A 50,886-nucleotide genomic window follows, 5' to 3' on the forward strand; every position below is an offset into this window, starting at 1 on the left:
GTCGGCCTGAATCTGCTCCCGGTCATCTATCGAACTCATGTTCGAATGCTAGAACGGGCCACCGACAAAAAGCGCTCTCCTGAAACCACTGAAACAAAAGAGGCACAAGTGATTTGGGCACGCTGCCCCGCTGAGTCGGGCTACGCGACCGCCGCGGTCTCGGCCTCGGCCACCTCGACCGCGGCGCGCTCGCCGGAACGAATCGCGCCATCGATCCACCCGCACATCACCGCCGAGCTTTCGGTGCCGGCCCAATGAATCCGGCGGCAGGGCTCGCGCAAGGTGTAGCCGTATTCGGTCAGCACGCCGGTGGGGGCGTGCCCGATCATCCCGCCGCCGGAATAGCGGTCCACCGTCCAGTTCTGCTCGTGGAACTCCTGCGGCGCTTTGGCTTTCTCGCCGAACCGATCGACGAGTTCGCCGATGACTAGGGCCCTGCGCTCGGCCTCGTCGAGTTGCGTGAGGCGGCGCGCCGCGCGTCCCTCGGTGATGACGCACATGATTCCCGGATCCGCGGTGTCCGTGCAGGCGTCGATGGTCAGGGTGGCGGGAGACCCCGGCGCGGCGGTCTGGCCGGAGAGTCCGTCGGCACGCCAGAACGGTTCGTCGTAGATGAGCGAAGTCTTGATAACCGCGCCGCTCGGCAGTCGATGGTGCAGAAATGCCCGGTCCACCGGGAGCATCGGTTCGTAGTGAATCGAGGTGGCGATGGCCAGTGGGATCGCGACGATGACTCGGCGCGCCCGCACCGTCAGGTCGGCCGCGCTGACCGTCACACCGTCGGCGTCCTGGGCGATTTGGCGCACCGGCTGCGACAGGTGCAGCGCGTCGCCCAGCGCGGCCACCATCGGGCGGTGCAGCGCGCCCATCCCACCGACCGGGCGCGCGTCCTGGGAGCCACCCTTGCCCGAAATCGCGAACGTGAGCCCACCCGCCGACGCCGTCTGCAGTAGGCCCCACAGCAGCGACGTCTCAGACGCCGCCGAGGTGTAGAGGCCGGCGAAGGCCATGTCCAGCATCTCCGCGGCCTCGGAGGACATGGAGTTCTTCTCGATCCATTGCCCGATGCTGATGCGGTCCCACTCCTGGGCCTTCTTCGCCTCCCACGGCGCCTCGCGCGGAATCGCCTTGCACATCTTCTCGATGGTGGCCAGACCGATCCCGAGGTTGGCGACGGCCCAGGGGCTGACGGTCCACGGGATGGTGCCGCCGTAGCGGTGTTTCTTGCCGCCGACGATCATCATCGCGTCGCCGTCGTTGTGCTGCTTGTACTCCGGCACACCGAACTCGTTCATCAGCGCATAGATTCGGTCCTGGCCCGGGCCGATCCACGCGCCGCCGCGATCGATCCACGTGCCGTCGGCTCGCGTCTCGGTGAAGGTCCGGCCACCGACCCGATCACGCGCCTCCAGCAAGGCCACCGAATGCCCCGCCTGGATGAGTCGCAAAGCGGCCGTCAAACCCGCGAATCCCGCTCCGACCACGCAAAAATCGACCTCAGACACGTTTGTCTCCTCGACCTCGCCCACCCCAGCAGCAAACTACACTGACCGGGCGCCGGTGGTGGCCGGTTAACACAGATTTCCGTTTGCGTTCGCGCCGGCGGCGACCCGCCCGCGCCGGGGCCCAAGGTTGCAGCACGCGGGCCTAGAACACGTTCTAGTCTGTGGAACCATGGGATTTCTGAAGCCCGAGCTGCCGCAGCTCGACATGGCCGAATGGAACAAGGGCACCCGTAGCGAGAAGATCCGGCCGATGGCCAAGCACTGGGCCGAGGTGGGTTTCGGCACGCCGGTGGTGCTCCATCTGTTTTATGTCGTCAAGATCCTGCTCTACATCCTGGGCGCGTGGCTGTTCGCGTCGGCCACCAACGGTCTCGGCGGTATCACACACGTCGCGTCGTGGTGGTCGGAGCCCATCGTGTTCGAGAAGGTCGTGCTCTACACGATGCTGTTCGAGGTGATCGGGCTGGGATGCGGCTTCGGGCCGTTGAACAACCGGTTCTTCCCGCCGATGGGCTCGATTCTGTACTGGATGCGGTTCGGCACCATCCGGCTGCCACCGTGGCCGGATCGGGTCCCGCTCACCAGTGGTACCAAGCGCAAGCCGGTCGACGTCGCGCTCTACGCGCTGTTCCTGTTGTTCACGTTCGCGGCGCTGTTCGCCGACGGCACCGGGCCGATGCCCGAGCTGGGCACCACAATCGGACTGCTGCCCGCCTGGAAGATCGTGTTGATCCTGTTGCTGCTGGCGGTGGTTGGTCTGCGCGACAAGGTGATCTTCCTGGCCGCCCGCGGTGAGGTGTACGCAACCATGGCGGTGACTTTCCTGTTCGGCGCGCCCGACATGATCGTCGGCTCCAAGGTGGTTTTCCTGGTGATCTGGATCGGGGCCGCGACATCCAAACTCAACAAACACTTTCCGTTCGTGATCTCCACGATGATGTCGAACAACCCGCTGGTGCGGCCCCGCTGGCTGAAACGGCGCTTCTTCGAACACTTCCCGGACGATCTGCGGCCTGGCCGCCTGTCACGCTGGCTGGCACACCTGAGCACCGCCATCGAGATGCTGGTGCCGTTACCGCTCTTCTTCTGTCACGGCGGCTGGCCGGTCACCATCGCCGCCATCGTGATGGTGTGCTTCCACTTGGGAATCCTCGTGTCGATCCCGATGGGCGTGCCGCTGGAGTGGAACGTCTTCATGATCTTCGGCGTGCTGTCGTTGTTCGTCGCGCACACCCACATCGGGCTGCGCGAGCTGAAACACCCGGTGGTGGTCGCGGTGCTCTTCGTGGTCATCGCGGGAATCGTCTTGTTGGGCAACATGTTCCCGCGCAAGATCTCGTTCCTGCCCGGGATGCGTTACTACGCCGGCAACTGGGACACCACACTGTGGTGCATCAAACCCTCGGCCAGCGACAAGATCGGCCGGGGCATCGTGGCGATCGCCAGCATGCCGCAGGCCCAGTTGGAGCGGTTCTACGGCAGCCCCGAGGCGGCACAGATCCCGATCTATATGGGATATGCGTTCCGCGGGTTCAACACTCACGGCCGGGCGCTGTTCACCCTGGCGCACCGGGCCATGGCCGGCCAGAACGAAAATGACTACGTCATTACCGACGGCGAGCGGATCTGCAGCACCGCGATCGGCTGGAACTTCGGCGACGGCCACATGCACAACGAGCAACTGATCGCCGCCCTGCAGGAGCGCTGCCACTTCGAGCCCGGCGAGGTCCGCGTGGTTCTGCTTGATGCGCAACCGATTCACAAGCAGACGCAGGCGTACCGGTTGGTCGACGCCGCGACCGGTGAATTCGAGCGCGGCATCGTCCGGGTCGCCGACATGGTCGTCCGCCAACCGTGGGCCGACGACGTTCCGGTGCAGGTGGTTTCGGAGTAGCCGCCCGCGTAGGTCCGGCCGGCGTCCGCCCGCGAGCGTAAGCCCACTGCGAAATATCCCGTCGGAAATCGCAGTGGGCTTACGCTCGGGATGACCTATGCGCTCGCCCGCACCTCCTGCGCCGCGGCGACCATGTTGCGCAGCGACGCGGTCACCTCGTCGGGGTTGCGGGTCTTCAGCCCGCAGTCCGGGTTGACCCACAGCCGCTCGGCCGGCACGGCCCGCAGCGCCGCGCGCAGCGACTCGGCCATCTCGCCGGTGCTCGGCACCCGCGGTGAGTGGATGTCGTACACGCCAGGACCCACGCTGTTGGAGAAGCCGATCGAGTTCAAATCGTCGAGCACCTCCATGTGCGAGCGTGCCGCCTCGAGGGACGTCACGTCGGCGTCCAGGTCGGCGATGGCCCCGATCACCTCACCGAATTCCGAGTAGCACAGGTGGGTATGGATCTGGGTGGAGTCCGCGACGCCGGAGGTGGCCAAGCGGAAAGACCCTACCGCCCAACGCAAGTACTCGTCCTGGTCGGCGCGACGCAGCGGCAGCAGCTCCCGCAGCGCCGGCTCGTCGACCTGAATGATCGCGATACCCGCCGCCTGCAGGTCCACCGTCTCGTCGCGAATGGCCAGCGCTACCTGGTTGGCCGTGTCGGCCAGCGGCTGGTCGTCGCGGACGAACGACCACGCCAAAATCGTCACGGGCCCCGTCAGCATGCCCTTGACCGGCTTATCGGTCAGCGACTGAGCGTATTTCGCCCATTCCACCGTCATCGGATGCCGGCGAATGACGTCGCCGAAGAGCACCGGCGGGCGCACGCAGCGGCTGCCGTAGGACTGCACCCACCCGTTCTTGGTCGCGAAGAAGCCGTCCAGCTGCTCGGCGAAGTACTGCACCATGTCGTTGCGCTCCGGCTCGCCGTGCACCAGCACGTCGATCCCGAGGCTTTCCTGCAACTTGATGACGTCGGCGATCTCCTGCTTCATCCGCCTCCGGTACTCGGTCTCGTCGATCTCGCCGGCGACCAACGCGGCGCGCGCCTTGCGGATCGCGACGGTTTGCGGGAACGACCCGATCGTCGTGGTCGGCAGCGGCGGCAGGTGCAGGCGCTCCTCCTGGCTGGCCCGGCGCTGCGCCGCGTCACCCCGGTGCGTACCCGACGCGACGATCGAGTCGATGCGCGACCTTAGATCGTCGTTGTGCAGGCGCGGGTCACTCTTGCGGGACGCCACGGCCGCGTTGGAGGCCGCGATCTCGTCGGCCACGGAGGCCCGGCCTCCGAGGTCACCGTGCAGGGCGCGGGCCAGCGTCACCACCTCGGCGACCTTCTCCTGCCCGAACGCAAGCCAGCTACGCAGCGCTTCGTCCAGCCCGGTCTCCGGCTCCAGCGAGTACGGCACGTGCAACGTCGAACAGGACGTCGAAACCGCCACGTGCCCAGCGGAATTCACGAGCGTCGTCAGCTTGCCCAGCGCCGCTTCCAGGTCGGTCCGCCAGATGTTGCGTCCGTCCACCACACCGGCGACCAGCGTCTTGTTCGCGAGCTCGGGCACCGCCGCCACTGCAGTGTCGGCGCCGTAGACCAGGTCGACGCCGATCGCCTCGACGGGCGTGCGGGCCAGCGCCCCCAACGAATCACCCGGGTCGCCGAAGTAGGTGGCGACATAGATGGCGGGACGATTACTCGCGTTGCCCAGCGCGTTGTAGACGGCCTCGGCCAACGCAGGCGCGTCGGGGGAGATGTCGGTGACCAGCGCCGGCTCGTCGAGCTGCACCCACTGCGCACCGTTGTCGGCCAGCAGTGACAACAGTTCGGAGTAGATCGGCACCAGTTCCTGCAGGCGCTCGACGGGGGCGCCGCCGCCGTCGACCGCCTTGCTCAGCAGCAGGAACGTGATCGGGCCGACGACCACCGGGCGGGCCGGAATGTTCTGTCCCAGGGCCTCTTTCAGCTCCGAAAGCACCTTGTCGGGGTTCAGCGAGAACGTGGTCGAGGGCCCGATCTCGGGAACGATGTAGTGGTAGTTGGTGTCGAACCACTTGGTCATCTCCAGCGGTGCGACGTCTTGGTTGCCGCGTGCCGCGGCGAAGTAGCGATCCAAATCGTCGGCAACCTGTGCGGCCCGGGCCGGCAACGCGCCCAGCATCACCGCGGTGTCGAGCACCTGGTCGTAATAGGAGAAGGTGTTGACCGGCACCGAATCCAGCCCGGCGTCGGCCAGGTGTTGCCAGGTGTCGCGGCGCAGGGTGGCGGCGACCTTCTCCAGGTCGGCGCGGCTGGTGCGCCCGGCCCAATAGCCCTCGGTTGCGCGCTTGAGTTCGCGTTTCGGGCCAATGCGCGGCGAGCCGACAACCGTGGCGGTGAATGCTTGAGGGGTCACGATATTCGTCCTTCATTCGACGTGGTGGTCACCGCCGGCGGACGTGCAGCCGATCCGTTAGCGGTGCGTACCCGGGTACCAACCGCAACGGCTGCAGCGTGACGCCCATTCCTCGAGGCGATGAGCCGCCGGACGCGGCGCGCCCGGCACAACCGGCAGGTCTCCGGACTCGCAGGCGCGCACTCAGGTGGTGCTCCTAATGGCCGTCGCTTCCCAGTCTTTCGACCAGTGCTTGCCAAAAACTCTGACGGCGGTCGTTCCTGCATACCGTTGCGGGACAGTCCCGGATTCTCACCGGGTTCCCTCTCACGAAGCGTTACTAACGTTGCTTCGCTCGATGCCGGCGCCGCGGTTGCGGCACAGGCAGACCAGCTGCGGACTCGAGCTTAGTCAGCCCGCCAACGCCTGCGCGATCGGGAGCGCAGTTGCGTCGTCGCCGTTGTTGAATTCGATGGTCCGCCGGATGGTCGAATCGTCGGCCAGCGCGGCAGCGGCGACGAGCGCGACGTCGGCGCGCGACACCTCGCCCGTGCCGCGCCCGAGGACGATCTTGCCGGTGGCGGGTTCCAGCGTGAGTCGCCCCGGCCCCAGCACCGTCCAGTCCAGGTCGCTATCGCGCAGGTGGGCGTCGGCGGCGGCCTTGGCCTCGGCATAGGGGAAGAACGAATTGTCCTGGGACACACCGTGGTCGGGCCCGGCGCCGAAATAGGACACCATCACGAACCGCTTGACTCCCGCTTGTCCGGCGGCGTCGATCACTCGGATCGCCGCGTCACGATCGACGGCGTAGGTCCGCGCCGGATCGCCGCCGCCCGCCCCTGCGGAGAAGACGACCGCGTCGTGCCCGGCCAGCAGGTCGGCCAGCGCGTCGGTGTCGAGCCGTTCGATGTCGGCCACCACCGGCGTTGCACCGGTGGCAGCGACGTCGTCGGATTGGTCGGGATTGCGGAAGACCGAGCTCACCTGGTCGCCGCGCTGGGTCAGGTTACGAGCCAGCTGCAGCGCGACCTTGCCGTGCCCGCCGAAGACGATGATGCGTGCCATCCCTCCGACGGTAGCGCGCTCCTTAGAGCTTCACCTTGCCCATGATGATGTCGATGATCGGCTTGCCCGGCGGGTAGGCGTTGGTGACCGAGGCCATCGTGTGGCCGTAGTCCACCAGCAGCGTGATTCCGTTGATGCCGAACGCGGCGGCGCTGTTGAGGAACGCCATCACGTCGCCCATCTGCTCCGGGGTGTGCACCTTGGAGCCGGTCTCCTCGCGGTAGTCCTGGGCGAAGGTCAGCCACAGGTCTGCGTTGGACTGGGCCAGCGGGGTGTCGGTGGGGCCCGGGCAGATCGCGTTGATCCGAATGCCCTTCTTCAGCAGCGGATAGCCCTGGGTGGCGACGTAGGCGTTGACGACCTTCTTGGAGAAGCCGTAGTGAATGATGCCCTCGGCTTCGTGCGCCTTGACCCATTCCTGGGCCGACGCGAAGTCCGGGGTGGCCAGGAACTCGTTCAGCAGGTCCAGGTCGTTCTCCCAGCCCATGCCGGCGACCGAGGAGATGAAGCAGATCGCCGAGCCGGAGGGGAGCTGGTTGCGCTCGAGCAACCGCTCGATCAGGTGCCGGTGACCGAGGAAGTTGATCGCCATCAGGTCGGTGGTCCCGTCGGCGATGCCGGCGGCCGAGAACACGGCGTGGACGGGGCCGTCCAGCTGCTCGAGCGCGGCGTCGATCGACCCGGTGTCGCGCAGGTCGACCTGGATGGACTTGGCGACGTCGTAATTCACCGGCGCGTAGTCCATCACGATCACTTCAGCGCCCAGCTCGGCCGCTGACTTGGCCGCCGCGGCGCCCATGCCAGTCGCGCCACCGACGACGAGAGCGCGCTTGCCGTCGTAGCGCAACCGATCGACAATGGTCATGGAAATCCCCTTCTCGGATAATGCCAACGCGGTTCTAACTGCTCAACTGTATGGGTAACAGTTATTTGGTTCAATACCGGGGCGGGTTACTCGAGCGTTACTTGCCGCGGACCGCGACGCCGCGCAGCACGGTGTCGCGCGCGTGCACCAAGGCCGCGCGCGTGCCGATCTCGGCGAGGATGTTCTCCGGTATCCATTGCAGGCCGATGAGGCAGCGGGCCAGTATCGCGGTGGACGGGGCGTCGATTGCGATCTCTCCCGAGCGGATCCCCTCGGTAAGCAGCGTTTTCATCTGTCGCAGCCGCGTGGCGTAGAGCCAACCCGGATTCGGCGTGTCCGGCGGCGATTGGCGCATCCAGGCCAGCTGAATCCTGAACTCGTCGGAGAACCGATCGAGCGCGTTGACGTTGACCCAACTCAGCGCGTCCAGCTTTTCGATCGGTGTGGCATCCGAGCGCAGGACGCTGACCCAGCCCGCCTCGACCTTCCTGCCAAAGGATTCCATGATCGACGCGAGCAGTTCGTCCTTGGATCCGATCACCCGATACACCGTTCCGGTGCCCAGGCCCGCCGCCGAGGCGATGTCCCGGATGGTGGTGACCTCATATCCTCTGCGGCCGAATTCGGCGCGTGCCACGGCCCGCACCGCCGCCGCCTTGTCGCTCGGGTCGGCATCGCTGTCGTCGGACCAGGTGGCGATGACGTCATCGGCGGCGGTGAACGCTTTCGAGCGATCCAGTGCCGCGTCGGCCGGCGGCCGAGTTGCCAAGCCCTGCAGGATGATTCGGCACAGCAGTTGGGCCACCTGGTCGGCGGCGGACTTGTGGCGCATGACATCGAGGCCCACCTGCAGCATGGTCTGGCAGATGCGGTCGGCCAACGTGGGAAGGTCGATGTCGGGTTTGATGTAGCCGCTCCACCGGCCGGCGCGCAGCGTCTGCAGCATCGCCTCCTGGATCGCCGTGGGCCGTTGCTGGGTCAGCTTGATCAGCTCCGGATCCGTGCTCGGCCCTTCGTAGAACGACATCTGCAGGGCCGCGCGGTGCTCTACGGCGCAGTCGGCGATCGCCGACCCGAGTTCGATGATCTGTTCTTCGACCGGACGGGCGTCGGGTTCGTCCAATCTCGCCTGTGCGGCCCGCCCGATGCGGTCCAGATCGTCCTGATAGCGGCGGATCAACTCGACGAGGATGGCCTCTTTGGACTCGAAATGGTGATACAGGCTGCCGGGAAGGATGCCTGCCGCGTCGGCGATCTCCTGCAGCGACGTCCGCAGACCCGAGGATGCGATCAATGACGCCGCGGTGGCGAGGATTTCGGCGCGGCGGGTCGGGGATTCGGCTGTGCCGCCGGCGCGCAGTGACTCGGCCTTGCCCATGGTCAGCGGTGTGCGCATCTGGACGACTGCGGGTCGGCGAGCATTCGCATTCGTCCTCTCTTGCCGAACCAAATCTTTGTTAGAGGCTATCAGACTGCGCGCGGTGAATGCGCTGCACAAAGGCGTGAAAGCCCCATTCTAGAGCGGGGGGCCGTCCCAGCGGTCGCATGCGACCACTTCCTCGAGCGGCCGCCGCCGCGCAGGCGAGAAGGTGCGTCCCGCGCGCAGCCGGCCGACCGGTAGCAGACAGCCCTGAACGTAGGTCGGCGGAATCCCGAGTAGGTTGCGGATCTCCTCCTCGTGATGCAGATGCAGGGTGGTGATGCAGGTCCCGTACCCCCGAGTGTGCAAGGCCAATTGGAAATTCCACACCGGCGGAAAGATCGAGCCGTACAGCGTGGCGAGATGAAAGGATTCATCGCCCTCGATCCGAGGCAAATACGGTTCATAGCAAGGGATTACCAGCAACGGCACGCGGGCCATGTGCTCGACGAGCCACTCCGTAGAGGACATGACCCGGCTCTCGGGCGTGCCCGCGGGCATCAGCTCGGCGAGCATCTGCCCACCGACCCGCAGCAGGTAGGCCTGGCGATACAACCGCGCGATTTCGGTGCGCAGTTCCGGATCCGAGATCACCAGCCAGCGCCAGGACTGGGCATTCGACCCGTTCGCGGCCTGCAACGCGATTCGCAGGCAGTCGCGGATGTCGTCGGGGTTGACGGGCGCGTCGAGGTCGAGCGATTTGCGCGCCGACGGGGTCGCGGTGAGCAGGTAGTCGATGTCCATCAGGCCCGGCCTCGCTTGGCAAGGCGCGCACCAAGTTCGGTGAGGTACTCGTCGGGGCCCCCGCGAAATGCGCTCCAGCTCAGCAGGCGTTTGAGGTACAGGTGGGCATCGTGTTCCCAGGTGTAGCCGATGCCCCCGAACACCTGGATGGCGGTGTCGGCCACCGTGGCCAGTCGCCCGGCGAACGCCTTGGCCCGCACCGCGGCGAGATGCCGCTCCTCGCCGGATGCAGCGCCCGTTCCCGGGGCGGCGTCGCTGAGCCACAGGGCGTGGATCACGCCGCTGCGGGCCAGCTCGACGGTCTCGTACATGTCCACACACAGGTGTTGGACGGCCTGGAAGGAGCCGATCGGCTGGCCGAATTGCGTTCTGCTTTTCGCGTATTCGACCGCGAGGCCCATGACGGCGCGCGCGGCGCCCAGCGCGTCGGCCGCGGAGGCGATCAGCACGTCGTCGATCACCGCGGCCAGATCCGCGGTGGACGTCGCGGTCAGCCGTTGGGCGGGCGCGGCGTCGAACGTGACGCGAAATTGCTTGCGGGTCGGGTCGATGCCGGATTCGGGTGCCACCGACAAGCCGGTCGAGCCGGCGCGCACGGCGAAAAGCTCAGGGCCGTCGCCGTTCTCGGCGACCGCGAGTAGGACATCGGCGGCCGCGGCGTCGGGCACCGCGGCGATCTCGCCGTGCAACACGACCGCGTCGTCGCGTCGGCTCGCGGCAACGGTCGCCGAATCCGGAAAGCAGACCGTGGCGACCGTGGTGCCGTCGGCTATGCCGCGCAACAACTCCCGTGCGGTCTCGCCGGCGCCGAGCCGGGTCAGCGCCCGCGGCGCGGCCACTGCGGCAGACAGCCACGGCCCCGGGTGCAACGCCGCGCCCAGCTCTTCGGCGACGACGCCGGCCTCGACCATCGTCATGCCGGCGCCGCCGTACTCCTCGGGCACCAGCAGACCGGTGGTGCCCAGGTCGGCGAGACCGCGCCACACCGCCTCGTCGGTTCCGGTCGGATCGTCGAGCAGCGCCCGCACGTGTTGGGCGATCGGAGCCTTCTCGGCGAGGAAGCGCCGCGTGGTGTCGCGCAGTGCCACCTGCTCGTCGGTGAGTTCGAGGTTCATTTGCGCGGCAACCCCAGCACCCGCTGCGCGGTGATGTTCTTGTTGATCTGCGTGGTGCCGCCCGCGATGGTCAGCGACCGCGACGTCAGCCGGTAGTTCGCCCACGGCGCGCCGGCGCCGCTGGTACCCAGCACGTCGAAGGCCAATGCGGCCAGGTCCTGGCCGATCTCGCCCCACACCGTCTTGGCGAGGCTCGCCGACCCGAACGCGTCACCCCCATGCAACGACGCCGAGATCGACCGCTGGCACAGGACTTCGAGATACTTGATGCGAAGCGCGATTTCGCCGAGCCGCCGCAACGTCACCGGATCGTCCAGCGCGTCGCTGCCGGCCGCGCCGAGATCATTGACCAGCTCTTCGAGCCGCACCTGCATCTCCGCGTACAGCCTGGCGGCGCCGGCGCGCTCGTGGCTGAGCGTGGTGGTGGCAACCTGCCAGCCCGCGTTGAGCGGACCGAGCAACGCGTCCGCCGGCACCCGCACGTCGTGAAAGAAGACCTCGGCGAAGTCGGCGTCACCATTGAGCGTGACCAGCGGGCGGACCTCGATGCCCGGCAGCGTCATGTCGACGATCAGGCAGGAGATCCCCTTGTGTTTGGGCGCCTCGGGGTCGGTGCGCACGTAGAGCTGACACCAGTCGGCCCGATGTCCCAGCGAGGTCCAGATCTTCTGACCGTTGACGACGAAGTCGTCACCGTCTCGCGCGGCGCGGGTGCGCAGCGCCGCGAGGTCGGAGCCCGCCTCCGGCTCCGACATTCCCTGGCACCAGATGTCGTCGGCGCGCATCATGCGGGGGAGCAGCGTGCGTTTCTGGGCCTCGGTGCCGTACTGCATGATGGCCGGGGCGATGTTGTTGAGTCCAATCACGTTGAGCGGCATAGGAGCTCGCGCGCGCGTGGTCTCTTCGGTGTAGACCAGTTGCTCGAGCACCGTCGCGCCGCGCCCGCCGTATTCGGGTGGCCAGGACACGGCGGCCCATCCCGCGTCGGCCATCGTCGCATTCCAGCCGCGCAGCATCTCGAATGCGGCGTCGTCGCGGCCGGTGGGCCGGCGGGCCGCCACCAACTCGTCGGTCAGGTTCTGCGCCAGCCAGTCACGCAGCTCGCCGCGGAATCGCTCCACGTCCGGCGGGTAGGAAAAGTCCACGTTTCTCTTTGTCTCTAGCGTCGTCTTCGGCGTCGGAAAACCTTGTGGCCAAGCCGGACTCTACGGTCGAGCAGATAGTTGGTCAATCAACTCCCTCGGGGTTCGGGGAAGGCCACCTCGGCGTTACCCGGCATCGGGCTGACACCGCGTCGCTCACACACTTCCAGCACCTCGTCGACGATCGACGCGGGCACGATGAACTTCTCCGTCGAGGAGATCTGCTCGAGATGGGCCGCGATGTCCTCGGCGGTGGGACGGCTGTCGGCCTCGGCGAGCCAGCCCTCGGTGAGGCCGACGAACACCCGCGCGTAGCGGCCGGCGGCCGCGGAGTAGTTGCGGTGGGTGAAGGTGCAGGCGGTGCTGGCCAGAAACGTCACCAGCGGTACCACGAGCTCGGGCCGGATGGCTTGCATGAAGCCGGATTCGGCAAGGAACTTCTCGTCGCCGACGGTCTCGGTGACCATCCGCGAAAAGCCGGTAGGCATAACGGAATTGGCGAGTATGCCGTGCGCTTCGCCCTCGATGGCGATGACGTTGGTCAGCCCGACCAACCCGGCCTTGGCCGCCGCGTAGTGGGCCTCCATCGGTTGGCCGAAGATCCCGGCGGATGACGAGATGAACACGAAGCGTCCGCCCCCGCTGTTCTTCATCGCCCGATACGCCGGCTGGGCCAGATGAAAGCCGCCGTCGAGATGCACGCGCAACATCCGCGTCCAGTCGTCGTGCGAGAGGTCCTCGAACGCCACGCTGCCGAAAATGCCGGCGTTGCTGACCACGGCGTCCAGGCGCCCGAACCCATCGACGGCGGCGTCGACGATCGCCTGCCCGCCGGCCGGATTGTCCACGGAGTCGTACGAGGCGAGCGCGGTGCCACCGGCCCGGGTGATCTCGTCGACCACCTCGTCGGCGACGCGGGAGTCGGAACCGTCGCCGCGCATGGAGCCGCCGAGGTCGTTGACCACCACCGCCGCACCCCGGCGGGCCAGGTCCAGCGCGTACAGGCGACCGAGTCCCCGACCGGCCCCGGTCACCACCGCCACCTGGCCGGTGAACTCAATCATCGTGTGCTCCTGATTCATTGACTGCCGTGCAGCCGGACTTTACGGTGGAACAGATATTTGGTCAACAATCCGGAGGTGTGCGTGGGGGACGACGCCGGGGGCGACCGGGTGCAGGGGCTCGGCATGCTCGCCTCGGCGCTCGCGGGCCGGGCGGCGGCGGTCGCCGAACTGCCACCCGGCGAACCCGCGTGGACGGACGGCCGAACGATCTACGTCGATGCCGCCGCCGAGCCGCGCGCGCGGCTCGAGTCGGTCGCCGTGCACGCCTCGATGATCGCGGCCGGCAGCCTGGATCCCGATGTGGTCGCTAAGTTGGTGCGGCACCGCAAACTGGCGCAGCGCTATCTGGCGGTCGAAGGCCACCGCGCCCTGATCGCGAATGCCGCTTTGCTGCCAAGCGTTTTGGCGTCGCTGGGCGACCCCGACATCGCGCGCCGCAGCGATTCGCCGCGCGCGTCGCTGGACGTCGCCGCGGCACGGGTGGCGCTGCCGGAGCCGCCGCCGCAGTTCGGGGTGCTGCGCGCGGCGAAGGTGGTCGCCGCGTGCGCTCGGGCGGCCAAACAAGACGAAGAGGCCAGGCCCGGACACGTGCCGCGGAGCAACGGCGCAACGGAACTGGACGAGCTCGACGACGGCGAGGTGGACGACTCCGACGATGCCGACCTGTTCACCAGCCCCGTCGGCGGGGGCGGATTCATCGGCAAGTGGTTGAAGAAGATGCTGTCCTCCGCACGCAAGACGGGAAGTGGCGGCGGCCCGCCCGGCGCGGACAACCCGACCCATCGCACCAGCTCCGGCAAGCGTGGCGCATACGCCGTCACGTCGCTGGCCTCGACCTCCGGTGACGACGCGGACGCCGAGCGCGAGGGCCAAACCGCCGCGGACGGTGTGCGATATCCGGAATGGGACGTCGCGCGCAAGAGCTACCGGCCGGCCTGGTGCACCGTGCGCGAGATCGATCCAAAGATCAAGGTGTCGGCCACCCAGTCCATCGACGATGCCATCGGCGTGCGGCGGCCGCTGTCGCGGCTCGGCATGGGTCTGCACCGCCGCCACCGGCAGGCGCAGGGCGACGACATCGACATCGACGCGGCCGTGGAAGCCCGGGTGGAGGTGCGGGCCGGGTCGGTGCCCGACGAGACCGTGTACCTGGACAGCCTGCGCCGCCGGCGCGACCTGTCGGTGCTGCTGCTGCTCGATGTGTCGGGCTCGGCGGGCGAACCCGGAACGGTCGGCCGCACGGTGCACGAACAACAGCGGGCGGCGGTCGCGAACCTGACCGCGGCGCTGCACGATCTCGGTGACCGCGTCGCGCTGTACGCCTATTACTCGCAGGGCCGGCGCGCGGTGAGCATGGTGCCGGTCAAGCGGTTCGACGACCAGCTGAACGCCCAGGTCATCAGGCGGCTCAACAGCCTCGAGCCCGGCGCGTACTCGCGCCTGGGCGCCGCGATCCGCCACGGTGCGGCCACCCTGGAGGCGCGCGGCGGCACGTCACGGCGGCTGCTGGTGGTGCTCTCCGACGGGCTGGCCTACGACCATGGCTATGAGCGGCCATACGGTGCCGCGGACGCGCGCCGCGCGCTCACCGAGGCCCGCCGCCGGGGAACTGGTTGCGTGTGCCTGACGATCGGCGCGGGAACCGACGTGCACTCGTTGCGCCGGGTCTTCGGCAGCACCGCACACGCGACCATCGCACACCCCGACCAGCTCGCCGGTGTGATCGGACCCCTGTTCCGCTCCGCGCTGCGTTCGGCGGAGGTGCGCCGCAGGATATCCGTGATACCAAGTCCCAGAACACCATTGGCGCACCGGACCGCCGTCGCCAGCGGCCGCGCCACTTGAAACAAACATCTGTTCCGGCTAGGCTCCAGTCGCCGGAAGTAGCAGAAGGGAAGCTATGGCCAACGAGTCCGGGCTTGCTTACTTCAACCGAGGGACCCCCGAGGGGGAGCCCGTGCGGCCTTACTACCAAGCGGTCGGCAGCGAAGAGGCCGTTTTCAAGGCGGCCTATCGGCAGGGCCTGGCGCTGGTCCTCAAGGGCCCGACGGGCTGCGGCAAGACGCGATTCGTCGAGGCGATGGCCCACGACCTCGGGCGCCCGCTGATCACCGTCGCCTGCCATGACGACCTCACCACCGCGGACCTGGTCGGTCGCTACCTGCTGCGCGGCGACGAGACGGTGTGGGTGGACGGCCCGCTGACCCGGGCGGTGCGCGAAGGGGCGATCTGCTACCTCGACGAGGTGGTGGAAGCCCGGCAGGACACCACGGTGGTGCTGCACCCGCTCGCCGACCACCGGCGACAGCTGCCCATCGAGCGACTCGGCATCACGCTGGACGCGGCGCCCGGATTCGGCCTGGTGGTGTCCTACAACCCCGGCTATCAGAGCGTGCTGAAGGATCTCAAGGACTCGACTCGACAGCGGATGGTGGCCATCGAATTCGATTTCCCCACAGCCGATATCGAAGAGGGCATTGTCGCGCACGAGGCGGGCGTGGACCGATCCACCGCGGCCGAGCTGGTCCGCTTCGGGCAGGCCATCCGCCGGCTGGAAACCGGCGGGCTGCGGGAGGTGGCGTCGACGCGGGTGCTGATCGCCGCGGGCAGGCTGGTCGCCGAGGGGTTGAGCATGCGCGACGCGGCGCGGGCCGCGATCGCGGGCCCGCTGACCGACGACGTGGCGGTGGGAAAGGCGCTGGGCGAGATGATCGAGATCTACCTAGCGCCGGACGGGTCCGGCGGGTCCGATGATTGACGCTGCATACCGCCCCCGCTAGGGTCTGAACAAATATTAGGTTTGCCATTCGGCGCGCGATTCTGTCACCTGGGAGGTCGGATGTCCTACGAGAGCAGCGCAGAGCCCATCAAGGTCGGTTACCTGATGGACTTCACGCTCCCGCCGGGTTTTCCCGAGGATCTGTTCGCCTCCTTCACCCAGACTTTCGAGCTCATCTTCGAAGAAGCCGTCGCCGAGGGACTGATGGACCGGCCGGTGCAGATGATCTACCGCGAGGTCGAGGGTTTGCCCAAAGGTTCGGTCAAGGCGGTGATTGATGCGTATGGCGAACTCGTCGACGAGGGCTGTCTGGTGGTGTTCGGTCCGAATATCACGGATAACTGCGTGCCGTTGCGAGAAGCGATCGAGGAACGCTTCAAGGTCCCCGCGATCAGCGTGACCGGCACCGACGACTGGCTGGGCGAGTGGACCTTCGCCTTCCCGCAGGGTTCCATGACCGACGAGCCGATCTTTTTGGCCGACCTCATCGCCAAGCGCGGACTCGCCGAGATCGGCGTGCTGGTCGAGCAGAGCCTGATCGGGGAGAGCTACCTGAAGAACCTGCGAAGTGCCTGCCGGCGTAAGGGCATTCGGATCGTGGCCGAAGTTCCCATCGCGCAGACCGCCCAGGACATCAACGCCGCGGTGCAAACGCTGCACGAGGCCAAGGCCGAGGCGATCGTGCACCTGGGCTTCGGCTTCGGCATCGTGTTCATCAACCCGGCGCTCGAGTCGCTCGGGTGGGACCCGCCCCGCTTCACCACGACGGCGTGGCAGAACGCCTGGGTCAACCCGATCATGTGGAACGCGTTCATGGGCTGGACGGGTGTGGACCAGTACGACGAGGCGAACCGGATCGGCCAGGACTTCCTCGACAGGTACGCGGCGAAGTACAACGGCAGTCGCCCCGAGTTCTGTGTGACCGTGGTCAACCGCGACGTCGCCGCGACGTTGGTGCGCGCGTTCACCGACGCCCATCCGTTGAGTCCCCGCGGCGTCAAAGAGGCGTTGGAACGGGTCAAGATGATGCCCGCCGCCTCCGGCGCGCCCGGCACCCGGGTGTCGTTCGGCAAGTGGACGCGCCGCGCCTGGATGGGTGCGGGCTATCTGGTGGCGCGGACCCTCGACGCCGACGGCATCAACTCGCACCTGGTGGATCGCTTCGGAGAGGAAGACTGATGTCCACAGAACAATCCATCCCGCTGACCACGGACGACAAACCCGTCGCGCCGGGCGGGCGCAAGCGCAGCTGGGGCGGTTGGATCGCCGGCGCGGCGCTGGCCGCCTTCGCGTTGTTCTTCATCGCGAATTGCCGTGTGGCCCTTGACCCTCGCGTCGCGAACCCAGGCGTGCAGGGCCGGCCGCGCCCGGTGAAGTTCACGTTCGGGCTGGACTACATCGGCTTCCTGGACTGGGCCACGGTGGTGGCGCTGATCGTGCTGTTGATCGTCTTCATCAGGGGCTGGCGCCGCAATCCCGGTAGCCCGGTGATGCTGATGTTCTTGTGTACCACGCTGATCGTGTGGCAGGACCCGATCATGAACTGGTCGCCGTTCGCGGTCTACAACCCAGATCTCGTGCACTGGCCGGAATCCTGGCCGCTGGTGTCGTTGTCGCCGACGGTCGAACCGTTCGTGGTCTTCGGTTACGTGATGTTCTACTTCGGCCCCTACTTCCCGGCCGTCTGGCTGCTGCGCAGGTTGCAGGCGAAGTACGGGCCCACCGGTTACGTGTCACGGCATCCCCTGATCAGCCTGGGGCTGATCACGCTGGTGATCGGTTTCATCTTCGATGCCTTCCTGGAAAACATCCTGATCCACTGGGGCATGTACATCTACTCGCAGGTGATCCCGTGGGGATCGGTGTTCACCGGCACCACCTTCCAGTTCCCGCTGATCTGGGAGTCGTTCTCGGTGTGCTTCGTGATGGTCCCCGCGGCGATCCTGTGCTATCGCGACGACACCGGTAAGTCCGTCGCGGAAAAGCTTGCCGCAAAAGCGAAGTTGTTCCCCACGCGACCGGTGCTCGGCACGTTCCTGGTGATGTTCCTCATCATCAACGTGTCGTACTTCGCCTACGGTGGCTGGTTCTGGGCCATCAAGGCCAGTCACGCCGCCACGTCGGTGGCCTGCCCGTGGCCGTATCCCGAGGCCAAAGTCTATGACCCGCAAGGCTTCTACGAGAAGGCGGGTGCCCAGGGCCCTTACTCGGTCGGCATCTGGTCGACGTGGGCGAGCGGCGAACCCAACGGCCGGCCCCACGTCGATCCTCCACCGCCGGGCGAAGGCGCCTGCGCTGTCCAGGATCAAAAGGCGAGCCGGCATGGTTGAGCCGCGCGCCGTCGTCATCACCGGTGCATCCCGCGGACTCGGCTTCGCCTCCGCGGTGCGGATGTACCGGGAAGGATGGCGCGTGGTCGCGGCCATGCGCACTCCCGACCAGGCAATGCCGCTGCTGCGCAAGGCCATTGAGGATCAGGGCCTGGACGCACCCGACGACGACCGGCTGATCGGCGTCCAGCTCGACCTGACCGACAACGCGTCGATCGCCGCGGCGGCCAAGTCGATCGAAGAGGCCGTGGGCGCACCGTACGCGCTGGTGCACAACGCGGGCATCTCGGCCGCCGGCATGGTCGAGGAAACCGATATGGCGTTGTGGCAGCGCATGCTGGCCACCAGCCTCCTGGGCCCCGTCACGCTCACCCAAGCGTTGTTGCCGTCGATGCGGGCGGCGGGCCAGGGGCGAATCGTCCTGGTTTCCAGCGCCGCCGGGGTGCGCGGCCAGCCCGCAACCGCGCCCTACTCGGCGGCCAAGGGGGCGCTGGAGCGCTGGGGGGAATCGATGGCGTGCGAGATCGCGCCGTTCGGCCTCGGCGTCACCGTCCTGGTGGCCGGCACGTACGACACCGCGATCATCACCGACGCCGGCACCACCGATGACCGCAACTTCGGCGGCCCGTACGCCCGGCTGCACAACACCATGAACAGCCGCGGGCGTTTCGCGATGAAGATGGCCCGCCCACCCGAGCGGTTCACCGACGGCCTGCTCAGGGCGATCGAGGATCGGGGTGCGTTCCGCCGGCGGGGCGTCGGCCCGGATGCCTCGATGCTGTTGGTGGCCAACAGGATTCTGCCGGCGGCGGGCATGCACCACATGTCGCGGATCGTGCTGGGCATACCCCGTCAGGGCTCGATGCGCGACGGCGCGTGGCCCCTGACCACAAGCCAAAAAGCGATGGTGTTCGTCGCCCGTGTTCTTCCGCAACCGGCACTGCAGCGCTTGGCCGCGGTGGCCGGGCGGTTCTCGTCATCGAAGAACGCGGCACAGCAAGGGGATTGAAGGGGCAATCATGGAACAACTTTTCGACGATCTGGAAGACTTCGGCGCCTTCGACGACGCGGTCTCGGGGGACGTGCGCGACCCGTACACCGAGCTGGCCCGGCTGCGCCGTGAGGAACCGATCCAGCGCCTGGACACCTCCGGGATGCCGCACGAGGAATCCAAGCCGGTCTTCATCGTCTACCGCCACGAGGAAGCCCAGCAGATGCTGCGCGATAACGAGACGTTCTCCTCGGCGGCCGTCATCGCGGCGTTCGGCCCGGTCCTGGGGGAGCGGGTCATGCTCGGCATGGACGAGCCGATCCACGGGCGGCTGCGGTCGCTGGTGTCAAAGGCGTTCTCGCAGAAGGCCTTGGCGCGCTGGGAGGACGAGCTGGTCGGCCGCGTGGCCAATGGCCTCATCGACAAGTTCGCGGCCAACGGCAAGGCCGACTTGGTCAAGGAATTCACCTTCGACTATCCGAGTCAGATCATCGCCGGTCTGCTGGGGCTGCCCGAGGAGGACTACCCGCAGTTCCAGCGCTGGTCCATCTCGCTGCTGAGTTGGATCCTGAACCCGGAACGCGGACTCGCCGCATCGGCGGCGCTGTGCGACTACTTCGCGCCCATCCTCGCGGCCCGCCGCGCCGAACCCAAGGACGATCTGATCAGCGCGCTGGCCCAGGCGGAGATCGACGGCGAGAAGCTCGAGGACGAGGAGATCTATTCCTTCCTGCGGCTGCTGCTGCCCGCCGGAGTGGAGACCACCTACCGCGCGCTGGGCAACCTCCTGCTCGCGCTGCTGTCCGATCCCAGGCAGCTCGACGCCATTCGCGCGGACCGGTCGCTGCTGCCGCAGGCGATCGAGGAGGGCGTGCGGTGGGAACCGCCGCTGTTGACGATCACCAGGGTCGCTACCCGCGACACCGAACTCGGCGGAGTCGCGATCCCGGCCGGGTCGAGCGTGATGCCGATGCTGGGCGCCGCCAACCGGCAGGAGGACCGCTACCCCGATCCAGACACGTTCAACATCCACCGGCAGCAGAGGCCGAATCTGGCCTGGGGGCACGGCGTGCACGTCTGCCTCGGCATGCACCTGGCCCGCCTCGAGATGCGCACGGCCATCAACCTGCTGCTCGACCGGCTGCCGAATCTTCGGCTGGACCCCGAGGGGGACGACCCGCACATCCGCGGCCAGGTCTTCCGGTCACCGACGTCGGTTCCGGTGCTGTTCGACCCCCAATAACCGGCCCCGCAGCGGCTGCAACTTGCCAATCGGCTAGTTTGCGGTAAGGCTCTCCGTAGCCCCTCCATGATTCAGAAGAGAGTGACAGATATGACTGAGGCTGTAAAGGTCCGCTTCGAGCCGAAAATGATGATCGACGGCAAGCTCGTCGAGGGCCAGGCCGGTACCTTCACCAACATCAACCCGGCGACCGAAGAGTCCCTCGGCGAGGTTTCCGATGCCTCGAAGGAGGACATGCATCGGGCCATCGACGCCGCCCGGCGCGCCTTCGACGAGACCGACTGGTCGACCAACAAGGAGCTGCGCAAGCGCTGCCTGCTGCAGCTGCACGAGGCGATCGAATCCGAGATCGACGAGCTGCGCGAGGAGCTGATCCTCGAGGTCGGCTCGCCGCGGGCCATCACCTTCGGGCCTCAGCTGGACGCGCCGCTGGAAGACGGGCTGAAGTACCCGGCCCGGCTGATCGACGAGTACGCCTGGGAAACCGACCTGGGCGACAAGGTGATCAGCCTGACCGGCACGCTGACCACCCGCAAGGTGTGGCGGGAACCGGTGGGCGTCGTCGGCGCGATCGTGCCGTGGAACTTCCCCTTCGAGGTCACCCTCAACAAGCTGGGCCAGGCGCTGGGCACCGGCAACACGGTGGTGCTCAAGCCCGCACCGAACACGCCGTTCAACGCGAACCGGCTGGGCCGGCTCATCGCCGAGAAGACCGACATCCCCGCCGGCGTGGTCAACGTCGTCACCGCCTCGGACCACTTCGTGGGTGAGGAGCTGACGCTGTCGCCGAAGGTCGACCTGATCTCGTTCACCGGCTCGACGGTGGTGGGCAAGCGGATCATGGAGAAGGGCGCCGCCACGATGAAGCGGCTGTTCCTCGAACTCGGCGGCAAGTCGGCCACCATCGTCTTGGAGGACGCGGACTTCGCGACGGCCTGCATGGTCGGCATCGCGCCCTGCATGCACGCCGGTCAGGGTTGCGCGAACCCCACCCGGCTGCTGCTGCCGCGGTCCCGCTACGACGAGGGCGTGGAGATCCTGAAGAACATCTACGAGAACGTCACATGCGGCGACCCGCAGGACCCGGGAACGTTGTGTGGGCCGGTGATCTCGCAACGGCAGTTCGACCGCGTGACGGGCTACATCCAGAAGGGCGTCGAAGAGGGCGCCACGGCGCTGGTCGGCGGCCCCGGTGCGGAAACGGGCTTCGACAAGGGATACTTCATCCGGCCAACGCTTTTCACCAATGTCGACAACAAGATGACCATCGCGCAGGAGGAGATCTTCGGCCCGGTGCTCTCGGTCATCCCTTTCGACGACGAAGAGGACGCCATCCGGATCGCCAACGACAGCGTGTACGGGTTGGCCGGCAACGTGTTTGCCGGCTCCCTCGAGCGTGCGCTGTCGGTGACCCGCCGCATCAAGGCCGGCTTCATGGGCGTCAACGGGGGCGCCCCGTACGGTGCCGACACGCCGTTCGGCGGCTACAAGGAAAGCGGTGTGGGCCGCCAGAACGGTGTGGCCGGATTCGACCAGTACACCGAGATCAAGTCGGTCGCCTACCCGGCCGTGTAGCAAGGTTCCCCGTCGGCGAGATTGCCGTCAGGGTCGCGATTTTCGGCTTGATCGCGACCGTGGCGGCAATCTCCGTTTCTGGTCCTCATTTTCGGGCTCCTCGGCTTGACCTAATATTTGTTCAGCCTTAGATTGGCTGGAGAGGTCGCGTCGCCCGGGTTGACGTCGGTGCGCGGTTACCTGGATGCCTAGGAGTCCTGTTGAACGAATTCGATTCGGTGGATTTCTTCACCGACCTGTCCCTGATTCCCGACCCGTACCCGTACTTCGACCACCTGCGCGCGCGGTGCCCGGTGCTGGCACGACCTGAGCAGGGCGTCCTGGCCGTAACGGGTCACTCCGAAGCGCTCGCGGTCTATAAGGATCCGGCGTTCTCGTCCTGCGTCTCGGTCGCCGGCCCGTTTTCGGGGCTGCCGTTCGAGCCCGAGGGCGACGACATCGGCAGCCTGATCGAACAGCACCGGTCGCAGATCCCGATGAGCGAACACATCGTGACGCAGGACCCGCCGGAGCACGCCAGGACGCGAGGCCTGCTCAGCCGCCTCCTGACCCCCAAGCGGCTCAAGGAGAACGAAGACTTCATGTGGCGGCTCGCCGATGAGCAGCTCGACGAGTTCGTATCCCGAGGCCGCTGCGAATTCCTCGACCAGTACGCGCGGCCGTTCTCCGGCCTGGTCATCGCCGACCTGCTGGGAGTTCCCATCGAGGATCACGAAGAGTTTCGGGATGTGTTCTCGGGCAAGTTCTCCGGTGGCGTGGAGGACGATTCGGTGACGCGGGCGCACAATCCGCTGGAATACCTCGACGAGAAATTCACCACGCACATCACCGACCGCCGCCGAGCGCCGCGCGAAGACGTGTTGACCGAGCTGGCCCAGGCGAAGTATCCCGACGGTTCGACTCCCGATGTCATCGACGTCGTCCGGCTGGCGACGTTCCTATTCGCGGCCGGCCAGGAAACCACGACGAAGCTGCTGAGCTTCGGCGTCCGCACGCTCGCGGAGAACCCGGAGTTACAAAAGCTGCTCCGCGAAGACCGCGGCCGCATACCGAATTTCGTCGAAGAGACGCTGCGCATGGAAAGCCCGGTCAAATGTCACTTCCGGATGGCGCGCACGACGACGTCGATCGGTGACACCGAGGTCCCGGCGGGAAGCACCGTCATGTTGCTGCCCGGTGCGAGCAATCGGGATGCGCGAAAGTTCGAGCAGCCCGACGAGTTCCGCATCGACCGGCCCAACGTGCGAGAGCATGTGGCCTTCGGTCGCGGCAATCACTCGTGCCCGGGCGCACCGCTGGCCCGCGCGGAAGGGCGAATCTCGTTGAACCGCATACTCGACCGGATGGGGGACATCGCGATCGCCGAGGCCGAGCACGGGCCGCCGGACGCCCGCCGCTACACCTACGACCCGACCTGGCAGATGCGGGGCCTGTCCGAGCTGCACCTCGAATTCACCCCGATGTCGTGACTTCCCACCAAATCGGCGAGTGGGATCCCGGCTTCACCGAGCGCTTCGTCACCGCGGCAGAGCCCCTGGCGCGGCGCTGGTTTCGCTTCGAGGTGCGTGGGCTGGAATCGGTGCCGCCTCGTGGTGGTGCCCTGATAGTCGGCAACCACTCGGGCGGCATGCTCACGCCCGACGTGCTGATCTTCGCGGCGGCGTTCTACCGAAGATTCGGCTACCGACGCCCGCTGTACACGCTCGGCCATGACGGGATGTTCGTCGGGCCGATGTCGCGATGGCTGACCCGGCTGGGCGTCATTCGCGCCACCTCCGCGAACACCGCGCGGGCGCTGCGGTCCGGCGGCGTGGTGCTGGTGTTTCCGGGCGGCACCTACGACGCCTATCGACCGACGCTGGCCGAGAACGTCATCGACTTCAACGGCCGCACCGGGTACGTCCGGGCGGCGAGCGATGCGCGGGTGCCGATCGTGCCGGTGGTCTCCATCGGCGGCCAGGAAAGCCAGCTGTTCCTCACCCGCGGCACGTGGCTGGCCAAGCGGCTGGGCCTGTCGCGCTGGCGCTCGGACATTCTGCCCATCACCGTGGGGTTTCCGTTCGGGCTCAGCATGCTCGTGCCGCCCAACCTGCCGTTGCCGACCAAGATCGTCAGCGAAGTCCTCGAACCGATCGACGTCGCCACCCGGTTCGGCGATCAGCCCGGCGTCGCCGACGTCGACGCGCATGTCCGTTCGGTCATGCAGGCCGCCCTGGACGGCCTGGCTCACCAGCGACGCTTTCCCGTCCTGGGCTAGGGCTTCGCCGTGGCTTGCGGCATCGCGCCCGGCACGGTCGCCAGGTCATCGGCCAACCCTGCGGCAGCGCGGATTTCGCGGAATGCGCCGACCATGGCGTCGGTGAGTTCATGGGGGTCGCCGAGGGTGCGGTCGTCGGCGATCACCGATATGTTCAGCTGATCGACGTAGCTCCACACGGTGATGTTGATCCCGCAGGCGGTGATCAACGGTCCGGCGGAATAGATTTCGCTGACCGGGGCGCCGGCGAAACGGCCGCGCTCACGCGGCCCCACCACGTTGGAGATCGGAATATTGAACAACCTGTTTCGGGTGTACCGCCGGGCCAGCCATCGGAACGCCAGGGGAGCGGCAGCGCCGGGCAGGTAGCTGATCAACTTGCCATAGAGTTCCGGGCCGAACAGCTCGTTGTTCTCCTTGGCGATCGTCGTTGCCACGGACGTCAGGCGCACGCGTCGCAGCGGATCGCCGATGTGGGTGGGTAGCGACACCGCCATGCCCCCGAGCTCGTTGCCGCTGATCCGCTGCGGCGACCTGTCCGTAGTGGCCGGGACGGAGGCGACCAGGGGCTGGTTTGCGCTGCCGTCGTAGCGCAAGAGCAGTTCACGCAGTGCGCCCGCCGCGATCGCCATCACCATATCGTTGATGGTGATCTGCAGCTGCCTACCGGTCTGTTTGACCTGAGGTAGCGACAGCGTCGCGGTGGCGAAAGTCCTTGCCGGAGAGACGATATGGTTGAGGAAAGTCGGCGGCGCGTGCAGCATCCGGGCGAGGTCCGGTTGGCTGCCGCGCTGCCGGGCGCGCCGCCGCAGCCGCCGCGCCCCGCCGAGCGCCTCGGCTATCACCCCGGGTAACGCGGCGGCCTGCCGGGCATGATCCGCGGCGGCCGCACGCAGCAGCCGCGCCGTCGAGGGCGGAATGCACGTGGTGTCGTTGTCCCGGTCGTCCTGCACCGGGCCGGTCAAATCCATGAGCCTGGTCAGCAGATTGGCTGAGGCGACGCCGTCGGCCAGGGCGTGGTGCATCTTGCCGATGATCGCGAACTTGTTGTCCGCCAAGCCTTCGGCGAAGTGGAATTCCCACAGCGGACGGTCGCGGTCCAGTGGCACCCCGGCAATCTGGCCGATCACCCCGTCGAGCTCCCGACGGCCACCCGGGGTGGGCACCCGAACGCGCCGCACATGATAGTCGAGGTCGACCTCGCAATTCTGCAGCCACATCGGGTGATGCAATCGCCACGGGATGTCGATCAGCTTGTAGCGCAACGGATCCAGCCGATGCAGTCGCCGGTGCAGCGTGCGCCGGAAAACGTCGAAGCTGACCTCGCCGTCGTAGCCGGCGGCGTCGACGATCGCCACCTTCAAGGTGTGGGTATGCAGGTTCGGCGTCTCGCTGTACAGCAGCATCGCGTCCATGCCGTTGAGCCGCTTCACCCGACCATTATTGCCCTGCACCCGCGGCCGTGAGAACAAAATTCTGGTTCGGCGGCACGCGCCGAGCCCGGCTTCGCGCCAGAACCACCCCCGGGCTCCACCCGCCCAACCCCTTGGTTGACAATCGACGCAAGACTCCATTCTTTTCGAAGTCCACGTGTCAAAGGAGACAAGACCATGGCTGAAGCCGTCATCGTCGAGGCAGTGCGTTCACCGATCGGCAAGCGCAACGGCGGATTGTCCGGGGTGCACCCGGCGGATCTTTCCGCGCAGGTGCTCAACGGCCTGGTCGACAAGGCGGGCGTCGACCCGGCCCTGGTCGACGACGTCATCTGGGGCTGCGTCATGCAGGCCGGCGAGCAGGCCCTCGACATCGGCCGCACCGCCCTGCTGACCGCCGGCTGGCCCGAGACCGTCCCGGGCGTGACCGTGGACCGCCAGTGCGGTTCAAGCCAGCAGTCGATCCACTTCGCGGCCGCCGGCGTGGTCGCCGGACACTACGACGTCGTCGTCGCCGGTGGTGTCGAGTCGATGTCGCGGACCCCGATGGGCGCCTCGCTGGCCAACGGCGGGCGCCCGTATCCCCAGGCCTTCCTGGACCGCTACCAAGGCCAGATCCCCAACCAGGGCATCGGCGCGGAGATGATCGCCGAGCAGTGGGGGTTCGACCGCACCACGCTGGACCAGTTCAGCCTCGACTCGCACGAAAAGGCTGCCGCCGCACAGGATTCCGGAGCTTTCGATGACCAGATCGTGGGCATCAAGGATCAGGACGGCAACGTGGTGCTCAAGGACGAAGGCATCCGCCGCGGCACCCCGATGGAGAAGATGGCCTCGCTGAAGCCGGCCTTCAAGGAGGACGGCGTGATCCACGCCGGCAACTCCTCGCAGATCTCCGACGGCTCGGCGGCGATCCTGTTCATGTCCGCCGAGAAGGCCAAGGAACTGGGGCTCAAGCCGATCGCCAAGGTGCACACCGCGACGCTGGCCGGAGCCGACCCGGTGATCATGCTGACCGCGCCCATCCCGGCCACCCAGAAGGTGCTCAAGCGGTCCGGGCTGTCCATCGGCGAGATCGGCGCCTACGAGGTCAACGAGGCGTTCGCGCCGGTCCCGCTGGCCTGGCTCAAGGACATCGGCGCCGACGAGAGCAAGCTCAACCCCAACGGTGGCGCAATCGCGCTGGGCCACCCGCTCGGCGGATCCGGTGCCCGGATCATGACCACCCTGCTGTATCACATGCGGGACAAGGGAATTCAGTACGGGCTGCAGACCATGTGTGAAGGTGGCGGCCAGGCCAACGCCACCATCGTGGAACTGTTGTGACCCAGCCGCCGGGGGCCCTGGCCGAGCGTCGGGGCAACGTGATGGTGATAACCATCAACCGGCCGGAAGCCCGCAACGCGGTGAACGCCGCCGTCAGCATCGGCCTCGGGGATGCGCTCGAAGAGGCGCAGCACGACCCCGAGGTGCGGGCGGTGGTGGTCACCGGCGCCGGCGACAAATCGTTCTGCGCCGGGGCCGACCTCAAGGCGATCGCGCGCCGGGAGAACCTGTATCACCCGGACCATCCCGAATGGGGCTTCGCCGGATACGTGCACCACTTCATCGACAAGCCCACGATCGCGGCGGTGAACGGTACCGCCCTGGGCGGTGGCACCGAGTTGGCACTGGCCAGCGATCTGGTGGTGGCCGACGAACGCGCGCAGTTCGGTTTGCCCGAGGTCAAGCGCGGGCTGATCGCCGCCGCGGGCGGCGTGTTCCGCATCGTCGAGCAGTTGCCCCGCAAGGTGGCGATGCGGCTGCTGCTGACCGGCGAACCGCTGTCCGCGGCCGCCGCCTGCGAATGGGGCCTGATCAACGAGGTCGTCGCGCCGGGCTCCGTGCTGGACGCCGCGCTCGCCCTGGCCGAGCGCGTCACCGTCAACGCGCCGCTGTCGGTGCAGGCCAGCAAGCGGGTGGCCTACGGAGTCGACGACGGTGTCGTCGTCGGTGACGAACCGGGCTGGGAGCGCACCATTCGCGAGATGAAGGCGCTGCTCAGGTCCGAGGACGCCAAAGAGGGGCCGCTGGCGTTCGCCGAGAAGCGGGAGCCGGTCTGGAAGGCGCGCTAGTGCCGGCGCGGTATCAGCGCTAATGCGCGAGGATGTTGACCCCGCGGCCGAACACCGCGGGTAGCAGCGCGCAGGTCGGGACGACCGCGCGGCGCACCGCCCGCGGCGTGCTGGCCAGCACCAGCGCGCGGGTGAGCAGCCGGTAATCGCGGGTGATCCGGTGCCACGCCGTCTCGTACGCGGCCGGCCTCTCGTTCACGATGGCGTCGACCGCCGCGGCGGACTGCTTGAACGCCAGGCTGATGCCCTCGCCGGTGAGCGCGTCCTCGTAGCCGGCCGCGTCCCCGACCAGCAGCACGCGCCCCGCCACCCGGCGCGAGACCACCTGCCGCAAGGGGCCGCAGCCGCGGGGCTGCCCGGGCTCGGCGCCGTGCAGCTGGCGGGCCAGCCGCGGGAACCACGCCGGGTCGGGCCGGCCGCGCGACAGGATGGCCACCCCGACCAGGTCGGGCTCGACCGGTGTCACGTACGCCTCGCCCCAGCGCGACCAGTGCACCTCGACGAATTCCGACCAGGCCGGTACCCGGTAGTGCCAACGCACGCCGTAGCGGCGCGGCGTCCCCGCGGTCGCGGTGATTCCGACGGCGCGACGCACCTGTGAATGCAGCCCGTCGGCGGCCACCAACCATTTCGCGCGCACGCCGGCGGCCGACACGCCGTGGGCGTCCTGCGCCACCTTCGTCACCCGCGCGCGGATCCAGTCGGTGTCCTGCTCCTTGGCGCGCGCGGCCAGCGCCGCGTGCAACGTCGTGCGGCGGACGCCGCGCCCCGGCCCGCCACGAAATTGCGCCTGCGCTCGCCGCCGCTCACTCACGTACGCGATCCCGTGAAAGGGCATGCCGACGGGATCCACGCCCAGCGAGGTCAATTCGGCCAAGCCGCCCGGCATCAACCCCTCGCCACACGCCTTGTCGATGGGGCCGTCGCGCGGTTCGGCCACGATCACCGAAAGTCCTTGGCGGCGAGCGTGTAACGCCGTCGCCAGCCCGCCCGGGCCGCCGCCGACGATCAACAGGTCCGCGTCGTAGGACATGAGCGCCGCTCCTCTCCCCCGCAAGCGGGAGGTGCCCCCGCATCGCTTCGCTCTGCATCGTCGCCAGCGCGGTCGCTCACGTGTAGCCCAACGCCGAGTTCTCCACCTGTAGACGCACCCTGAGCAACGCGGCGTTGGCCAGCGTGAACAGCGCCGCGGTCAGCCACGCCGTGTGCACCAGCGGCAGTGCCAAGCCTTCGGCCACCACTGCAACATAGTTCGGGTGGTGCAGCCAGCGGTAGGGACCCTGACGCACCAGCGGCGCCTGCGGCAGCACGATCACGCGGGTGTTCCATCGCCGGCCCAGCGTCGTGATGCACCACCAGCGCAGCGCCTGGCTGGCCACCACCACCGCCAGCATCGGCCAGCCCAGCCACGCGATGAAGGGCCGGTGCAGCGCCCACGGCTCGACGAGGCAGCCGACCAGCAACGCGGTGTGAATGGTCACCATCACCGGATAGTGGGACCGGCCAAACTCCTTGGCGCCCTGCGTAAACGACCATCGCGCATTGCGGGTGGACACCACCAGCTCCGCCACGCGCTCCAGCCCGACCGCCAGCACCAGCAGGTAATACATGGCTACAGTCTTTACCAGCTCTACCAGGCCAGCAGCACCAGCTCGGAGCAGAACGCCGGGCCCATCGCGATCATCAACCCCATCGAGCCGGGCGGGGGCGGATCGGCGAGGTTGGCCGCGAGCACGTCGAGCACCGAGACCGACGACAGATTGCCGTTCTCGCGCAACGAGTTTCGTGTGTGGTCGAGAGCGGCCGGGGGAAGGTCCAGGACGCTCTCGACGGTCTCTATCACCCGCGGGCCGCCCGGGTGGCACACCCAGGTCGTCACATCGCGCGGGGTCAGCCCGTGGTCGGCGAGGAAATCGCGGACGTCGTCGCCCAGATACTTCTCTGCGATGGTGGCGACGTCGGCGGACAGCACGATCCGGAAGCCGTCGGCGCCGATCTTCCAGCCCATGATCTCCTCGGTATCGGGATAGAGGTGGCTGCGGGTGGCCAGCACGCGGGGACCGGTGTGTTCGCGGCCGGCGCGGTTGGCGCCCTCGGTGATCACCACCGCCGCCCCGTCCCCGAACAGGCTGGTGGCGACGAGATTGGCGACCGACCTGTCCTGGCGTTGAACGGTCAGCGAGCACAGCTCCACCGCGAGCAGCGCGGCCGTGTGATCGGGGAAGGCGCGCAGGTAGTCGTGCATGCGCGCCACGCCCGCCGCACCGGCCACACACCCCAGGCCGAACAGCGGGACACGCTTGACGTCGGGGCGCAGCCCGACCCGCGTCGCCAGCCGCGCCTCCAGCGTGGGAACCGCCAGCCCGGTGACCGTCGTGGAAAACACGATGTCGAGCTCCGATGGCTTGACCTTGGCCTCATCCAGCGCGGCCACCAGCGCCTGCTCGCCCAGATCCAGCGCGACCTCGAGATAGGCGTCGTTGGCCTCGGTGAACCCGCTCAGCTCGCGATAGCGCGGCAGCCGCAACGCGGTGTTGCGGAACTCCACCCCGCTGCTCGACGCGAAACGGCGAAAGTCCGGACCGGCGATGTCGGTGAGCGCGCAGATGGCTTCGCTTTGGGTATAGCGATTGGGTGGAAACTTCACCGCAACGCCGGCAATGGACGGATTTCTCTGCGCGATGCCCGACGAGCCGGCGAATTCACGGCTTCCCCCATGGTCCATGTACAGGTGACGGTGCCGCGGCGCCGCCGGTTCAACTGAACACCGCGCGGGTGGCCCGCTTGGCGCAATCGTCCGACTCCTGCGCACGCCTCGAGCGGCGCGCGACGTGGTCCGGTTAGGGTCGGGGTATGCGGGCTCTGGTCACCGGTGCCACCGGTTATGTGGGATCACGCCTGGTCACCGCGCTGCTGGCCGATCAGCATCAGGTGGCGGCCGCGACTCGAAACCCGGCGCGGCTCAAGCGCTTCGGCTGGTTCGACGACGTCACGCCGGTGAAACTGGATGCCGCCGACCCTGCGTCGCTGGCGTCGGCGTTCGCCGGCTGCGGGCCCGTCGACGTGGCGTATTACCTGGTGCACGCGATCGGTCAGCCGGGTTTTCGCGATGCGGACAAAACCGCGGCGGCGAATTTCGCGGCGGCGGCTCGCGACGCCGGGCTGCGGCGCATCGTCTACCTGGGCGGCTTCGTGCCCGCCGACGAAGACCTGTCCGAGCACTTGACCAGCCGGGCCGAGGTGGCCGAGGCGCTCACCCTCCCGGACGGCCCCGAGCTGGTGTGGCTGGGCGCGGCGATCATCATCGGCGCCGGCTCGACGTCGTTCGAGATGATGCGCTACGTCGGCGACCGGTTCCCGCTGATCCCCATCCCGAGCTGGATGGACAACCCGATTGACCCCATCTCCATCCGCGACGTGCTGCACTACCTCGTCGCCGCGGCCGACCGGGACCTGGTGCCCGCCGGGGCATACGACATCGCCGGCCCCGAGACCACGTCCTACCGCGACCTGCTCAAGGCGTACGCGCGCGTCTCCGGGCGCTGGCACACCGGACTGCCGGTCGGCAGGATCGATACCACCTTGGCGTCGCTGATCACCGGCGTCGCGCTGCCGGTGCCGCACGGGCTGGCGGGGGATCTGGTCGAATCGCTGGACCACCCGATGGTGGCCTCCGCCAGCGGCCTGCGCGATCGGGTTCCCGACCCGCCCGGCGGCCTGCTGGGCATCGACGAATCCATGGCCCTGGCCCTGGCCGGCCAGTACAAGCACCGGCCGCGTCCGGTCAATGCGCTGGCCGACCCGCACCACCTCGCCAACACCGATCCCGCCTGGGCGGGTGGCGACGCGCTGCGCATCCGCCGACTCGCCCGTCGGGTCACCCCATCCGTCGTGCGGCCGACCCTGGGGCTGGTGAACAGGGTCCCCGGCCCGGTGGCCGGAGCGGTGCGCACCGGCCTCGACCTCCTGATTGCCCTGACCCCGAAGGTGCGTCCCGCATGAGCCAGTCGACGAGCCCGTACCACACCGACGTCCTCACCGAGGTCCGGCGTGCGATCACCAATGTGGCTGTGCCACATAATGAATCGCCCGGGGTGGTGCGGCGCCGGCGGGTCATCGTGGCCATCACGGTGGTCATCGGGGCCGGCGTGCTCGGGTTCTCGTTGCGGCGCCATCCGGGGGATGCAAGCTTTTACTGGCTGACGCTGGTGCTGGCGGCGGTGTGGACCGCGGGAGCGTTGGTCTCCGGCCCGCTGCATCTGGGCGGCATCTGCTGGCGGGGCCGAAACCAGCGGCCGGTCATCACCGGCACCGGGGTCGGCCTGCTGGTGGGTGGGGCGTTCATCGTAGGCGGGCTGATCGTTCGGCAGATCACTCCCGTGGCGGAGTTGATCACCCGGGTACTGCTCTACGCCCACCACGGGTGGTATCCGGTGATCGTGGCGATCACGCTGATCAACGGCGTCGCGGAGGAAGTCTTCTTTCGCGGGGCGCTCTACACCGCACTGGGCCGATATCACCCCGTGGTGATCTCGACCGTCCTCTATACGTGCGCGACGCTGGCCAGCGGCAACCCGATGCTCGGCTTCGCCGCGATCATCTTGGGAACGGTGTGCGCGTTCGAGCGCCGGGCCACCGGGGGCGTCCTGGCCCCGATGCTCACCCATTTGGTGTGGGGGCTGATCATGGTTCTCGTGCTGCCCCCGATGTTCGGTGTCTGACCTCGCTACCCGCGGACGCGACGACGTCGCGGGCAAAAGCGCGCGTCGCGGTGGAATGGGCGGGCCGAACGCACAGCCAGTACACCCGCCCGGGCAGGCCCCTGGGCAAAAAAGTAGATCGCTGGGTATAACGGGCGCCGCGGCCGTCTTGGCCGGTGATCGCAATCTCGAGCCACTCGCGTCCCGGAGCTCGCTTGGTGGAGCGCAGCCGCAGCAGGGTGCCCGCCGTGCGCTCCTCGACCTGCCAGTCGGCGGCGCGCGAGTTCACGACGTCCTCCACCGCCGACCAGAGCGCGCCCGGGTCGGCGGCGGTCGTGGCGGTTCGAACATCGGTGTAGACGATCTCGCCTGCCCAGTTCGGGTCCGTCGGCAGCGGGTCGGCCGGCTCGGACCGCAGCGACGACCAGGACGCATCGGGCAGGCCACGGCTGGCGCGGTGCAGCGCCAGCTCGACCGCGCGACGGTAACCCGTTAGCCCGCCCGGCGGCGGCGCGATGACGCCGTCGATGTCCGAATTGCGCATCACCGCATCGCATTCCAGCGATTCGACCAGCGGTCGCGCCAGCCCGGACGGAATCGGGGTCACGGTGCCCACCCAGAGGCTGGCGATCGTCGGGGTCAGGAACGGCAGCACGAACAGGTAGCGCCTGCCCAGCCCCGCGACCTCGGCGTAGACCCGCATCATGTCGCCGTATTCCAGCACGTCGGGGCCGCCGATATCCCAGGTGCGCGACGTCGGGACCGGGGCGGTCGCCGCGGCGGCCAGGTAGTACAGCACGTCGCGCACCGCGATCGGCTGGATCTTGTTGTGCACCCATTTCGGCGTGGTCATCACCGGTAACCGGTCGGTGAGGTGCCTGATCATCTCGAACGACGCCGACCCTGAGCCGATGACCACCCCGGCCTGCAACACGACGGTCTCGATGCCAGAGTCGATCAGCACGTCCCCGACCGCCTTGCGCGACGCGAGATGCGGTGAGAGATCACTCTTTTCGGGATGCAGCCCGCTCAGGTACACCACGCGCCGCACCCCGGCGCGCCGCGCGGCCGTCACGACGTTGCCGGCGGCGCGGGTTTCCTCGGCGGCGAAATCCTTGGAGCTGCCCATCGAATGGACGAGGTAGTACACCACGTCGATGCCGTCGAACGCGGCGGTCAGTGAATCGACGTCAGCGAGGTCCCCGCGCGCGACCTCCGCCTGTTGTCGCCACGGCACCTGCGCCAGCTTGTCGGGGTTGCGCGCCAGCGCACGGACGCGATGCCCCTCGTCCAGCAGCCGGGGCACCAGGCGCCCGCCGATGTAGCCGGTCGCTCCGGTCACCAGGCACCGCACCTGTTCGGGCATCGATCCTCCGTCGTTCGTCAGCGAGTCTGACGGGGAGGATTACCGCATCGCCGGGGGATTAAGCGTTGCGGTCGATCAGCGCCACAACTTAGCGGTCGGTGAAGTTGGCGGCGCGCCGCTGCTGGAAGGCCGTTGCGCCCTCGACGAAGTCGGGGGATTTCAGCAGCACCGACTGCCCGTCGAACTCGCGCTGCAGGGCCGGGTCCAACTGGGTCAGCGTGGCCGCGTTGATGGCCAGCTTGGTCTTGGCGAAGGCCACCGCCGGACCACCCAGCAGCCGGGCGATGACCTTGTCCACCTCGGCGTCGAAATCGCCGGCCGGATAGACCGCGGTGACCAGCCCCCACGACAACGCCTCGGCGGCCGTCAACCGTTCCGGAAGCAGCGCCATCTGCATGGCCCGGATGCGGCCGATCGCGGCCGCCACCAACGCCGACGCTCCGCCGTCGGGCATCAACCCGATCTTGGTGAAGGCGAGCATGAAAAAGGCGCTCTCCGAAGCCAATACGACGTCACAGGCCAGGGCGATGGAGACGCCGACGCCCGCCGCGGGTCCCTGAACGACGGCGACCACCGGGTGTGGCAGCGCGGTGATCGCGCGCACCAGCCGGTTGATCTCGAGGATGATCTCGTCCGGCGGGACGCCGCCGCCGTCGGAGACGTCTTCGGCGCTGATGCCCGCACCGGAGCTGAAGCCGCGTCCGGCGCCACCGATGCGCACCACCTTGACCTCGGGGTCGGTGGCCGCGTGCTCCAACGCGTCCGCGATGCCGGTGATCACCGGAATGGTCAGCGAGTTCAGGCTGTCGGGCCGGTTGATGGTCACCGACAACACGCCGTCGGACAGCGTGACGTCAAGGCCTGCGACGGGGGCGAGGGTGGCAATCGCGGATGAAGGCATGGGCTCACCATAAGTGACCGGGGTGCGCGGCCCTCCGGCACGGCTGCGAAGATGTCGAACGACCGGTTGTTTGGTAGCGAACGGCGTCAGAGCGGACGAAAGGTCGGTGGATCGTGGCTGGACCGTTGAAGGGACTGCGTGTTGTCGAGCTGGCCGGCATCGGCCCCGGCCCACACGCCGCGATGATCCTGGGGGACCTGGGCGCCGACGTGGTGCGCATCGACCGTCCCTCGTCGGGTCCCGGGGGCGTGGCGAAGGACGCCATGATGCGCAACCGGCGGGTGGTGACCGCCGACCTGAAATCCGACGAAGGCCGCGAGCGCGTCCTCAAGCTGATCGCCAAGGCCGACGTGCTAATCGAGGGGTACCGCCCGGGCGTCACCGAGCGGCTCGGCCTGGGCCCCGACGACTGCGCGAAGGTCAACGATCGGCTGGTGTACGCCCGGATGACCGGCTGGGGCCAGACCGGCCCGCGCAGCCAGCAGGCGGGTCACGACATCAACTACATCTCGCTGAACGGCATCCTGCACTCCATCGGCCGGGCCAACGAACGGCCGGTCCCGCCGCTGAACCTGGTCGGTGACTTCGGCGGCGGTTCGATGTTCTTGCTGCTCGGCATCCTGTCCGCGCTGTGGGAACGCCAGACCTCGGGCAAGGGACAGGTCGTCGACGCCGCGATGGTCGACGGCTCCAGCGTGCTGGTCCAGATGATGTGGCAGATGCGGGCCTCGGGCATGTGGACCGACGCGCGCGGCACCAACCTGCTCGACGGCGGCGCACCCTATTACGACACCTACGAGTGCGCCGACGGTCGCTACGTCGCGGTCGGCGCCATCGAGCCGCAGTTCTACGCCGCCATGCTGACCGGCCTCGGCCTGGACGGCGCCGACCTGCCCGGGCAGAACGACGTCGGCCGCTGGCCCGAACTGCGGGCCGCGCTGACCGAGAAGTTCGCCAGTCAGGACCGCGACCACTGGGCCAAGGTGTTCGCCGACTCCGACGCGTGCGTGACACCGGTGCTGGCCTTCGGTGAGGTGCAGACCGAGCCGCACATCACCGAGCGGAACACCTTCTACGAGGTGAACGGCGGCCTGCAGCCGCTGCCGGCGCCGCGGTTCTCCCGCACCGTGCCGGAGACACCGCGACCCGCGGCGCCGGTGACCGACGCCGAAGCGGTACTCAACGACTGGGTATAGTCCCAACCAACCAGTTGGCTGGAATCCAGGGAATCAGGGAAGGACTCGAATGGAGATCAAAGACGCCGTCGCCGTCGTCACCGGGGGAGCGTCGGGCCTGGGCCTGGCCACCACCAAGCGGCTGCTCGACCGCGGTGCCCAGGTGGTGGTCATCGACCTGCGCGGCGAAGAAGCGGTCCGAGAGCTGGGGGAGCGCGCGCGCTTCGTCGAGGCCGACGTCACCGATGAGGCCGCCGTCGGCAAGGCGCTGGACGCCGCCGAATCGATGGGCACGCTGCGGATCAACGTCAACTGCGCCGGCATCGGCAACGCCATCAAGACGCTGTCGAAGGACGGGCCGTTCCCGCTGGACGGGTTCAAGAAGGTGGTCGGGGTCAACCTGATCGGCACCTTTAACGTGCTGCGCCTCGCCGCCGAGCGCATCGCCAAGTCCGAGCCCGTCGGTCCCGAAGCAAGCCCGGAGCGTGGCGTCATCATCAACACCGCGTCGGTCGCCGCGTTCGAAGGCCAGATCGGCCAGGCCGCCTACTCGGCGTCCAAGGGCGGCGTGGTCGGGATGACCCTGCCGATCGCGCGCGACCTGTCCCGCGAGCTCATCCGCGTGGTGACGATCGCGCCGGGGCTGTTCAAGACTCCGCTGCTGGGCTCGCTGCCCGAGGAGGCGCAGAAGTCGCTGGGCAAGCAGGTGCCCCACCCTGCCCGGCTGGGTGACCCGGACGAGTACGGCGCGCTGGCCGTCCACATCGTGGAGAACCCGATGCTCAACGGCGAAGTCATCCGCCTGGACGGCGCCATTCGCATGGCGCCCCGCTGAGCCGCATCCCGTTCAGCAAGACGAAAGCCCCCCGCATCGGCGGGGGGCTTTCATTACCAGGCGCAATGATTACTTACGGAACCATCGACTGACGTTGGGTTCGGCCATCAATAGGCGGGCGAGCATGCTCATGGTCGGCCTCAGCTCGCGGCTTGCAGTTCGTCGAACTGCTCCGAGGTCTCGCCTTCCACCAGGACGTCGCCGTGGTAGAGGGCATCGAAGTCAACTTTGATGACGTCGGCACTTGTGTCGTCGATCCACATGACACTGAGCGTATGGGCCACCATTAAGGAATCTTTGAGTCACGATTCGGAAAATCTTGGCAATTTACCGGCGGGTAGGTTGACCGGCGGCTGCGCCACGATTTGGCCCGTGAGCTGCTTAGTTACGGCACATTTTTCTGGCCGGACTCTTACTGTCGGCGCGGTTTAAAACGCGGCATTGAACGGTTCAGCCGGTCGCTTCCGTGTTTAGGGCAGAACACTGTTTGACGCGTGGAAATTAGCGTTTGTTACGTTGTCGCCGGTAAGCCAGCGGCCAGCGCAACGGGGCACCGGCAGCGGAAGGGCTCGAAATGCTGCAGAAGATCGCCCGAGTCGCCATCAGGGCGCCCCGCCGCATCCTCGCGATCGGCGTCCTGGTCTTCATCGCCGCCGCGATCTTCGGCGTCCCCGTCGCCAAGAGCCTGTCGCCGGGCGGTTTCCAGGACCCCGACTCCGAGTCGGCCCACGCCATCGGCGTGTTGAGCGACAAATTCGGCCAGAGCGGCCAGCAGGTGCTGATCCTGGTGACCGCCCCGGGCGGCAGCGATAGCGAGCAGGCCCGCAAGGTGGGCACCGACCTCGTCGACCAGCTGCAACGGTCCCCGCTGGTCTACAACGTCTCCTCGCCGTGGACCGCCCCGCCCCAGGCCGCGGCCGACCTGATGAGCCGCGACGGCAAGTCCGGGCTCGTCGTCGTCAACCTCAAAGGCGGCGAGAACTACGCGCAGAGCAACGCCCAGACCCTGGCCGACCAATACATCCACGACCGCGACGGCGTCACCGTCCGCGCCGGCGGCGCGGCGATGCAGTACGCGCAGATCAACACGCAGAACCAGGCCGACTTGCTGGTCATGGAGATGATCGCGCTGCCGCTGAGCTTCCTGGTGCTGATCTGGGTGTTCGGCGGGCTGCTGGCCGCGGCGTTACCGATGGCGCTGGGCGCGTTGGCCGTCGTCGGTTCGATGTCGGTGCTGCGCCTCATAACCTTCAACACCGAAGTGTCGATCTTCGCCCTCAACCTGAGCACCGCCCTTGGCCTGGCCCTGGCGATCGACTACACCCTGCTGATCATCAGCCGCTACCGCGACGAATTGGCCGAGGGCCACGACCGGGAGCAAGCGCTCATCCGGACCATGGCCACCTCCGGGCGCACCGTGCTGTTCTCCGCGGTCACCGTGGCGTTGTCGATGTCGGCGACGGTGGCGTTCCCGATGTACTTCCTCAAGTCGTTCGCCTACGCCGGCGTGGCGACCGTCGCCTTCGTCGCGGCCGCCTCGATCGTGCTCACCCCGGCCGCGATCGTGCTGTTGGGCCCGCGGCTGGACGCGTTCGACGTGCGCCGGTTCTTGCGGCGAACGCTGCTCAAAAAGAAGCGCCCGGATGCGGTGCACAAGCCCGTCGAGCAACTGTTCTGGTACCGGTCCACCAAGTTCGTGATGCGCCGCTGGGCCCCGATCGGGCTGACCGTCGTCGCGCTGCTGTTGCTGCTCGGATACCCGTTCTTGCGTGTGACCTGGGGTTTCCCCGATGACCGGGTGCTGCCGCAGTCGGCGTCGGCGCATCAGGTCGGTGATCGGCTGCGCAACGACTTCGCGCACGACTCGGCGACTTCGGTGCCCGTCGTCATCCCCGACGCCATCGGCCTGAACCCGACGGACCTCGACTCCTATGCCGCCGCCCTGTCCCGGGTCGCCGACGTGTCGTCGGTGTCCGCCCCCGGCGGCACCTTCGCCGCGGGCAACCGGGTGGGACCGCCGGCCGGGCCCACCGGGCTGGCCGGCGGCAGCGCCTTTCTGACCGTCAGCAGCACCGCGCCGCTGTTCTCGACGGCGAACGACGCCCAACTCCGGCGGCTGCACGAGGTGCCCAGACCCGGGGGCCGATCCGTCGAGATGGGCGGGGTGGCACAGGTCAACCGTGACAGCGTCGACGCCGTGACCGACCGGCTGCCGCTGGTGCTCGGGCTGATGGCGGCGATCACCTTTGTGTTGCTGTTTCTGCTCACCGGCAGCGTGCTGCTGCCGGCCAAGGCGCTGGCCTGCAACTTCCTGTCGTTGACGGCGGCGTTCGGCGCGCTGGTGTGGATCTTCCAGGACGGCCATCTCGGCGCGCTCGGCACCACGCCCAGCGGGACGCTGGTGGCCAACATGCCGGTGCTGCTGTTCTGCATCGCCTTCGGGCTGTCCATGGACTACGAGGTCTTCCTGCTCTCCCGGATCCGCGAATACTGGCTGGCGTCCGGCGCCGCCCGGCCGGCGAGGCCGACCGCGAAACAGGCCCACGCCGCCAACGACGAAAGCGTGGCGCTCGGCGTCGCCCGCACCGGCCGGGTGATCACCGCGGCCGCGTTGGTGATGTCGATGTCCTTCGCCGCCCTGATCGCGGCGCACGTCTCGTTCATGCGGATGTTCGGCCTCGGCCTGACGCTCGCGGTGTTCGCCGACGCCACCCTGGTGCGGATGGTGGTCGTGCCGGCCTTCATGCACGTGATGGGCCGGTGGAATTGGTGGGCGCCCAGGCCCCTAGCGTGGCTGCACGACCGGTTCGGCATCAGCGAGGGAGCGGCCGCCGAAACCGGGGATCATCTCGGGCCGGTGCCGGATCGCGTCGAGCTCCCGGCGCCGGTGGTTGCCGAGCCGGTACCCAATATCGGTTAACGCCGACCGTCGGGTCGTGGGGAACCTATTGTGGGGCGCAAGCGAGTCGGAAGGTTCACAACGGTATGACAACGGTGGTCGACAACCCCTTCTTCGCGCGGGTCTGGCCGGTCGTCGCCACCCATGAAGCCGAGGCGATCCGGGCGATGCGTCGGGAAAATCTGGCCGGCCTGTCGGGTCGCGTGCTCGAAGTCGGCGCGGGCATCGGCACCAACTTTCCGCACTACCCGGACTCGGTCGACGAGGTGATCGCGGTGGAACCCGAACCGCGGCTGGCCGCGCAGGCCCGCGCCGCGGCGCAGGCCGTTCCCCTCCGCGTCATCGTCACCGGCGAGACGGTCGAGGCGTTCAGCGGCGCCGAGCCGTTCGACGCGGTGGTGTGCTCGCTGGTGTTGTGCTCGGTCCGCGATCCCGAAAGCGTTCTGCGGAGGCTGTTTTCGCTGTTGCGGCCGGGCGGGGAGCTGCGCTATCTGGAGCACATCGCCAGTGCCGGTGCGCGGGGCCGCTTTCAGCGTTTCGTCGATGCGACGGTGTGGCCGCGGCTGTTCGGCAACTGCCACACCCATCGGGACACCGAGCGCTCGATCGTCGAGGCGGGCTTCGAAGTCGACACGTCGCGGCGGGAGTTCACGTTGCCGGCCTGGGCGCCGATGCCGGTCTCGGAGTTACTGCTCGGCCGCGCGCGCCGCCCCTGACCGGCCGGCCCGATCAGTTCAACAGGGCCGGTAGCCGCTGCAACAACCCGGGCAGCGCCTGGCTGGCCGTCTCGCGCATGCTGATCGTCACGCTGCCCGACAGCGGAGTGACCTCGGGATTGACCTCGATGACGGCGGTGCCGCGCGACAGCGCCAACTCGGCCAGCCCGGCCGCCGGATACACGATCGCCGAGGTGCCGACCACCACCATCACGTCGGCGGCCTCGGTCGCCTCCACCGCGCGCCGCCACGGCTCGTCGGGCAACTGTTCGCCGAACCACACGATGTCGGGTCTGATCAGGCCGCCGCAGCGGCACACCGGGGGTTCCACCTCCAGCGCCGGTTCGGTCATCGCGGGCAGCGCCCCGGAGTAGGCCATACCGCAACTCGCGCAACGGAATTCGAACAGACTGCCGTGTAGGTGATGCACCGACCGGCTGCCCGCGCGCTCGTGCAGGTCGTCGACGTTCTGGGTGATGACGCTGACCTGGGCGTCGTCCTGCCAGGCGGCGATGGCTCGATGACCCGCGTTCGGTTGGACATCGGCGACCAGATAGTGGCGCCACAGATACCAGCCCCATACCCGCTGCGGATTGTCGCGCCAGCCCTGCGTGCTGGATAGCTCGTAAGGGTCGAAGCGGGCCCACAATCCGTTCTGGTCATCGCGAAAGGTCGGCACACCGCTCTCCGCGGAGATTCCCGCGCCGCTGAGCACCGCTACTCGCATCCCACCAAGATAGCCGGGGGTGGGGGATACTGAACGGGTGGAGCTCGGTGACTGGTTGAAGGTCGACATGAAGGCGGGAAAGCCGTTGTTCGACCAGCTGCGCACGCAGGTCATCGAGGGAGTTCGGGAGGGCGCGTTGCCGCCCGGCACGCGCCTGCCCACGGTGCGCGATCTGGCCGGCCAGCTCGGCGTCGCCGTCAACACCGTGGCGCGCGCCTACCGCGAGCTGGAAACCTCCGCCATCATCGAAACCCGGGGCCGCTTCGGCACTTTCATCGCGCGCTACGACCCGACCGACGCCGCGATGGCGGCCGCGGCCCGCGAATACGTCCGCGTCGCACGCGGACTGGGGTTGGACAAAGCCGACGCGGTGCGCTACATCGAAGCGGTGCCCGACGAGTAAGGCGAGCGTCGAAAGACCTTGTCGCACAGGCGCTTTAGCTCACGTCTCAGCGCAACACCTTGTCCAGCGTACGCAGGTTGCGTGTCGTGGTCGACGACTTGTACCGCGGCTTACCCATCGTCTTGCCGATGGTGCTGTCCAGCGTGGCGCCCTTGGGGACCTGCCAATAGATCACGCCGTCACCGCGGCTGATCTTCTCGTCGGCACCCGCCTTGTCGGCCAGCGCGGCGAGCTCGTCGAGCATTGTCTTATCGGCGACGAACGTGACGTAGGACTGGTAGCCGTCGACCTCGCGCTCGAACGGATAGGCGTCGACCAGGGCGCGCACCGTGTCGACGTCATAGGCCAGCACCCACGCGTCGTAGCCGAACCGGTCCCGCAACGCGGCCTCGGCCTTCTTGCGCACCGACGCCACCCCGGCGGTCGACTCCAGCAGCACGTTGCCGGTGGCCAGGATGGTCCGGACCTGGGTGAACCCGGCGTCGGTCAGAGCCGCCGCCACCTCGGCCATCTTGAGGTTGACGCCCCCGACGTTGACGCCACGCAGGAACGCCGCGTACTTGGTCATGCCCCGATTCCACCAGGTCGGCCGCGCAACGATAATCCCGGGCCGCGCGTCCCGCTGCGACGTAGGCTTTCGTCATGGGACGCCAAGTCTTCGACGACAAATTGCTGGCCTTGATCAGTGGACACTCCCTCGGGGTACTGGCCACCATCAAGCGCGACGGGCGGCCGCAGCTGTCGAACGTGAGCTATCACTTCGACCCGCGCAACGTGGTGATCCAGGTGTCGATCACCGAGCCACGCGCCAAGACCCGCAACCTGCGTCGGGACCCACGGGCCTCGATCCTGGTCGACGCCGACGACGGCTGGTCGTATGCCGTCGCCGAGGGCACCGCCGAGTTGACGCCGCCGGCGGCCGCACCCGACGACGACACCGTGGAGGCGCTGATTGCGTTGTACCGCAACATCGCCGGTGAGCACCCGGACTGGGACGAATACCGGCAAGCCATGGTCACCGACCGGCGGGTGTTGCTGACGCTGCCGATCTCGCATGTCTATGGCATGCCGCCGGGCATGCGCTAGCCGCGCCGCCCGCCCAACCGTTTCGGCACACCCGGGCTAGGCTCCCCCTATGGCCGCATCGAATGCCCCGCAAGGTTCAAAGCCGTCGGAGTCGTCGGGGGCCGGGTCGCCCGGGTCGGACGACGACACCAAGCGCAAATTCCGTGAAGCCCTGGACCGCAAGATGGCGAAATCCGCGAGCGGCTCCGATCACAAGGACGGCGCCGGCAAGCAAACGCGCGCGCACGGCGCCGTGGGCAACCGCCGGGAATTTCGCCGCAAGAGCGGCTGACGACCCCGTGCCGCGGCGGCCGGTTTCCCTTGCCGGGTTCAGCCTTAAGGCGCGGTGAACAGGCCGACCGACGGGTCGGCTTGGCCGGGTTGGCCGCGCAGGCTTCCCCGGGTGCTGGGGTGGGCGAAGTTCACTTGGGACGGGTCGTTCTGGTAGGCCCAATCCGCCACGATGGTGCGTTGACTGAACTTCCAGCGGCCCTCGTGCCTGGCGTAGCTGTCCAGGTACCGGCCGCCGATGATGACGTCGATGTTGCGTTCGGGGCCGGCGAAGGTGTGGAACACCAGGCAGTAGATCTCGCCGCGGGCCGTGTCGCCGTCCACCACGAAGTTCGTCGTGGTGATGTTGTGTTGCGAGACAAGCACATACGGTTCGGCCGCTTGCAGTTGCGCGATGAACTGCTCGACGCCGCCGTCGGAAAACGAGCCGTGCGAGTCCGTCGCGTCGGGGTGATACAGGCCGCGAAGGGCGGCGTAGTCGGCGCGGTCGACCGCTCGGCAATAAGCGGTGACGAGCTGATGCAGTTCGTCGCGGGCCAGCATCAGTGCCAACTTGGCCTCATCCACCACCACGCCACGATAACGCGGTGATCGGCGGTGAGTAATCTTGCGACCAATAGCGTCCGCGGTCCCAGGGTGCCTGCGCGAAAGGAAGATCGTTGACGGTGAATCTCTGCCTCGCTCAGGATCCCGAGGCCGACAGGCTGCTGGACGAGAGCCCGTTGGCGTTGCTCATCGGGATGGTTCTGGATCAGCAGGTTCCCTTCGAGACGGCATTCGCCGGACCGAAGAAGATCGCCGAGCGGATGGGCAGCTTCCCGGATCTTTCGGCCGCCGAAATCGCGGACTACGACCCGGACAAGTTCGCCGCGTTGTGCTCGCAAACCCCTGCGATACACCGCTTTCCGGGGTCGATGGCCAAGCGCATCCAGGCGCTGGCCCAGATCATCGTGGACCGCTACGACGGCGACGCGGCCGGATTGTGGACGGCCGGTGACCCCGACGGGAGCGAGCTGCTGCGGCGGATCAAGGGGTTGCCGGGATTCGGGGACGTGAAGGCCAAGATCTTCTTGGCCCTGCTGGGCAAGCAGTACGGCGTGACGCCGAAGGGCTGGCGCGCCGCGGCGGGGGACTTCGGCCGGGCGGGTTCGCACATCTCCGTCGCCGATATCGTCGATGCAAAGTCGATGGGAAAAGTGCGCGCGTACAAAAAGCAAATGAAAGCGGCAGCCAAAGCGGCGAAGTAGCAGGTCCACAGAAGGGAAGGGCGACAACGTGAAGACACACATAACGTGTCCGTGCGGCGAAGCCATCGTCGGCAAGGACGAGGACGAACTGGTCGAATTGACCCAGGCGCACCTCGCCAGCGTTCATCCTGGCCTCGAGTACGACCGCGACGCCATCCTGTTCATGGCGTACTGACGAGAACGCGCGTGCCCCCCGGTCGGGACACGCGCGTTCAAGGCGGTGCGGCGGTGTGGTCTGCTACGGCACCACCGTCGAGCCGATCGTGGGCATGAACTGGCACTGCTTTTCCTTGGTGGTGACCTGCCCGAAGATCGTCGACATGATGCTGCCCGAACCGGTGTCGGCGATCGCGCTCAGCGTCGTCGGCCCCTCCGGGTTGATATCCGGACGCGGCTTGAGTGCGACGGTCCCCGACTTGCCGGTGGTCAGGTTCACCCAGGTGACGTTCAGCGGCAGCTTCTGCACCTCGGCCGGTCCGGGGGTGCCGACCGCGGTGAACACGTAGGCGGTCTGGCCGGGCCCGGGGCCGGGGAGCGGAATCTTGGCCGGCCCCGCGACCGACAGCGCGGTCGCGATGGCGCTCGTGCCGTCCGCCAGGCAGTTGGTGCCGATGGACGGGTACATGAAGTCCTGCGTGGGCGGCGTGTCAGCGCCGAACCCCGGAGCCGCCGCCGCGGGAGCGGCGTCCGGTGCGGGCGCGGGCGCCGGTGCCGGCGCCGGGGCGGCTTCCGGTGCGGCCGGGGCCGCGGGTGGTGCCGCGGCCGGGGCCGGTGGCGCCGGGATGGGTGCCGCGACGGGCACGTTGGCCGGTTGGGCGGGCGCGGGTGCGGCGGGTGCCGCCGCCGGCGCGGGACCGGCCGCATGGGCCGGATCGATGCCGGCCGGCAGGTGCGCCTCGGGTGCCGGAGCGGCCGCGGGTGCCGGCGCGGGCGCCGGAGCCGCGGCGGGTGCCGGTGCGGCGGGTGCCGCCTCGGGGACTGGGCCGGCCGCGTGCGCCGGGTCGATGCCGGCCGGCAGGTGAGCCTGCAGACCGGGCTCTACCCCCGCCGCGGGCACGTGTTGCACCGGCGCGCTCGGTTCGGCGACGAATTGATTGACCGCCGCCGCAACGTTTTTCGACTCGTTGGGCGTGCTCGGGTTGTGGGCGAAGGCTTGTGCCGCGGCCATCAGCAGCTGTGTCGCCTGCTGCGGGTCGGTGGCCGCTTGTTGGATGAGGGGGCTCAGCTGCGACAGGGCAGGCAGACCCGGCAGCCCTTGGGCCGCATTCGGTTGCGGTATCGGCTGCGGCGCCGCCGGGTCGGCTGTCGCGCTCGGGCAGAGCCCGAACGCGACAGCCGATGCCGTGACGACAGCGGCCAAACCTTTGGACAGATTCCAAGTGGTTGCCACGGTGTCCTCCGGTTGTCAGTAGTGGTTTAGCCGGTTACGGAACTGATCAGGGCAGGGCGGCCAGCAGCGGCGCTGCCGGTCCGGCGGGGCTGGCCGCCGGTGCCGCCGGTGCCGCGGGTGCGGCCGGGGCCTGTCCCGAGGCGAGCGCCGGCAGGTCCTGCGGGAGCGTCACTTTCGGAGGCACGCTGACCGGCAGGCCGGCCGGCATCGCCGGCATGTTGACCTGCGCCTGCGGAAGCTGCGGAGCCGGCGGAGTGGCCGGTGCCGCGGGTGCCGACAGACCCGGGATCGTCGGGAGGCCCGGGATCGACGGGGCGGCCGGAGCGGCGGGACCCGCAGCCGCCGGCTGCGCACCCGTCAGGCCCTGGATCATCCCCGGAATGCCACCGGTCGCCGAAGACGGCGCGGCGGGCGTCGCCGACTGCGCCAGCCCCGGAAGGAAGGGGTTGGCCGCCGGTGAAGGCACCTGGGCGGCGGGGCTGGTCGGCGAGGTCAGTCCGGGAATCGACGGAAGACCCGCCGCCGGAGCCGCCGGCGTTGCCGGCGGGGTGGCCGCCGGGACACCCGGGAAGCTGATACCCGGGGTGGCCGGAGCCGCCGGCGGCGTGGCGCCGAGTGCGGTCGCGAGGTTCTGCAGGATTTGCGGTGCGTTGGCCGCAGAACTGATCAGCTGCTGCGGAATGTTCGGCACGGCCGGGGCCGGCACCGGATCGGCGTGGGCGATACCGCCCGTCAATAGCGCTGCGGACGAACCGACCACGACGGCGGCTGCACGCATGTAAGTCCAGATGGTTGGCATGACTCTCCCTGATTGATCGATTACAGGTTCGGCGCTGAAGTTACTTTGATGCAGATGGGACTCAAGTGACACGTGTGGCATTTATGAACTCGTTACGGATACGAGTGAGACCGGTGACCGAATGCGCGGAATGCGCGCTCCTAGGGGTGATGTGCGGCCCGACGGCGCCGCGCCGCCCGTCGTGCTCGCTAAAGTCGGGCGGATAGACACCACCTCGGCCGCTCCGGCGGCACCCCATCCGCAGCGGTTGGCAAGTCTGCTTGCCGCGGCCGCGCCGATGCTGCTCATCGCGAGCATCGCCGCGCGGCTGGCCTGGACGTACCTGGCCCCCAACGGCGCGAACTTCGTCGACCTGCACGTGTACCTCGGCGGATCCGCCGCCATCGACCACCCCGGCAGCCTGTACAGCTACGTCTACGCCGACCAGACGCCGGACTTCCCGCTGCCGTTCACCTACCCGCCGTTCGCGGCCGTCGTCTTCTACCCGCTACACCTGTTGCCGTTCGGCCTGGCCGCCTTCCTGTGGCAGATCGCCACCATGGCGGCGCTGTACGGCGCGATCCGGCTCAGCCAGCGCCTGATCGGCGTGGCGGCCGGCGCCACCGGCCGGCGTGTCGCGATGTTGTGGACGGCGGTCGCCATCTGGATCGAGCCGCTGCGCAGCACGTTCGACTACGGACAGGTCAACGTGCTGCTGATGACCGCGGTGCTGTGGGCGGTGTGCAGCACGCGGTGGTGGCTGTCGGGGTCGTTGGTCGGCGTGGCGGCCGGAATCAAGTTGACCCCCGCGATCTCCGGCGTCTATCTGGTCGGCGCGCGCCGGTGGGGTGCCGCGGTGTTCTCGGCGGTCGTTTTCGTTGCGACCATTGGGATTTCGGTCCTGGTCGTCGGCGATCAGACGCGCTACTACTTCACCGACCTGCTGGGCGACGCCCACCGGGTGGGTCCCATCGCGACGTCGTTCAATCAGTCCTGGCGCGGGGGCATTTCGCGGATCCTGGGCCACGACGTGGGATTCGGCCCGCTGCTGGTGGCCGCCCTTGCCGTCACCGCGGTGCTGGCCGTCCTGGCCTGGCGCGCCCTGGATCCCGCCGATCGGCTGGGCAGGCTCTTGGTGGTCGAGCTGTTCGGGCTGCTGCTCTCACCGATCTCCTGGACCCATCACTGGGTGTGGCTGGTGCCCCTGATGATCTGGGCGATCCACGGCCCGGTGCGCGAGCAACCGGGAGCGCGCATCGTGGGCTGGGGCTGGCTGGCCCTCACGGTGGTCGGCGTCCCCTGGTTGCTGAGTTTCGCCCAACCGACGATCTGGCAGATAAGCCGCCCGTGGTATCTGGCCTGGGCCGGGTTGATCTACATCGTCGGCGCGGTGGCGACGCTGATCTGGATCGCGACCACCCGTGCGCCGCGCCGCGGGGACTGCGCCGAGCGTCACGCCGGTGAGACGGCCGACGGCGCGCGTCCGGCCGGCGTGAGCGCCGACGCAGGCGAGGGCCGCATTGACTAGCTGTCGACGATGCCGTTGATGTCGCGGGCCATGTCGATGTCGTTTTGGGTGATGCCGCCCTCGGAGTGCGTGACAAGCGCGAAAGTGACTGTCCGCCAACGAATGTCGATGTCCGGGTGATGGTCCTTGCTCTCGGCGTGCTCGCCCACCCGGCGGACGGCGTCGATGCCGGCCAGGAAACTCGGAAATTTGATCGAGCGGCGCAGGGCGCCGTCGGCGCGCTCCCATCCATCCAGTTCGGGCAGCGCGGCGTCCACTTGCTCGTCCGTTAACACGGCCATAGGGGACTCGTCCTCTCGGATAGCGGGTTGATCGAGGGGCGGCTTGACCTCCCCGCGAAGGTGGTCGCCTACGAGGCTACGGCGGGAGTGCCCGGTGCTGGGTTCTTCTGGTCCAGCGCCACCACGACGCCCGCCGCCGGCAGGCTCTGTCGTTGCTGGTAGGCGGACTCCAGGCTGGCGGGAACCCCCTGGAGGTCGCGGGCGACGCCCATCAGCTCTTCCAGAATCATGATCCGTTGCTGATTCGCCTCGTCCATCGCCCGATGCGCTCGCTCGTCGAATTCGTGAGCTTTCTGCTTCGCGTCGGCGAGCAGCTGCTCACGGTCCTGCTGGGCTTGCTGCCACGCCTCGTCGATCAACGACTGGGCTTCGGCCCGCATCCCGGCGAGGTCGGCGTCGAGCTTTTTCCTGGTCTCCTCGCATTCGGCTTCGAGCGCTTTTCGCTGCGCGGCCATGTGCTCCAACAACTCTCGATGTTCTTGGCGCGCGGCCTCGACCTCGCCCGCCGCATCCGCGAGCAGGGCATCCGCCTCGGCGCGGGCCTCGGCCTGCATCCGGGAGACCTCGTCGAGGGCGCGCCGCAGCAGCTTCGCCATCCGATGTTGCATCGCGTAGGGCGTCGGTGACGTGTCCGACAGGGCGGCGACCTCATCCTTGAGGCAGGCGACCTCGATCCGCAGCGCGGCCGCTTCGTTGCTGGATTCGTCTCGTTGGGACCGCAGGTTCAGGACTTCGTCGATCAGCAACTTCTCCTTGGCGAGCAGCGCCTCGATGTAGGGGTCGACCAGAGCCGGGTCATAGCCCCGAAAGATTCGAGTGAACGACTTGGTGGGTGCGGTGATCATTGCCAACTCCCCTCATTGGAAGTGCCTGTAGTGGTCGTGACCGACTAGGGTCGAGTATTCCACGGCTGCGCCCAAACCGTAAGAGAGCCGTTGTGTCCCAAGGGAATTCGACGGCGTTGTCGGCCCGAATGGCTGTCCCCGCGCCATTTTGCCGCCGAGGCCGCATGGCCGTTGCCGCGAGGGTGGCACGGCGTCCGCCATCGCATGCGGTCCCGAACCCGTCCGGATCCCAACGGCGGTCCCGAGCGGTGGGCGCGTCACAACGGGCGCCGTATACCGTGACTGGCCATGCCGACCCAGATCGTCGTCGCCGGCGCCCTCATCCGCGACGCCAAGGTCTTGGTGGCACAACGCGTCCGTCCGCCGGAGCTGGCCGGCCGTTGGGAGCTGCCCGGCGGCAAGGTCGGGCCCGGCGAAACGGAGCGCGACGCGCTGGCCCGCGAGTTGGCCGAGGAATTGGGTCTTGGGGTGCGCGACGTCGCGGTGGGCGGCCGGCTCGGCGACGACATCGTGGTCGACGGCGGGTTCACGCTGCGCGCCTACCGCGTGCGCCTGGTCCGGGGCGAACCCGACGCGCGCGACCATCGGGCGGTGCGCTGGATCACCGCCGCTGAGCTGCACGATCTGGACTGGGTGCCGGCCGATCGCGGCTGGCTGGCGGACCTGAACGCAGCTCTCTAGGAGCTACCTCATAACAGGTCCACAGAGTTCCGGCAGCTTATGTACAGCCGCGTGGCAGGTCCTCGCAGTGAACTGAATAGAACAATATGACTTGTAGTAACGACGCCACACGAAGCTGCCCTGGATGTGCGTGCCGATAGCGAGCCGAATGCTTGTTCAGACCGTGCGGTCGCGGCCCCGGTGCTCCGACGGCCGGCATTGCGCTGCCCGAAAACCACTGCTCATGACGCCTTTTTCGAACGATCGCCCGCGGGCGGCGAACCGGATTTCACCCCCGACCCAGACCTATGCTGGTGCTGTATCGCCGCCCAGCCCGCGGGCCCGCCATGCCGAGCGCTGAGCCGATCCGAGCTGGTGCGGGCGGGCGGATCCGTGGGCTGACTGCCAAACACGACGCACCTGGGGTCGAACGCACGGCCCGGCGACGAGGCGCGACGCTACCGAATCGGAGGAGTACTTCTTGACTGTCACACCTCACATCGGCGGAGTGCTCGAGGAACTCCTGGAGCGCAGCGGAAGGTTCTTCACCCCCGGCGAGATCTCGGCCGACCTGCGCACGATCACCCGGGAGGGCGGTCGTGAAGCCGACGTGTTCTACCGCGACCGGTGGAGCCACGACAAGGTGGTTCGCTCGACGCACGGGGTGAACTGCACCGGATCGTGCTCGTGGAAGATCTACGTCAAGGACGGGATCATCACCTGGGAGACCCAGCAGACCGACTACCCGTCGGTGGGCCCGGACCGGCCCGAGTACGAGCCGCGCGGCTGTCCCCGTGGCGCGTCGTTCTCGTGGTACAGCTACTCGCCCACCCGGGTGCGCTACCCCTACGCCCGCGGCGTGCTGATCGAGATGTACCGCGAGGCCAAGGCGCGCCTGGGCGACCCGGTGCTGGCCTGGGCCGACATCCAGGCCGATCCCGAACGACGTCGTCGCTACCAGCGGGCCCGCGGGAAGGGCGGCCTGGTTCGGGTCACCTGGGCCGAGGCCACCGAGCTGATCGCCGCCGCCCACGTGCACACCATCAAGACCTATGGACCGGATCGGGTCGCCGGATTCTCTCCGATTCCGGCGATGTCGATGGTGTCCTACACCGCGGGCTCGCGGTTCTTCGAGCTGATCGGCGCGCCCATGACGTCGTTCTACGACTGGTATGCCGACCTGCCGGTC

The 50,886-nt window shown here is 68.1% G+C and carries 49 protein-coding genes and 1 riboswitch; of the genes, 26 read left to right on the forward strand and 23 right to left on the reverse strand.

Translation table 11 applies throughout. The annotated features are described in order from the left end of the window. Positions 1 to 140 precede the first annotated feature (140 nt). Positions 141 to 1,505 (reverse strand): FAD-dependent oxidoreductase, encoded by a 1,365-nt coding sequence (locus A9W96_RS12425; RefSeq protein ID WP_067140127.1) that lies wholly within the window; start codon positions 1,503 to 1,505, stop codon positions 141 to 143. Positions 1,506 to 1,674: 169 nt separating this feature from the next. On the opposite strand from A9W96_RS12425, the gene A9W96_RS12430 reads away from it, so the two are divergent. Beyond that, on the forward strand, positions 1,675 to 3,399 hold the full coding sequence (locus A9W96_RS12430) for a DUF3556 domain-containing protein (RefSeq protein ID WP_067140090.1): 1,725 nt from the start codon (positions 1,675 to 1,677) through the stop codon (positions 3,397 to 3,399). Between the two features lie 95 nt (positions 3,400 to 3,494). On the opposite strand, the gene metE is transcribed toward A9W96_RS12430, so the two are convergent. The 8 genes from metE to A9W96_RS12470 form a co-directional block, all read right to left on the reverse strand. After that, complete coding sequence (metE, locus tag A9W96_RS12435; RefSeq protein ID WP_067140093.1) at positions 3,495 to 5,774, reverse strand: 5-methyltetrahydropteroyltriglutamate--homocysteine S-methyltransferase; 2,280 nt, start codon at positions 5,772 to 5,774, stop codon at positions 3,495 to 3,497. Positions 5,775 to 5,910: 136 nt separating this feature from the next. Continuing rightward, positions 5,911 to 6,113: riboswitch (cobalamin riboswitch) on the reverse strand. Positions 6,114 to 6,164: 51 nt separating this feature from the next. Further along, on the reverse strand, positions 6,165 to 6,818 hold the full coding sequence (locus A9W96_RS12440; protein WP_067140097.1) for an SDR family oxidoreductase: 654 nt from the start codon (positions 6,816 to 6,818) through the stop codon (positions 6,165 to 6,167). 22 nt (positions 6,819 to 6,840) lie between these two features. After that, a complete protein-coding gene (locus A9W96_RS12445; RefSeq protein ID WP_066866147.1) occupies positions 6,841 to 7,683 on the reverse strand; it encodes an SDR family oxidoreductase in 843 nt (280 codons plus the stop codon). 97 nt (positions 7,684 to 7,780) lie between these two features. Beyond that, positions 7,781 to 9,061, reverse strand: a complete 1,281-nt coding sequence (locus tag A9W96_RS12450; protein WP_067140130.1) for a TetR/AcrR family transcriptional regulator — start codon at positions 9,059 to 9,061, stop codon at positions 7,781 to 7,783. A 138-nt stretch (positions 9,062 to 9,199) separates the two neighbouring features. Beyond that, complete coding sequence (locus A9W96_RS12455; protein WP_066866149.1) at positions 9,200 to 9,847, reverse strand: nitroreductase family protein; 648 nt, start codon at positions 9,845 to 9,847, stop codon at positions 9,200 to 9,202. After that, on the reverse strand, positions 9,847 to 10,962 hold the full coding sequence (locus A9W96_RS12460) for an acyl-CoA dehydrogenase family protein (protein WP_067140099.1): 1,116 nt from the start codon (positions 10,960 to 10,962) through the stop codon (positions 9,847 to 9,849). The genes A9W96_RS12455 and A9W96_RS12460 overlap by 1 nt, the downstream gene beginning before the upstream one ends. After that, the gene (locus tag A9W96_RS12465) at positions 10,959 to 12,107 is read right to left on the reverse strand and encodes an acyl-CoA dehydrogenase family protein (protein ID WP_066866153.1); all 1,149 of its coding nucleotides are present in this window, start codon (positions 12,105 to 12,107) and stop codon (positions 10,959 to 10,961) included. The genes A9W96_RS12460 and A9W96_RS12465 overlap by 4 nt, the downstream gene beginning before the upstream one ends. An 86-nt stretch (positions 12,108 to 12,193) precedes the next feature. After that, positions 12,194 to 13,168 (reverse strand): SDR family NAD(P)-dependent oxidoreductase, encoded by a 975-nt coding sequence (locus tag A9W96_RS12470; protein ID WP_066866180.1) that lies wholly within the window; start codon positions 13,166 to 13,168, stop codon positions 12,194 to 12,196. 81 nt (positions 13,169 to 13,249) lie between these two features. Between A9W96_RS12470 and A9W96_RS12475 the strand changes: the two genes are divergently transcribed. The 9 genes from A9W96_RS12475 (at position 13,250) to A9W96_RS12515 (ending at position 24,343) form a co-directional block, all read left to right on the forward strand. Further along, entirely contained in the window at positions 13,250 to 15,013 is a 1,764-nt protein-coding gene (locus A9W96_RS12475; protein WP_067140102.1) for a nitric oxide reductase activation protein NorD, read from the forward strand. A 55-nt stretch (positions 15,014 to 15,068) separates the two neighbouring features. Continuing rightward, positions 15,069 to 15,926, forward strand: a complete 858-nt coding sequence (locus tag A9W96_RS12480; protein ID WP_066866156.1) for a CbbQ/NirQ/NorQ/GpvN family protein — start codon at positions 15,069 to 15,071, stop codon at positions 15,924 to 15,926. 81 nt (positions 15,927 to 16,007) lie between these two features. Further along, entirely contained in the window at positions 16,008 to 17,126 is a 1,119-nt protein-coding gene (locus tag A9W96_RS12485; protein ID WP_066878663.1) for an ABC transporter substrate-binding protein, read from the forward strand. Continuing rightward, entirely contained in the window at positions 17,126 to 18,277 is a 1,152-nt protein-coding gene (locus A9W96_RS12490; protein WP_067024753.1) for a spirocyclase AveC family protein, read from the forward strand. The genes A9W96_RS12485 and A9W96_RS12490 overlap by 1 nt, the downstream gene beginning before the upstream one ends. Beyond that, a complete protein-coding gene (locus tag A9W96_RS12495; protein ID WP_067024756.1) occupies positions 18,270 to 19,286 on the forward strand; it encodes an SDR family NAD(P)-dependent oxidoreductase in 1,017 nt (338 codons plus the stop codon). The genes A9W96_RS12490 and A9W96_RS12495 overlap by 8 nt, the downstream gene beginning before the upstream one ends. Positions 19,287 to 19,296: 10 nt before the next feature. Continuing rightward, on the forward strand, positions 19,297 to 20,511 hold the full coding sequence (locus tag A9W96_RS12500) for a cytochrome P450 (RefSeq protein ID WP_067024759.1): 1,215 nt from the start codon (positions 19,297 to 19,299) through the stop codon (positions 20,509 to 20,511). A 90-nt stretch (positions 20,512 to 20,601) separates the two neighbouring features. After that, complete coding sequence (locus A9W96_RS12505; RefSeq protein WP_066866165.1) at positions 20,602 to 22,086, forward strand: aldehyde dehydrogenase family protein; 1,485 nt, start codon at positions 20,602 to 20,604, stop codon at positions 22,084 to 22,086. Between the two features lie 200 nt (positions 22,087 to 22,286). Next, a complete protein-coding gene (locus A9W96_RS12510) occupies positions 22,287 to 23,555 on the forward strand; it encodes a cytochrome P450 (RefSeq protein ID WP_067140105.1) in 1,269 nt (422 codons plus the stop codon). Continuing rightward, entirely contained in the window at positions 23,552 to 24,343 is a 792-nt protein-coding gene (locus tag A9W96_RS12515) for a lysophospholipid acyltransferase family protein (protein WP_082972205.1), read from the forward strand. Before A9W96_RS12510 ends, A9W96_RS12515 begins: the two co-directional genes overlap by 4 nt. Here A9W96_RS12515 and A9W96_RS12520 read toward each other — a convergent pair. After that, positions 24,340 to 25,776, reverse strand: a complete 1,437-nt coding sequence (locus tag A9W96_RS12520) for a wax ester/triacylglycerol synthase family O-acyltransferase (protein ID WP_067140108.1) — start codon at positions 25,774 to 25,776, stop codon at positions 24,340 to 24,342. The two genes, A9W96_RS12515 and A9W96_RS12520, sit on opposite strands and share 4 nt — an antisense overlap. A gap of 177 nt (positions 25,777 to 25,953) precedes the next feature. Here A9W96_RS12520 and A9W96_RS12525 point away from each other — a divergent pair, with 177 nt between their 5' ends. Together A9W96_RS12525 and A9W96_RS12530 are read left to right on the forward strand one after the other, a co-directional pair. Continuing rightward, positions 25,954 to 27,102, forward strand: a complete 1,149-nt coding sequence (locus A9W96_RS12525; protein WP_066866172.1) for a thiolase family protein — start codon at positions 25,954 to 25,956, stop codon at positions 27,100 to 27,102. Then, positions 27,099 to 27,890 (forward strand): crotonase/enoyl-CoA hydratase family protein, encoded by a 792-nt coding sequence (locus A9W96_RS12530; RefSeq protein WP_066878650.1) that lies wholly within the window; start codon positions 27,099 to 27,101, stop codon positions 27,888 to 27,890. Before A9W96_RS12525 ends, A9W96_RS12530 begins: the two co-directional genes overlap by 4 nt. A gap of 19 nt (positions 27,891 to 27,909) precedes the next feature. Here A9W96_RS12530 and A9W96_RS12535 read toward each other — a convergent pair whose 3' ends face one another. From A9W96_RS12535 to A9W96_RS12545, 3 genes are all read right to left on the reverse strand, one after another. Beyond that, on the reverse strand, positions 27,910 to 28,923 hold the full coding sequence (locus A9W96_RS12535; protein WP_067140111.1) for an NAD(P)/FAD-dependent oxidoreductase: 1,014 nt from the start codon (positions 28,921 to 28,923) through the stop codon (positions 27,910 to 27,912). 76 nt (positions 28,924 to 28,999) lie between these two features. Next, on the reverse strand, positions 29,000 to 29,500 hold the full coding sequence (locus A9W96_RS12540; RefSeq protein WP_066866076.1) for an isoprenylcysteine carboxyl methyltransferase family protein: 501 nt from the start codon (positions 29,498 to 29,500) through the stop codon (positions 29,000 to 29,002). A 20-nt stretch (positions 29,501 to 29,520) separates the two neighbouring features. Then, on the reverse strand, positions 29,521 to 30,615 hold the full coding sequence (locus A9W96_RS12545) for a type III polyketide synthase (protein WP_067024777.1): 1,095 nt from the start codon (positions 30,613 to 30,615) through the stop codon (positions 29,521 to 29,523). A gap of 128 nt (positions 30,616 to 30,743) precedes the next feature. Between A9W96_RS12545 and A9W96_RS12550 the strand changes: the two genes are divergently transcribed. Beyond that, a complete protein-coding gene (locus A9W96_RS12550) occupies positions 30,744 to 31,892 on the forward strand; it encodes an NAD(P)H-binding protein (RefSeq protein WP_066868723.1) in 1,149 nt (382 codons plus the stop codon). Next, complete coding sequence (locus A9W96_RS12555) at positions 31,889 to 32,611, forward strand: CPBP family intramembrane glutamic endopeptidase (RefSeq protein ID WP_066868721.1); 723 nt, start codon at positions 31,889 to 31,891, stop codon at positions 32,609 to 32,611. The genes A9W96_RS12550 and A9W96_RS12555 overlap by 4 nt, the downstream gene beginning before the upstream one ends. Here A9W96_RS12555 and A9W96_RS12560 read toward each other — a convergent pair. Both A9W96_RS12560 and A9W96_RS12565 read right to left on the reverse strand, forming a co-directional pair. Beyond that, on the reverse strand, positions 32,574 to 33,956 hold the full coding sequence (locus tag A9W96_RS12560; protein WP_067024780.1) for a DUF2867 domain-containing protein: 1,383 nt from the start codon (positions 33,954 to 33,956) through the stop codon (positions 32,574 to 32,576). The two genes, A9W96_RS12555 and A9W96_RS12560, sit on opposite strands and share 38 nt — an antisense overlap. 88 nt (positions 33,957 to 34,044) lie before the next feature. Then, a complete protein-coding gene (locus tag A9W96_RS12565) occupies positions 34,045 to 34,857 on the reverse strand; it encodes an enoyl-CoA hydratase (RefSeq protein WP_067024783.1) in 813 nt (270 codons plus the stop codon). 113 nt (positions 34,858 to 34,970) lie between these two features. On the opposite strand from A9W96_RS12565, the gene A9W96_RS12570 reads away from it, so the two are divergent. Continuing rightward, positions 34,971 to 36,053, forward strand: coding sequence for a CaiB/BaiF CoA-transferase family protein (locus tag A9W96_RS12570; protein WP_067140114.1), 1,083 nt, complete (start codon positions 34,971 to 34,973; stop codon positions 36,051 to 36,053). Positions 36,054 to 36,102: 49 nt separating this feature from the next. Continuing rightward, positions 36,103 to 36,867 carry a 3-hydroxyacyl-CoA dehydrogenase gene (locus A9W96_RS12575; RefSeq protein WP_066868713.1) on the forward strand — a complete coding sequence of 255 codons (765 nt, stop codon included), beginning with the start codon at positions 36,103 to 36,105 and terminating at the stop codon, positions 36,865 to 36,867. A 140-nt stretch (positions 36,868 to 37,007) separates the two neighbouring features. Here the strand turns inward: A9W96_RS12575 and A9W96_RS33030 are convergent, their stop codons facing one another. After that, positions 37,008 to 37,130: a hypothetical protein gene (locus tag A9W96_RS33030; RefSeq protein ID WP_156655929.1), complete on the reverse strand. Its 123-nt coding sequence runs from the start codon at positions 37,128 to 37,130 to the stop codon at positions 37,008 to 37,010. Positions 37,131 to 37,441: 311 nt separating this feature from the next. On the opposite strand from A9W96_RS33030, the gene A9W96_RS12580 reads away from it, so the two are divergent. Further along, a complete protein-coding gene (locus A9W96_RS12580; protein WP_067140117.1) occupies positions 37,442 to 39,787 on the forward strand; it encodes an MMPL family transporter in 2,346 nt (781 codons plus the stop codon). A 65-nt stretch (positions 39,788 to 39,852) separates the two neighbouring features. Next, entirely contained in the window at positions 39,853 to 40,482 is a 630-nt protein-coding gene (locus tag A9W96_RS12585) for a class I SAM-dependent methyltransferase (protein ID WP_066878635.1), read from the forward strand. 13 nt (positions 40,483 to 40,495) lie between these two features. On the opposite strand, the gene A9W96_RS12590 is transcribed toward A9W96_RS12585, so the two are convergent. After that, the gene (locus tag A9W96_RS12590; RefSeq protein WP_066878633.1) at positions 40,496 to 41,209 is read right to left on the reverse strand and encodes an NAD-dependent deacylase; all 714 of its coding nucleotides are present in this window, start codon (positions 41,207 to 41,209) and stop codon (positions 40,496 to 40,498) included. 37 nt (positions 41,210 to 41,246) lie between these two features. On the opposite strand from A9W96_RS12590, the gene A9W96_RS12595 reads away from it, so the two are divergent. After that, on the forward strand, positions 41,247 to 41,612 hold the full coding sequence (locus A9W96_RS12595) for a GntR family transcriptional regulator (protein WP_066868705.1): 366 nt from the start codon (positions 41,247 to 41,249) through the stop codon (positions 41,610 to 41,612). Between the two features lie 46 nt (positions 41,613 to 41,658). On the opposite strand, the gene A9W96_RS12600 is transcribed toward A9W96_RS12595, so the two are convergent. Beyond that, on the reverse strand, positions 41,659 to 42,180 hold the full coding sequence (locus A9W96_RS12600) for a DUF1697 domain-containing protein (protein WP_067140120.1): 522 nt from the start codon (positions 42,178 to 42,180) through the stop codon (positions 41,659 to 41,661). Between the two features lie 74 nt (positions 42,181 to 42,254). On the opposite strand from A9W96_RS12600, the gene A9W96_RS12605 reads away from it, so the two are divergent. Both A9W96_RS12605 and A9W96_RS12610 read left to right on the forward strand, forming a co-directional pair. Beyond that, the gene (locus A9W96_RS12605) at positions 42,255 to 42,698 is read left to right on the forward strand and encodes a PPOX class F420-dependent oxidoreductase (RefSeq protein ID WP_066868701.1); all 444 of its coding nucleotides are present in this window, start codon (positions 42,255 to 42,257) and stop codon (positions 42,696 to 42,698) included. Positions 42,699 to 42,747: 49 nt separating this feature from the next. Next, positions 42,748 to 42,969, forward strand: coding sequence for a DUF5302 domain-containing protein (locus A9W96_RS12610; protein WP_066868699.1), 222 nt, complete (start codon positions 42,748 to 42,750; stop codon positions 42,967 to 42,969). Between the two features lie 44 nt (positions 42,970 to 43,013). Here the strand turns inward: A9W96_RS12610 and A9W96_RS12615 are convergent, their stop codons facing one another. After that, on the reverse strand, positions 43,014 to 43,541 hold the full coding sequence (locus A9W96_RS12615) for a nuclear transport factor 2 family protein (protein ID WP_067024797.1): 528 nt from the start codon (positions 43,539 to 43,541) through the stop codon (positions 43,014 to 43,016). A 92-nt stretch (positions 43,542 to 43,633) separates the two neighbouring features. Between A9W96_RS12615 and A9W96_RS12620 the strand changes: the two genes are divergently transcribed. Continuing rightward, positions 43,634 to 44,215, forward strand: coding sequence for an HhH-GPD-type base excision DNA repair protein (locus tag A9W96_RS12620; RefSeq protein WP_067024800.1), 582 nt, complete (start codon positions 43,634 to 43,636; stop codon positions 44,213 to 44,215). A 28-nt stretch (positions 44,216 to 44,243) separates the two neighbouring features. Beyond that, positions 44,244 to 44,390 carry a hypothetical protein gene (locus A9W96_RS12625; RefSeq protein ID WP_003875447.1) on the forward strand — a complete coding sequence of 49 codons (147 nt, stop codon included), beginning with the start codon at positions 44,244 to 44,246 and terminating at the stop codon, positions 44,388 to 44,390. Positions 44,391 to 44,453: 63 nt separating this feature from the next. Here the strand turns inward: A9W96_RS12625 and A9W96_RS12630 are convergent, their stop codons facing one another. Together A9W96_RS12630 and A9W96_RS12635 are read right to left on the reverse strand one after the other, a co-directional pair. After that, complete coding sequence (locus tag A9W96_RS12630) at positions 44,454 to 45,605, reverse strand: hypothetical protein (protein WP_067140124.1); 1,152 nt, start codon at positions 45,603 to 45,605, stop codon at positions 44,454 to 44,456. Positions 45,606 to 45,651: 46 nt separating this feature from the next. Continuing rightward, positions 45,652 to 46,404 carry a hypothetical protein gene (locus A9W96_RS12635; protein WP_066868691.1) on the reverse strand — a complete coding sequence of 251 codons (753 nt, stop codon included), beginning with the start codon at positions 46,402 to 46,404 and terminating at the stop codon, positions 45,652 to 45,654. 130 nt (positions 46,405 to 46,534) lie between these two features. Between A9W96_RS12635 and A9W96_RS12640 the strand changes: the two genes are divergently transcribed. Then, positions 46,535 to 47,911 carry a mannosyltransferase gene (locus tag A9W96_RS12640; RefSeq protein WP_067140136.1) on the forward strand — a complete coding sequence of 459 codons (1,377 nt, stop codon included), beginning with the start codon at positions 46,535 to 46,537 and terminating at the stop codon, positions 47,909 to 47,911. Here A9W96_RS12640 and A9W96_RS12645 read toward each other — a convergent pair. Together A9W96_RS12645 and A9W96_RS12650 are read right to left on the reverse strand one after the other, a co-directional pair. Beyond that, positions 47,908 to 48,192, reverse strand: coding sequence for a 4a-hydroxytetrahydrobiopterin dehydratase (locus A9W96_RS12645; protein WP_066868689.1), 285 nt, complete (start codon positions 48,190 to 48,192; stop codon positions 47,908 to 47,910). The two genes, A9W96_RS12640 and A9W96_RS12645, sit on opposite strands and share 4 nt — an antisense overlap. A 68-nt stretch (positions 48,193 to 48,260) precedes the next feature. Next, a complete protein-coding gene (locus A9W96_RS12650; protein ID WP_066868687.1) occupies positions 48,261 to 49,037 on the reverse strand; it encodes a DivIVA domain-containing protein in 777 nt (258 codons plus the stop codon). A 288-nt stretch (positions 49,038 to 49,325) separates the two neighbouring features. Here A9W96_RS12650 and A9W96_RS12655 point away from each other — a divergent pair, with 288 nt between their 5' ends. Both A9W96_RS12655 and A9W96_RS12660 read left to right on the forward strand, forming a co-directional pair. Then, positions 49,326 to 49,718, forward strand: coding sequence for a (deoxy)nucleoside triphosphate pyrophosphohydrolase (locus A9W96_RS12655; RefSeq protein WP_066868685.1), 393 nt, complete (start codon positions 49,326 to 49,328; stop codon positions 49,716 to 49,718). Between the two features lie 460 nt (positions 49,719 to 50,178). Next, positions 50,179 to 50,886, forward strand: a 708-nt coding sequence (locus A9W96_RS12660) for a molybdopterin-dependent oxidoreductase (protein ID WP_156765215.1), incomplete at its 3' end; no start/stop codon positions are given.

It is taken from the genome of Mycobacterium sp. 1245852.3 (assembly GCF_001669335.1).
Taxonomy (GTDB): domain Bacteria; phylum Actinomycetota; class Actinomycetes; order Mycobacteriales; family Mycobacteriaceae; genus Mycobacterium; species Mycobacterium europaeum_A.

Bases quoted from the DNA above. Each gene is read 5' to 3' on its own strand.
- A9W96_RS12430 (WP_067140090.1), top strand. From the start codon at position 1,675: ATGGGATTTCTGAAGCCCGAGCTGCCGCAGCTCGACATGGCCGAATGG.
- A9W96_RS12440 (WP_067140097.1), bottom strand. From the start codon at position 6,818: ATGGCACGCATCATCGTCTTCGGCGGGCACGGCAAGGTCGCGCTGCAG.
- A9W96_RS12445 (WP_066866147.1), bottom strand. From the start codon at position 7,683: ATGACCATTGTCGATCGGTTGCGCTACGACGGCAAGCGCGCTCTCGTC.
- A9W96_RS12450 (WP_067140130.1), bottom strand. From the start codon at position 9,061: ATGGGCAAGGCCGAGTCACTGCGCGCCGGCGGCACAGCCGAATCCCCG.
- A9W96_RS12455 (WP_066866149.1), bottom strand. From the start codon at position 9,847: ATGGACATCGACTACCTGCTCACCGCGACCCCGTCGGCGCGCAAATCG.
- A9W96_RS12460 (WP_067140099.1), bottom strand. From the start codon at position 10,962: ATGAACCTCGAACTCACCGACGAGCAGGTGGCACTGCGCGACACCACG.
- A9W96_RS12470 (WP_066866180.1), bottom strand. From the start codon at position 13,168: ATGATTGAGTTCACCGGCCAGGTGGCGGTGGTGACCGGGGCCGGTCGG.
- A9W96_RS12480 (WP_066866156.1), top strand. From the start codon at position 15,069: ATGGCCAACGAGTCCGGGCTTGCTTACTTCAACCGAGGGACCCCCGAG.
- A9W96_RS12485 (WP_066878663.1), top strand. From the start codon at position 16,008: ATGTCCTACGAGAGCAGCGCAGAGCCCATCAAGGTCGGTTACCTGATG.
- A9W96_RS12490 (WP_067024753.1), top strand. From the start codon at position 17,126: ATGTCCACAGAACAATCCATCCCGCTGACCACGGACGACAAACCCGTC.
- A9W96_RS12495 (WP_067024756.1), top strand. From the start codon at position 18,270: ATGGTTGAGCCGCGCGCCGTCGTCATCACCGGTGCATCCCGCGGACTC.
- A9W96_RS12500 (WP_067024759.1), top strand. From the start codon at position 19,297: ATGGAACAACTTTTCGACGATCTGGAAGACTTCGGCGCCTTCGACGAC.
- A9W96_RS12505 (WP_066866165.1), top strand. From the start codon at position 20,602: ATGACTGAGGCTGTAAAGGTCCGCTTCGAGCCGAAAATGATGATCGAC.
- A9W96_RS12525 (WP_066866172.1), top strand. From the start codon at position 25,954: ATGGCTGAAGCCGTCATCGTCGAGGCAGTGCGTTCACCGATCGGCAAG.
- A9W96_RS12535 (WP_067140111.1), bottom strand. From the start codon at position 28,923: ATGTCCTACGACGCGGACCTGTTGATCGTCGGCGGCGGCCCGGGCGGG.
- A9W96_RS12540 (WP_066866076.1), bottom strand. From the start codon at position 29,500: ATGTATTACCTGCTGGTGCTGGCGGTCGGGCTGGAGCGCGTGGCGGAG.
- A9W96_RS12545 (WP_067024777.1), bottom strand. From the start codon at position 30,615: ATGGACCATGGGGGAAGCCGTGAATTCGCCGGCTCGTCGGGCATCGCG.
- A9W96_RS12550 (WP_066868723.1), top strand. From the start codon at position 30,744: ATGCGGGCTCTGGTCACCGGTGCCACCGGTTATGTGGGATCACGCCTG.
- A9W96_RS12555 (WP_066868721.1), top strand. From the start codon at position 31,889: ATGAGCCAGTCGACGAGCCCGTACCACACCGACGTCCTCACCGAGGTC.
- A9W96_RS12560 (WP_067024780.1), bottom strand. From the start codon at position 33,956: ATGCCCGAACAGGTGCGGTGCCTGGTGACCGGAGCGACCGGCTACATC.
- A9W96_RS12565 (WP_067024783.1), bottom strand. From the start codon at position 34,857: ATGCCTTCATCCGCGATTGCCACCCTCGCCCCCGTCGCAGGCCTTGAC.
- A9W96_RS12575 (WP_066868713.1), top strand. From the start codon at position 36,103: ATGGAGATCAAAGACGCCGTCGCCGTCGTCACCGGGGGAGCGTCGGGC.
- A9W96_RS33030 (WP_156655929.1), bottom strand. From the start codon at position 37,130: ATGTGGATCGACGACACAAGTGCCGACGTCATCAAAGTTGACTTCGAT.
- A9W96_RS12580 (WP_067140117.1), top strand. From the start codon at position 37,442: ATGCTGCAGAAGATCGCCCGAGTCGCCATCAGGGCGCCCCGCCGCATC.
- A9W96_RS12585 (WP_066878635.1), top strand. From the start codon at position 39,853: ATGACAACGGTGGTCGACAACCCCTTCTTCGCGCGGGTCTGGCCGGTC.
- A9W96_RS12590 (WP_066878633.1), bottom strand. From the start codon at position 41,209: ATGCGAGTAGCGGTGCTCAGCGGCGCGGGAATCTCCGCGGAGAGCGGT.
- A9W96_RS12600 (WP_067140120.1), bottom strand. From the start codon at position 42,180: ATGACCAAGTACGCGGCGTTCCTGCGTGGCGTCAACGTCGGGGGCGTC.
- A9W96_RS12605 (WP_066868701.1), top strand. From the start codon at position 42,255: ATGGGACGCCAAGTCTTCGACGACAAATTGCTGGCCTTGATCAGTGGA.
- A9W96_RS12610 (WP_066868699.1), top strand. From the start codon at position 42,748: ATGGCCGCATCGAATGCCCCGCAAGGTTCAAAGCCGTCGGAGTCGTCG.
- A9W96_RS12635 (WP_066868691.1), bottom strand. From the start codon at position 46,404: ATGCCAACCATCTGGACTTACATGCGTGCAGCCGCCGTCGTGGTCGGT.
- A9W96_RS12640 (WP_067140136.1), top strand. From the start codon at position 46,535: ATGCGCGCTCCTAGGGGTGATGTGCGGCCCGACGGCGCCGCGCCGCCC.
- A9W96_RS12645 (WP_066868689.1), bottom strand. From the start codon at position 48,192: ATGGCCGTGTTAACGGACGAGCAAGTGGACGCCGCGCTGCCCGAACTG.
- A9W96_RS12650 (WP_066868687.1), bottom strand. From the start codon at position 49,037: ATGATCACCGCACCCACCAAGTCGTTCACTCGAATCTTTCGGGGCTAT.
- A9W96_RS12655 (WP_066868685.1), top strand. From the start codon at position 49,326: ATGCCGACCCAGATCGTCGTCGCCGGCGCCCTCATCCGCGACGCCAAG.